Origin of the sequence: Puia sp., from assembly GCF_035546395.1 — a bacterium.
Classification (GTDB): Bacteria; Bacteroidota; Bacteroidia; order Chitinophagales; family Chitinophagaceae; genus Puia.
Map to the genome: position 1 here is coordinate 401,233 of NZ_DASZXR010000015.1, position 57,671 is coordinate 458,903.

The window sequence follows — 57,671 nt, forward strand, 5'->3', positions numbered from 1 at the left end:
CGGCGGACTCTGGTACGAAAAGGAGGACGGCCATCTCGTCCGGGAGAAACATTGGTGGCCGCAGGCCGAGGCCATGGTCGGCTTCCTCCGGGCCTGGAGCATCAGCGGCGACCCACGCTGGTGGGATAGCTCCGTTAAGACCTGGGATTTCGTAAAAAGCTATATCCGCGATCCGCAGGGGAGGGAATGGTATTGGGGGGTCGATGCCGACCATCGCCCGATGTCCGGACAGGATAAGGCCGGGTTCTGGAAATGTCCCTATCATAACAGCCGCTCATGCATCGAGGTGATACGTCTTTTAGAAAAAATGCCGTAGGTTTGAATAAAGAAAGAAAAATGCAACTACTTTTCCGCGCGGCGCTTATCGTGACGCTCTTCACGGTTACCTCCTTCCGTCCCAGAACACAAAAGGTCATCTTCTTCGGCGACTCGATCACGGCCCAGGGGGCGAAACCCGGCGGTTATATCGTAAAAATGAAAGAAGCCCTGACCCAGAAGGGGATCGGCAACGACTACGATCTCATCGGCGCCGGTATCGGCGGTAACAAGGTATACGATCTCTATCTCCGTATGGACGACGACGTCCTGGCCCAGACCCCCGACATCGTCTTCATTTATATCGGCGTCAATGATGTCTGGCATAAAACCATGTTCGGCACGGGAACCGATATCGACAAATTCGAGAAGTTCTATACAGCGATCATCAGTAAGCTGCTGGATAGACATATCCGCGTGATCCTCTGCACTCCCGCCGTCATCGGGGAAAAAAATGACTTTACCAACCAACAGGACGGAGATATGAATGCCTATTCGCAGGTGATCCGCAACCTCGCCCAGAAATTTCATTGCGGCCTTGTTGATCTCCGCGAGATCTTTCACAACTATGAATTGAAGAACAATCCCGGCAACAAGGACTTCGGTATCCTCACACAGGACAGGGTTCATCTGAACGACAACGGCAATCAACTGGTGGCCGATAAAATGCTGGAAGCCCTTTTGGCAAAATAACCGGAACTTTGTTCTCTAAACTTCCTGTATGCCAAAGACCATTCTCATCACCGGCGCCAACGGGGGACTCGGCGCCGCTACGGTAAAGAAGTTCCTCGATAAAGGATATAAGGTGATCGCGGTGGATCAGTCGGGAACGCATCTTGGCTTTGCCGCTGCTCACGATAATTTCGAGCTGAAATCCGTCGATGCCACCGACGAAGCGGCCGTGTCGAACTTCATGGAAGAGATCATCGAGCTCTATGACAATATCGACGGCGCCCTGTTGCTCGTAGGCGGGTTCGCCATGGGCGATATCGCCGCCACGGATGGCGAGGCCCTGCGGAAGATGTTCGCTCTCAACTTCGAGACGGCGTATTTCTTTGCCCGGCCCCTTTTCACGCACATGCTGGAGAAAGGATATGGCCGCATCGTATTCATGGGTGCCCGTCCTGCCTTGAAGCCCGAACAGGGGAAGGGAGTGTTGGCGTATTCGCTCACAAAATCCCTTCTTTTTCACCTGGCCGATCTGCTCAACGCGACCGCAAAAGGGAAGAATGTCGTCGCTTCTGTCGTAGCGCCTTCCACGATCGACACCGCGGCCAATCGCAAAAGCATGCCGGATGCCGACTTCTCCGCCTGGGTAAAGGCGGAGGATATCGCCGGCCTGCTGGAGTTCATCTGTAGTGAGGAGGGAAATGCGCTGCGCGACCCCGTATATAAGATCTATAATAACGCATAAGCGGCTCGTTAGAGCCGCTTACCCCGACAAATATATTTTGTCGGACATTAGATTCAGACAGTTAACACACTGTTCCAACCCGTCGAGCCATCCGGCTCACGAAGCCGGTTCTCGATGTCTTCCATCCACATCTTGTCGTCGATGCAGAATTTGTAGTAGTACTTACCCTTCGGTAACATGGGTATCGAGACCTTCCAGCTACCGTCCTTTACAGGCTCCATCTGCAACTCGTCCGGTGACCAATGGTTGAAGGACCCTGCCAGGGCAATGTGGGCTGCGGATGTGGCATTCAAATGGTGAATGTAGAACTCGATCGTTTTCTTCCGCCGGTTGATGTACGGCGACTCGCGAAGTTTCATAGCAACCCCCTTTTTTAGATTTTAAATTGCTTTCATCGGATACATTCAAAGTGAACAGCAATCGGGATTCTACGAGAATGGGAAATAGGGAAGAGTATACAAAATTTACACTTTTTTTCGGCATATTGCAATAAGTTCGGAAGTTTATTTTGCTAAATCGGTTTAATTTCTTTTTAATCGGAGAATGGGGATTCCCACGGGAGGAATGGATAAATTAGCACGCATTATGGCAGATACAAAGATCCTGTTGGTCGAGGATGAAAAGAAGATCGCGGAGTCCCTTCGCAAGGGCCTCACTGAGCAGCATTATGAGGTAGATGTAGCCTATGACGGCCTCAGCGGCCGGAAGCTCTTCGACACGAACGCCTATGACTTGGCCATTCTCGACATCAATCTCCCCCTTATGACCGGGTATGAGCTGGCCCGGCACATCCGCAGCGTCAACGAAGATATCCTCGTGATCATGCTTACTGCCATGAACACGACGGAAGATAAGATCGAGGGTTTTGAGGCCGGAGCGGACGATTACATCGTAAAGCCCTTTGACTTCCAGGAGCTGACGGTCCGCATCCGCGCGCTCCTGAAACGCCTCCACCATCAGCCCACGGTCGGCGCCAATATCCTCCGGGTCGGCGACCTGATCATGAACCTCGACAGCAAGGAGGTCTCCCGGGAAGGCCGGAACATCCCGTTGACGGCAAAGGAATTCCAGCTGCTGGAGTATTTCATCCGCAACAAGAATAAGGTCGTTTCCCGTATCGACATCGCCATCAACGTCTGGGATATTGATTTCGATACCAAAACCAACGTGATCGACGTCTACGTGAACTTCCTCCGGAAGAAGATAGAGAAGGATTTTTCGTCCAAGCTGATCTATACCCAGGTGGGAATGGGATATGTCCTAAAGGAAACGCCTTAATTTGAAGATCCGCTACAAGATAATGCTGCTTTTTACGCTCCTGGTGACGGCGATCATCTCCCTGCTTACCGGGTCGGTGTATTATTTCGCAAAGCTGGAGCGGGTACAGGTCTTCGAGAAGCGGCTGAAAGCCCGGGCCACCTACAATACCAACCTGTATGCTATTATGGGCGACAGCGGCCTTCACCTTCTGAGCCGCATCGACACCGTCTCCCTTCTCGGGGGTTCGGTATCCCGCAGCATCGGGATGTATACCGATGACGGCAGGGTACTTTACCAGTTCGATATGCCCGGCACGCCCCGGTTGAACATCGACCGCCCCCTGCTCGACGAGGTGATCGCCAAGGGGGAAAAATCGTTTACGGTCGATAACCGAAACGCCGTGGCCATCCATCGCAATAGCGGTAAACGGGACTTTGTTGTCGTCGTGGCAGGCCATGACGAAGACGGCATCGAACGGGTGGAGACCCTCAACAAGATCCTTGTCATCAGCCTCATTCTCAGCGTCTGCCTGACCGCCCTCGTGAGCTTCCTCTTTGCCCGGCAGCTGCTGAATCCCATAACGCAGATCATCCGGGAGGTGAAACAGATATCCTCCTTCGACCTTTCCCAGCGGATCCGCGCCGGTACCGGCCAGGACGAAATGAGCCAGCTGGGGAATACCTTCAACGATCTTCTCGGCCGGCTGCAGGAAGCTTTTGCGATCCAGCGCCGCTTCATCTCCAACGCCTCCCACGAGCTCTCGACGCCGCTGACCTCGGTCTCCAGCCAGGTAGAAGTGATCCTTCAGAAGGATCGTTCCGCGGATGAATACAAACAAGTGCTTTCCTCGGTCCGGGAGGACGTCCAGCAAATGCGGCAGCTGACCAAGAGTCTCCTCGAGATCGCAAAGACCGGCTCCCAGGGAGGTATCGAGCTCAACGAGGTGCGGGTAGACGAAGTGCTGATGAAGGTCGTGGGCGAGGTCAAAAAAAGCAACACCCAATACAATGTCGAGCTGGATTTTGGCGAATTCCCCGAAGACGAAAAAGACTTCGTGGTCTTTGGCAACAGCGAACTCCTGTACATCGCCATCCGCAACGTGGTGGAGAATGGCTGCAAATACTCTCCCGATCAGCGCTCCCTTGTCGATCTGAGCTTTGCGTACCATAAGGTATTTGTGAGGGTCGTCAATAAAGGGGCGGTTATCCCGGCCGAAGAGATCACCCAGATCTTCCAACCCTTCTACCGGGGCGCGCAAACGGCAACCACCCGTGGCTTTGGCCTGGGCCTCGCCATGGCCGAACGCATCATCGCCCTGCACAAAGGGCATATCCACGTCGTTTCCGATCCCACCAACGGCACCGTCTTCACCATCGAGCTCCCCTCGATCAAGATATTCAATTAATAAGTGCTATATTGAAGGATGCCCTGGACGCAACCAACAAACCCTTTCCATAGTCAGCTCGCCTCCCTGCTCGTGGCCCTGATCCCGATAGGCATCATCTTCTGGGCACTCGTCCTCCGCAAAATGAAAGGCTACCAGGCCAGCTTAATGGCCGTCGCAACCGCCCTGGTCATCTCCATCCTCGTTTATGGCATGCCGGTAAAACTGGCCCTGCTTTCGACCGCCAACGGTGCCCTCTATGGGCTCTTTCCCATCTGCTGGATCATCATCAGCGCGGTATTCCTGTTCAATTGCACCCTTCACAGCGGCCAATTCGAGATCATCCGCCATTTCATGGCTTCCATAACCGCCGACCGCCGCATCCAGGCGCTGCTGATCGCCTTTTCCTTCGGCTCCTTCCTGGAAGGGACGGCAGGCTTCGGCGCGCCCGTCGCCATCACTGCGGCGATGCTCACGGGACTGGGGTTCAACCCGCTCTATGCCGCCGGCCTCTGCCTCATTGCCAACACGGCTCCCGTTGCTTTTGGCTCTATCGGTATCCCGGTCACGGTAGCCGCACAGGTGACGGGTCTTCCCGAAGCCGCGCTTTCGATGATCATCGGCCGCACGCTTCCGTTTCTCTCAGCCCTACTGCCCTTCTACCTGGTGACGCTCATGGCGGGATTCAGGCAAGCCCGGGAAGTGGCGCCGGCGGCGCTGGTATCGGGACTCTCTTTCGCCCTCATCCAATTCTTTTCTTCCAACTACCTCGGCCCGGCATTGCCCGACGTGCTCGCGGGTATCGGGTCCATCATCAGCCTGCTGGTTCTCCTCAGGTTCTGGCGGCCCCGCACCATCTGGCGCTTTCCGGAAGAGACCGGCGCCATATCCTCCGGCGGATCGCATTCTTCCCGCCGCCTGCTGTGGGCCCTGAGTCCCTTCATCGCGCTCACGATCATGATCATCGTCTGGGGCCTTTCGCCGGTAAAGACCTGGCTGACGGCCAACGGCACCTGGCAATTTGAAGTGCCTGCCCTCCATAATAGCATCCGCGATACCGGCGGCAACCTGCTTCCGCACATCTATAAGCTCAATTACGGGTCGGCGGCCGGCACCGCCGTCCTGGTCGCGGCCCTGGTCGCCCTGCCGCTATCGGGGCTGACGCTCAGACAGGGCGTACGGATCTTCAACGGGACTCTTCACCAACTCCGCTTACCCATTCTCACCATCGCATCAGTGCTGGCTTTTGCCTACCTGGTCAACGACTCCGGTATCACCGGGACCATCGCCGGGGCGCTGGCCAATACCGGCCCGCTCTTCCCCTTCTTCGCTCCCATTCTCGGCTGGCTGGGGGTCTTTATCACCGGATCGGATACCTCCTCCAACGCGCTTTTTGGTAAATTGCAGGCGACAACAGCGAGATCCATCGGCGTCGATCCGGTCGTTACCGTCGGCGCCAATGTCTCAGGCGGAGTGATCGGCAAGATGATCTCGCCGCAATCCATCGCCGTGGCCGCAGCGGCCGGTAACCTGGTCGGGAAGGAATCCGATCTCTTCCGGTTTACGGTCCGCCACAGCTTTATATTATTGTGCATCATCTGCTGCCTCGTCCTTGCCCAGGCCTATTGGATCAAGTGGATGATACCCTAAAGCCGCCGGAGGCCCCCAGATCCGCTAAAGAGCGAGACCGGACCGAGGGACGAAGGTCCGGCGGAGCTCAAACGAAGAAAAGACATTAAATAGCATATCCATCATTAATGAATCAAAAGATCATTGCTGTCGACGGCTACACCCTCAACCCCGGCGATCTCTCCTGGGATCCCTGGCGCGAGTATGGGAAGCTCACCGTGTTCGAACGTACTCCGTATACCACCGATGCCATCGCCGAACGGTGCGCCGGAGCCACCGCCGTCCTCACCAACAAAACGCCCTTTACAAAAGAAACCCTGGCCCGGCTCCCGGAATTAAAATACATCGGCGTCACGGCCACGGGCTACAATATGATCGATATTGTCGCGGCAAAAGAACAGGGCATCGTCGTCACGAATGTGCCGGGCTATGGAACTCCGTCGGTCGTCCAAATGACCTTCGCCCTGCTGCTCGAGCTAACCCTCCGCGTCCAACGGCATAGCGATGCCGTCATGGCCGGCAAATGGTCCAGATGCCCCGACTTCAGCTTTTGGGACTATCCATTGGTCGAGCTGTCAGGTAAGACGTTGGGTATCATCGGCATGGGCCATATCGGCAGCAAAGTGGCGGACATCGCCGCGGCCTTTGGGATGACCGTCATCGGCAACAGCCGCACGCAGACCGATCAATCTCATCGCACCGGCTTTCGCTGGGCGACCATTCCCGAACTATTAAAGCGATCCGACGTCGTCAGCATCCACTGCCCGCTTTTTCCCGAGACCCGCGGCCTTATCAACAAGGAGACCCTGGCGCTGATGAAGACAACGGCATTCCTTCTGAACACCTCCCGCGGTCCCATCATCATCGAGCAGGACCTGGCCGATGCGCTGAACCAAGGCCGGCTGGCAGGCGCAGGGCTCGACGTGCTTTCGACCGAACCCCCGCCTGCCGGCAACCCGCTCTTTACCGCAAAGAATTGTATCATCACCCCGCATATTTCCTGGGCTACGAAAGAAGCCAGAAGCCGGCTAATGGCCGGAGCCCTTTCGAACTTTGCCGGTTGGTTATACGGAGCTCCCATACATTGCTTATGAAGATCGTTATTGCTCCCAACGCCTTTAAGAACAGCCTCACCGCCGGGGCCGCGGCGACAGCCATCCTCGAGGGGCTCCAACAAAGCCGGCTGCACTTTACCGCCGAATGCTTTCCCGTAGGGGACGGCGGCGATGGCACCGGCGAGCTGTTGATGAAACGACTCGGCGCTACGCGGATCGCAACGCCTGCCCCCGATCCCCTCGGCCGGCCGCGCAACGCGTTCTTTGGCCTCGCCGGCGATACGGCCATCATCGAAATGGCCAGCGCCTCCGGGATCCGCCTGCTGGAGCGACATGAGCTAAACCCCCTCCAGGCCCTTTCCTCCGGGACGGGCGTTCTGATGCTCGCGGCGCTCGACCACGGCGCCCGTCATATCATCCTCGGAATGGGCGGCTCGGCAACGGTTGACGGCGGCGTGGGTATTCTAACGGCCCTGGGTGTACGCTTTCCGGATGATCGCATCGATGCTTCCGGTCTGGACCCCCGCCTCTCCGCCACCCGCATCACTGTCCTCTGCGACGTGAACAATCCTCTTCTCGGTCCCCGTGGCGCCGCCCCCGTCTTCGGTCCCCAGAAGGGCGCTACGCCTGAAGCCGTCCGGGAGCTGGAAGCCCGACTGGAGATCTTTGCCAGGCTGGTCCATCAAACAACCGGAAAAGACATCACCGACATGCCGAAAGGCGGCACGGCCGGTGGCGCCGCCGCCGGGCTCTATGGTCTTCTGGATGCCGAACTCGTAAATGGCATCGATTATTTCTTACAGCTCACCGCTTTTGACAAAACTTTGGAAGACGCCGATTGGGTCATCACCGGCGAAGGAAGCCTTGACGAACAAACGCTGCAGGGCAAGGCGCCTTATGGGGTCGCCGTCGCCGCAAAAAAGAAAGGTATACCGGTGATCGGGCTCGCCGGCCGGCTGCCGCAAAACACCGAAAAGCTGGACGAATACTTCGATGCGTTGTTCCCCATCAACCGCAGGATTGTGCACCCGGCAAAGGCGCTGGAAGACACCGCCGCCAATCTCGCCGCCGCGGCAAAGGCCGTCGGGAATCTGCTTGCGTGCCGGCAACCTACTTCCTAGGCAACAGCAGTTTACTCACCAATCCCGTCCATCCCGTCTGATGTGAGGCGCCAAGCCCCTTCCCGTTGTCGCCGTCGAAGTACTCGAAGAAGAGGATATAGTCCTTGAAATGCGGGTCGTGCTGCATCTTTTCATTGTTCCCAAACACCGGTCGCCGGCCTTTTGCATCCCGTAAAAAGATCCTCGACAGCCGCATCGACAGCTCCATGCTGATCTCATCCAACGTCCTCATCTGCCCCGAATTCGTCGGGTATTCGATCTTGAAATCCTCGCCATAGTAATGATGGAATCGTTGCAGCGCCTCGATCAGCAGGAAGTTCATCGGCATCCAGATCGGCCCCCGCCAGTTGGAATTGCCGCCGAACAAAGCGACATCGGATTCCGCCGGCGTATATTTCACCGTGACCACCTGCCCATCCACCTGGAACCGGTAGGGATGTTTCTCATATTCTTTCGACAGGCTTCGGATGCCATGTTCGCTCAGGAACTCCGTCTCGTCCAGCATCCGGTAAAGAATGCGTTTCACCCGGTGTCCCCGCAGCAGGGAAAGCAGGTGCTTCTGGTCCGAACCCTTTTCATGCCAGCGCGACACAAGCGCCGCAAGGTCGGGCCGGTTATCCAGCAGCCATTGCAGCCGCTTGGCGAACTCAGGCAGCCTTGTCAGGATATCATCATCGATCACCTCCACGGCAAACAGTGGGATCAGTCCCACCATCGATCGCATCTTCATCCGGATGACGGCATCGCCGGGCATCCGAACCGCATCGTAGAAGAACTCGTCCTCCACGTCCCAAAGACCGGTATCGGCATTTCCCATGCTTGCCATCGCGGCGGCGATATGCAGGAAGTGTTCGAAGAATTTGTTGGCCATGTCCTGGTAAACCGGATTCTCGATCGACAGGTCCAGCGCGATCCGCATCAGGTTCAGCGAATAGGCCGCCATCCAACTGGTGCCGTCCGCCTGTTCCAGCCTGCCGCCATCGGGCAGCCGGCTGTTGTTGCGGTCAAAGACGCCGATATTGTCCATACCCAGGAAGCCGCCCTCGAAGATATTGTTCCCCTCTTCATCCTTGCGGTTCACCCACCAGGTGAAGTTCAGCAGCAGCTTGTGGAACACTGTCTCGAGAAAGGCGATATCCCCTTTGCCGCCATTCTGATGTTTCTCGATCTCGTAAACACGGTATGCGGCCCAGGCATGCACCGGCGGGTTCGTATCGCTGAACGACCATTCATAGGCAGGCAGCTGACCATTTGGATGCATATACCAGTCATGCGTCAGCAACAGCAGCTGATGCTTTGCGAAGTCGACATCGATCAACGCAAAGACGATACAATGAAAGGCAAGATCCCAGGCCGCATACCAGGGATACTCCCATTTGTCCGGCATCGAGATGATATTGCTGTTCTTCAGGTGGGACCAGGCATAGTTCCTGCCCTTCAACCGCTCTATAGGAGGAGCCGGCTGGCCCGGATCGCCCTTCAGCCAGTCTTCGACATTATAGACATACAGCTGTTTGTTCCAGAGCATCCCCGCGAAAGCCTGCCGCTGTACATGCCGGTGATCTTCGTCGGGCATGTCCTTTTGTACCTCGGCATAGAATTCATCCGTCTCCCGGATCCGGCTGGCAAATACTTCTTCGAAATGCTCAAAGGGCGCGGTGCCGCAGACCTTCGACAGCCGCAGCCGGATGGTCGTGCTGCCTCCGCCGGGTACCAGCCGCTCATAGTGAAACGCCGCCTTGGTGCCCCGGATATAGTTAACGGCCTGGCTATTGCCATGGACGATAAATTCCTGTATCCCGTCTTTATAATAATTGCCGGCCCTTTCCACCCCATAGAAGCGGTGTACATTGGTCTCGTTGTCGCAGTAGACCTCCGTATCCGTCTCATCCCCATAAAGGCCCCATTCCCCCAGCTCGCGATGTTTGATCAGGATAAATCCTTCGTTAGACGAGGTCATCGCCGGTTTATAATCGTCCACGCCCCAGCTCCAGGTATTCCGGAACCATGCGGTAGGAAGGATATGCAGGGGGGCGGCGTTCCTTCCGCGATTGTAGGCCGTTATCCGGACAAAGAAGTCCTCCATATCCGCCTTCGCATATTCGATGAAGATGTCAAAATACTCGTCGTTATCGAATACGCCCGTATCCATCAGTTCATACTCCGGCTCGTCGCGGTTTCGCCGCCCGTTCTCGCGCACCAGTTGCTCATAGGGAAAGGCCGCATGCGGATACTTGTACAGCATCTTCATATAGGAGTGGGTAGGGGAGGAGTCGAGATAATAGTACAGTTCTTTGACGTCTTCCCCATGGTTACCTTCGAAAATGTTCAGCCCAAAGAGCCGCTCTTTCAATATCGGGTCCTTGCCGTTCCAGAAGCTAAAGGCGAAGCAAAGCCGCTGACGTTTGTCGGCAAATCCCCCGATCCCTTCTTCGCCCCAGCGCCAGGCCTTGCTGTAGGCCATGTCATGCGTCGTATAGGTCCAGGCCTGACCATTGGGGCTATAGTCTTCGCGCACCGTCCCCCATTGACGCTCGGAGAGATAAGGCCCCCAGGTCTTCCAGTCAGGGATCTTCAGACGTTCTTTTTCCATTCCCTAAAGCTAACCAAAACGGTAGCTTACACAAAACAATTCCATTGGTGTACATCCGGCCGGCGCCCATATCGAATATCGTCCAGAACTTCTTTTAGCTTCACCCCGATGCTGCCGCTTATCGGTAACATATAGTCGCGACCGTCGATCCCGATCCCGCTGATCGGCGAGATGACCGCGGCCGTTCCCACTCCAAAGGCCTCCGTAACGATCCCGCTGTCCAAACCCTCCCGCAACTCGTCTACGGAGACGGGCCGCTGCTCTACCGGGATGCCCATTTCCATGGCCAGCGTCAGCAGGCTGTCTCTCGTAACGCCGTCGAGGATCGTATCCCGCAATGGCGGGGTAACCAAGGTATTCCCGAAGACAAAGAAAGCATTCATCATCCCCGATTCCTCGATATAAGAATGGGTCAGCCCATCCGTCCACAGCACCTGGTCATATCCTTCGGCTTTGGCCATCTCGGTTGGGTACAATGCACCACCATAGTTGCCCCCGCATTTGGCGAAGCCCGTTCCGCCGCTCACCGCACGGACGTAGTGCCTTTCGACCTTTACCCGCACGGGCCTTTGGAAATAGGGGCCGGAAGGGGAACAGACGATGGCAAACCGGTAGCTGTCCGAAACCCTAACGCTGAGCCGGCTGTCGGTGGCGATCTCAAAGGGCCGCAGGTACAGCGCTCCCCCGGGCAGAGACGGCACCCAATCCCGCTCCAGCTCGACCAGCCGCCGCAGGCCCTCGAAGAACACTTCCGCCGGTGGCGCAGGCATACACATCCGCGCGGCGGTTTTCACCAGCCGGTCATAATGTTTCTCCGGCCGGAAAATGTGAATGCGGTCGTCCTCCGTTCGGAAGGCCTTCATCCCTTCAAAGATGGTTTGACCATAGTGGAACACCAGCGAGGTCGGTAGTAGCGAGAACGGTCCAAAGGGAACGATCGTCGCATCCCGCCATTCGCCATTGGCAAAATCGCAGAGGAACATATGATCCGTGAATACCGCGCCCGGTTGCAGGTTGTCCCAGTCGACCTCGGAAAGCCGGCTCCGGTAGGCGCGGTGCACGGGTACATAATGTGCGGGAGATGCGCTGGGAGAAAATGTACGCATCTCCCGCAAAGCGCTGATGTCGGTCCTGTCGGACGATCCGCCGGGGGCGGATCCGGGTCCCGAAATAGTAGTTGACATAATTCCTTTTTTATAACCGACCACGGGTCGGTTGGCCGAAGGCCCATCATAAGCGCGTTTGGCGGAAGGGCCTTAAAATTCGATAAAAGGCCCGAAGGCCAAACAATGGGGTAAAATTCGAAAAGAAAAAAGAGAAAAAACAGATGCAGAATTTTTAATTTTGACTAGATCAGATTCAAATACGTAAGCCATGGCAAAAAGAACCGCCACCGCAGACCCCCTCTATCTGCAAGTGGCCGAAGGCCTCGAAAAAATGATCGGCGACGAGACCCTCAAGATCGGCGACAAGCTTCCTTCCGTCCGGATGCTCAGCGAGGAATACGGCATCAGCATGGGTACGGCCTTCCAGGCCTACTATCATCTCGAAGGCAAAGGCCTGATCGAATCCCGGCCGAAATCGGGCTATTACGTTCGGTTCAGCCTCCGCCGTTTGCCCGGCCTGCCGAGGGTCGTGGAGCCCGAACCGGAACCGAGTGAGATCAGCGTGCATGAGATGATTGCCAACGTCTTTCAGCGATTCTCCCGGGAAGACTTCGTCAATTTCTCGGTGGCCGCTCCGCCGATCAGTCTCCTGCCCGCCGCGAAACTGAACAAGTCGCTGATGCATGCGCTGCGCGCTTCGAAATTCCATGGCCTCCAGTATGAGGATGGCCAGGGCAATCCCGATCTGCGCCGCCAGCTGGCCTTGCTGGCTTTTCACTGGGGCGGGAAATACTCCGGGAAAGATGTTGTCGTGACAGCGGGCTGCATGGAGGCGCTTGTCATGTGTCTCAAGGCAACCACGCAGCCGGGGGACACCGTAGCTATTGAGCATCCTACCTATTTCGGCATCTTCCAGGTGATTGAAAGTCTTGGCCTGAAAGCGGTGGAGATCGCCGCCGACCCCCTGACAGGCATCGATCCCCGGCAGCTGGAGACCCTGATCCTCAAATATCCGATCAAGGCCTGCGTCTTCGTCACCAATTTCAGCAACCCCCTCGGTTCCTGTATGCCCGATGAAAAAAAGAAAGCCCTCGTGGAATTGATCACCCGGCATGAGATCCCGCTCATCGAGGACGATATTTATGGAGAAATGTACTTCGGCCGTCACCGGCCACGCACCTGCAAATCCTTCGACAAGGAGGGCTGGGTCCTTTATTGCAGCTCCCTGTCGAAATCGCTGGCGCCGGGATATCGCATCGGTTGGACGATCCCCGGCCGGTTCACCCAACGGCTGATACAGATCAAGATGATGCATACCGTTTCGGGAACCACCCTGACCCAGCAGGCCACGGCTCACTTCCTGAGCATCGGGCGCTACGAATACCATCTGAAGAAACTACGGAAGGCCCTGCATACGCAATGCCTTCGATACCTGCAGGGCATCCTGCAATACTTCCCGGCCGATACCAAGGTGTCCCGTCCCCAGGGCGGTTTCGTGCTTTGGATCCAGCTGGACCGCAAGCTCAATGCCTACCGGCTGTACCAGGAAGCATTGAAACACAACGTTTCCGTGGCTCCGGGCCAGCTTTTCTCGGGTAAAGGCCAGTTTGCCAACTGCCTCCGCCTCAGCTATGCCCGGCCCTGGGACGCCGAAGTCGAAGAGGCGCTTCGCATGCTGGGCGCGCTGATCAAAAAAATGTCGTAACTTAAGAGGAGTTCTTGCTAAGAATAGTTTCTTTCTTCATCCAAAAATGATGCTATATGAATCTCGTGCAACGTGTGGAACACTGGGGTGACACTCATCACCCCCAATGGCTCGATATCGTACGCATTCTCCTTGGAGCCTTCCTTTGTTACAAGGGCGTCGACTTCCTGATGAACATGGGCGTCATGCTCGGGCTCATCACCAACCGGATGTCCTTTGGGGCCTTCACCGAAATGTTGATGGGGAACTATGTCAGCTTTGCGCAAATCCTGGGCGGCATCCTGCTGATCCTCGGAGTGCTCACCCGCTTCGCCTGCCTGCTCAATATCCCCGTTCTGCTGGGCGCCGTATTTTTTGTGAACACCTCCCTTTATCGCCCCTTTTCGGAATCGCTGCTCGCCGTACTCGTACTCTTGTTGCTCATCCTCTTCCTGGTCGTCGGGAACGGTCCTGTCCAGCTCCTGAAGTTCCGGTCGGACGAAAAGACGGACACGCTATAAGCGCTATTTCTTTTTGGAGCCGGCAAGCACTGCCTTTGCTTTCGCGTTCTCTCCCGCCTCCTCATAGGCGTGGACAAGCGCATCGGTGTTCATCTCCAGTGTGGGATCGTATCGGTAGACCCGCTCATAGCAGGCAACACTTTCAGCCCGCTTGCCGGATAGTTTGTAAAAATTGCCCCGGACAAAGTCAAGCGCCTTGTCGTCGCCGATCAATTTGTCCAGCTTGTCGATGGCCGCAAGCCCTTTCTCATATTCCTTCCGTCCATAGTAAAAATCGATCATCATCAGGTAGGCGCTCGGTGCATCGGGGAAGCTGTTGGCAAAATGTTCGATGGCATTTTGGTACAGCTGCGGGTCCAGCTGATGACAGGCCGTGATATAGATCAGCTGGATGGCTTTATTCTCCTTGTATTTATCAGCCATCTTCTCGTATTGCTCCTTCACTCCGGCATAATTCTTCGCCTTGTTTTGCTGATTTAGCTTCATCATGATTCCGACCTCTTCCGGCAAGCGCTCGGCGCTGTTATTCATCATATCCACCAGCTTGGAAAGGGTACTGCTCACGGATTCATCCGTTGTATAGACAAACACGTCCGAAGCCTTTACGGAATCCTTTACCCGGATCAGCGTATAGTCATGATAATTCAGCCCACCGGACCCGAACATCCGGAAGACAAGGTGTCTGACGCCGCCGATCTCATAGTTCCGGATCATCCGGTAGTTACCCTGGCGTATGGAGGTAACGATCTGCCGGCCATAGTTGGCAAAGCTGGTCTTGAAAGGCTGTGCGAAGCCGCTTCTGAAAGCCGCGTCCTTCAGGGCCTGGCTCTTCTGCTGCATGATTCCGATAAGGCTGTCGAGATCGATGAAATGATCGAGCACACTGGCATCCCCACTATTGGTGGCTGCTTCGATCCGCTTCGCTGCGGCCCCGGCCTCTTCACTGCTGATCGGCCGTTGCGCCGCAACCGTCTTCAGGATCAGCAACAGAGCCGCCAGGATAAGCTGCTTTTGCATCAGGAGTAGATTTTTTCGATCAATGCCGCAAATTTCTCCGTCACGACCTTGCGGCGGAGGCTCAGCTTGGGTGTCATCTCGCCCGTTTCAACGGTCCATTCCGCCGGCAGGAGCTCGAATCGCTTGACCTGCTCGACATGCCCGAAATTGGTGTTGTATTCGTCGATCACCTTGCGGTAAAAGGCAAGCACCTTCGGTTCCCTGACCAGCTGTTCATGGCCGTTCACCGTAATGCCGTTCTGCCGCGCCCACTCTTCCAGACGCGGAAAGGCGGGAACGATCAGCGCTCCGACAAATTTTCTTTCCGGCCCCACCACCATGATCTGCTCGATATAGGGCGACTCCTTCATCTTCCCTTCGATCGCCAGCGGTGCGACATATTTCCCACCGCTGGTCTTGAACATCTCTTTCTTCCTGTCGGTGATCTTCAGGTATTTATTATCGACGAATTCTCCGATATCTCCCGTATGGAACCACCCGTCCGTAATGGCTTCGGCGGTAAGATCGGGCCGCTTGTAATAGCCCATCATTACATTTGGTCCCTTGCACAGTATCTCGCCGTCTTCCGCGATCCGCACCTCCACTCCCGGGATGACAGGGCCCACGGTGCCGAAATGCCGGTCCTCTACAACCAGCCGGTTAACGCTGATGACGGGAGACGTTTCCGTCAGGCCATATCCTTCGAGGATAGGGACTTTGGCAGCGGTGAAAATGCGGATGAGCCGGACCTGCGCGGCCGCACCGCCGCTCGCGATACAGGTGATGTTATTGCCGAGCGCCTCGCGCCATTTGCTGAAGATAAGCTTGTTGGCCAGCGACAACTGGAGGTTGTACCAGCCGCCCATCGGTTTGTTGATCTCATACCGGGCCGCCAGGTCATGCGCCCAGAAAAACAGCTTCCGTTTGATCCCCGTAAGCTCGTTACCCTTGTGCATGATCCGGTCATAGACCTTCTCCAGCAACCGGGGTACAGTCACGAACATCTGCGGTTTCACCTCTTTCAGATTCTCGCCGATGGTATCCATGCTTTCGGCGTAGTAGATCGAACTGTTGTTGAACAGATAGACATAGGTCAGCATCCGCTCGTAGATATGATTCAGCGGCAGAAAACTCAGTGCCCTGATCTTACCCTGTGGAAGACAGGGAATACAGGCCTGGACGTTGCTGACGATATTGCGGTGGGAAAGCATGACGCCTTTTGGCGTTCCGGTGGTGCCCGAGGTGTAGATGACGGTGGCCAGGTCGTTTTCGGTGATGGAGTCCTCGATCTGCTTCAGCTTTGCCGCTTCCTCCGTCGTAGGCTCGACGAGCAGCTCCGTCCAGTTCCGAACGCCCGGCACGGGCTCGATCGTAAAGACCTCTTTGAGAGAAGGCACCTGGGGTCTGATCTCCTCCAGTTTATGGTACAGCTCTTTGTCATTGACAAAAACAAACCGCACCTGCGCGTCATTAAGAATGAATTGAAGCTCGAGTGGCGAGATGGTCGGATAGACGGGCGCCAATACGGCGCCGGTACGTTGGGTGGCAAGATCGAGCATGATCCATTCCGGCCGGTTCTTGCAGACGATCCCGATCTTTTCTACGCCTACCACGGTCCGGTCTCCGACGGAAATACCCAGCCGAAGCAGGCCGGCGCTCAATTTTTCAACGGTTTTGGCGACTTCCTGGGTACTATGGGTCTTGTAGACCCCACCCTCCTTGCCCGCCAGCATATCCGGTAAGGGGTCTCTTTCCAGGTTCAGCGTCAGGCAGTCGAACAATCGCTTGGGTTCGGTCATAAAAAACGGTTTGGGGACAAATTAGCGAAAAAGCCCCGAACCAACAACCGGCCACCGAGGGGTGGTCACTTCGCAGCAACCTGATAGTATTGTCCCTCGGGCATCTTGAAAACCCGGCCTCTTTGAAAGTCAATAAAGCGCTTATATTCTTCGGCGTGCGCGTTGGTCCACGCCTGAAAGGCCGGCAGATTTCCCGCGGCGCCGAAGATCCACTCGTTGTAAGCGTCGAACATTCCCTCTCTTAGCAATTGCCGTTGATAGTCGAACAGCCGGTAGGGATAGTTGGTCGGATAGGTATTGAACCAGTTGATGATGAATTTGGTCCGAAGAACGGTAAGCGATTCGGCCGTGATCCCATCCTTCACGGTAAAGGTAAGCGGGCTCACGATATTCACCCAGGCGGCGATGAAGGGATTCTTCACATCCTGGTTCTTTTGCCAATCGGCCTCGGTAAACATCTTTTTGTAGGTCTCCAGCAGTATCTCCTTCATTTCCGCCGTCCGTTTGGTATAGCTTTCCAGGTTGACGAACATCTCGCCGTATATCAGGCTCCACACCCGGTTGTTGGCGAAATAATAATACTTGGACGCGTAATAGTAGTTGGCGGAATAATTGGGATCGCCTTCGATCCCCTTTTCCCATTCCTTGATACACCCGAAATCGTTCTTTGACCAGAGCATTTCGCCGTACTCACTGTGTAACGGTCCGCTTTTGGGGAATTTCTTCAGGCCTTCCTTGTACAGCTTATCGCATTCCTTCAGCTCATCGGTGCCTTTGTACAGCATCGCCGCGATCTGATAGGCCTGTACGTCGACATCGGGCCGCTCGAGAAGCGGTTTGGCGACGGTAAGCCCTTTGGAATAATCCTTGTTCAGATAGTAGTTGAAGGCCAGAGCCTTTAACAGATCCAGGTTTTGCGCATCCTTTTGCAGGGCGTTGTTCAGCACCAGGATGGCATTGCTGAAATCTCCTTGCTGCGTATAGGCGCGTGCAACCTCCTGCGGAGACTTGTTGTCGGCGGATTGTGCAAGCACAGAAAAATGAAAAAGGGTCAGCGACAGGAGAAAAACAAGGATTCTGTTCATGCTACTTTTTTAGGGATCAAATGAGATGAGTGAGCAGACCATCGCGCAGCTTTGGCTCGAACCAGGTGCTCTTCGGCGGCATTACCTGCCCGCTGTCGGCGATATCGAACAATTGCTGGATGCTGACGGGATAAAGGCTAAAGGCCAGCTTCATTTCTCCGCTGTTCACCCGGCGTTCCAACTCCTGCAGTCCGCGAATGCCGCCCACGAAATCGATCCGTTTGTCCGTCCTCGGGTCTTTGATGCCCAGCAGCTTGTCGAGGATATTCTTTTGAAGGATCGTGACGTCGAGGATACCGATCGGGTCCGTGGAATAGCTGCCTTCCTTCGCGACCAGCTTATACCATCCGCCGTCCATGTACAATCCGAATTCGTGCAGCTGAGAGGGCTGCACCGGCTTATCCACCCTTCCAACAAAGAAGTCTTTATTCAGTCCGTCGATAAAAGCCTCTACGCTATGTCCGTTGAGATCGTGGACGAGGCGGTTGTAATCCATGATCGCCAGCTGATCGGAAGGGAACAGCGTCGTCAGGAAATAATCCGAGGCAGAGGAAGCGGATGTGCCAAGCGCTTTCCGGACCTTGGCGGCGGAGGCGGCGCGGTGATGTCCGTCGGCGATATAGGTAAAGGGAACTTCGGTAGCAAAAAGCGCAGTGATGGCGTCGGTCGTCCTCTTGTCATCCACGATCCATATCGTATGGCGGATCCCGTCATTGGCGGTGAAATCGTAGACAGCCTTGTGGTCCCTTTTCCAGCTCCCGATCACATCGTCGATGGCGCCGACGCTGTTATAGGCGAGAAAGACGTTTCCCGTCTGCGCCCGGATGGTCTGCATATGATGGATGCGATCGGCTTCCTTGTCTGGGCGGGTCAGCTCGTGTTTTTTGATGACGCCTGCTTCATAGTCGTCCACGCTGCTGCCGCAAACGAGTCCCGTCTGGCTACGGCCATTCATCACCAGCTGGTAGATGTAGTAGCAGGGGCTGGTCTCCTCGATCAGGATACCCTTCTCAATAAATGATTGCAGATTCTCCTTCGCCTTATCGTATACTTCCTGGGAGTGGGTATCGATATTCAGCGGCAGGTCGATCTCGGATTTCGTGATGTGCAGAAAGGAATAAGGATTGTCCGCAGCCTCTTCCCGGGCCTCATGGCTGTTCAGGACATCATAAGGCTTCGAAGCGACCCGGCTGGCATACTGCGGATCAGGCCGCAAGGCCTGAAAGGGGACAATCTTGGACATAGTAGTAGTTAGGTATGGTGGTTGTTATGCTTTCTTCAATGCAAATTCGTTCATCAGTTCCGTCAGCGCCTGTACGCTCGCCAGCGGCAGGGCATTGTATAAGGATACCCGGAACCCGCCGACGCTGCGATGACCCTTTACGCCGACCATGCCGTTGGCCTTGCACTCCGCCAGGAATTCCTTTTCCAACGCCTCGTCCTCCATGACAAATACCACGTTCATCTTACTGCGATCTTCCTTAGCGACCGTTGGACGGAAAATCGGCAGGTGGTCCAGCGTGTCATATAATAAGGCGGCCTTCCGGTCATTGATGGCTTCGATGGCCGCAACTCCGCCCAGCTGCTTCAACCAGCGCAGGGTCAGCATACAGACATAGATGGCGAATACGGGTGGCGTATTCAGCAGCGAGCCCGCGGCAATATGCTCGCGGAAGTCCATCATCGATGGCAGAGAGCGGTTGACACGGCCCAGGATATCCTTGCGTACGATGACCATATTGACCCCGGCTGCGCCGATATTCTTCTGGGCGCCGGCGTAGATCAGGGCGAACCGGTTGAAGTCCATCACCCGGCTGAGAATATCGCTGCTCATATCCGCCACCAGCGGAATAGAGGTGTCGGGGATGGCGTGCATCTGCGTCCCTTCGATAGTGTTGTTCGTCGTATAATGGAAATAGACGGCCTCCTTCGGAACGGTATATCCTTTCGGAATATAGGTGTAGTTCTTATCCTTCGAGCTGGCGACCACATCTATCTTTCCATAAAGTTTGGCTTCCTTGATCGCCTTCTTGCCCCAGGTCCCGCAATCGAGATAGGCAGCCGTTTCCGATTCGTTCAGCAGGTTCATCGGAACCTGGAAGAACTGGGTGGAAGCGCCGCCATGCAGGAAAAGGATCTCGTGATCGCTGTCGAGCTTCATCAGCTCCCGGGTCGTCGCCATCGCCTCATCGATCACCTCCTGGAATAAAGCGGTCCGGTGACCGATCTCCAGGATCGAAAGTCCGGTACCATTGTACTCCAGCACGGCCCGGCTGGCCTGTTCAAAAACTTCCTTAGGTAAAATGCTGGGACCGGCATTGAAATTATAAACCACGTTGCGTACAAATTTTGGTTGCGAAAGATGCACTATCAGAAAATTAGTGCATCTTCCGCAATGCGCTAATGTCTGGCCTTGGGCCAACGGCCCTTCGGGGCCGTTAGGAAGATCAAAGATAAGCTATTGCTCGTCAACTTCTGCGACGCCGCCCGAGATGGCAAACTTCATCGCATCCGCAGAGCTGATATCGGTCAGCACCCGCACGCGATCCCGCTTGACAAAGAACAGATGGCCCGCAAATGCATACGACTGTGGCACATATACGGCGACATATTCCTGCAGGTCGAATTGCTGCAGCTCCTCCTGCGTGATAAAGCCCACCTGCCAAATGTCGGGCGCGGCAATGCTCACCAGCACCGCCTTCGTGAACTTACGCTTGTTACCGGCAAAGGCCTCGAAGAAATCCTTGATCGTGGAATAGATCAGCTTGATGCCGGGCGTCCGCTCGAGGATAGACTCGGCAAATTCGACGAAGCGGCTGACGATCCAGGAAGGCGAGATATAACCTACCAGCAGCGCGATGCCGATAAAGACCACGAAGCCCAATCCCGGGATCCGCCGGGGTAAACCCGCGGCATCGGTCCCCATGAACTTGGGGAAGATCATATAGACCAGGTTGGGCAGGATGCCGTCGATCCAATAAAAGGCCGTCACCAGGATCCAGATGGTTATGGAAATAGGGGCGAGTATAAGCAGACCCTGCAAAAAAAGCCGGAATAGGTTGCGGGGGATTTGTCGGGAAGACATGGAATTTACCTTTTAGGGACCAAAATTACTCATTCTGCCCCGATCGCACCCATTTACCGTTCACCGATGAAATCCGCCATTCACCGGTAAGTAATACACATTTCGTCCATGGAAACTTTGACAACGATAAAAGTTTCCATAGTTTTGCGGCGAGGAAAAAAATGGAAGTAAAAGACAGAATACTGATCAAGGCCGCCGAACTATTCATGCGGTACGGTATCCGATCCATCACCATGGACGAGATCGCCGCCCAGCTGGGAATTTCAAAAAAAACTATCTATCAATTCTTTACAGATAAAGATGATATGGTATATGCAGTGATCGAACAGGAGATCAAGAAGAACGAGCATGAATGTCTTCAATACCGCTACGACTCGAATGACAGCGTCCATGAGATCTTCCTGGCCGTGGAAGACCTCGAGGAAATGCTCCGGTATACCAACCCGATGATGCTGTACGACCTGGAAAAATACCATCCCAGGGCCTTTCAGAAGATCCGGGAATACAAGTACCAGTTCCTCCATGAAGCCATTCTCGAGAACCTCCGGAAAGGCATCGAAGACGGGGTCTATCGGCCCGAGATCAACCGGGATATCGTGGCTAAGAACCGGATCGAATCCGCTTTCCTGGTGTTCAACCCCGACCTCTTCCCCCACAGCCGCTATAGGATGTCCGAAGTCAATTTTGAGCTTGCCATGCTTTTCCTGTATGGCATCGTCACCGACAAGGGGCGGAAGCTGATCGAAAAATACACCGAAGAACGCACCAAAAAACTATCTCATGAATCAAACGCTTAGCCGTCTATGGGGCATCCCCCTGCTGCTGCTGGTCCTTAATCTCCGCGCCCAGCCAATTCACGACCTTACCTTGGCCCAGACGATCGATTATTCAACAAAGAACAGCGTCTTGGTCAAGAATGCCCTGCTGGATTACCGGATCCAGGAACAGAGCAATCGTGCCACTACCTCGCAGGCGTTGCCCCAGATTACGGGCAACCTTGGCGTGACGGACTATGTCCAGATCCCGACCACCGTTCTGCCGGGTGAATTCTTCGGCCAGCCCGGCAAATTTGTTCCGGTGAAGTTTGGTACCCAATACAATTCCACCGCCGGGGTTACTCTCACACAGATCCTTTTCGACGGCCAGGTTTTTGTCGGCCTCCAGGCGCGCCAGGCCTCGCTGGACTTTTATAAGAAGAGACAGGAGATCACCGAACAGATGCTGCGGGCAAATATCACAAAGATTTACTATCAACTGCTGGTCGGAAAATGGCAGATCGACCAGATCGACGCCAATATCGCCAACCAGCAGGCCCTTCTCCATAATTCGACGGAAATGTTCAAGAACGGGTTTGCCGAACAGCTGGACGTCGACAAAGCCAATGTTCAGCTGGCCAATCTGGAGACGGAAAAGATCCAGGTGGAGTACCAGCTTTCCAACGGTTACCTGGGGCTGAAGGTGTTGATGGGCATGCCCGTCAAGGACTCCCTGCACCTTAGCGATACGCTCACTTATGACATGATCCGCGACGCCGTGCTTGGCGATGACTATAAATATACCGATCGCCGGGACTACCAGCTGCTGCAGATCAACCGCCAGCTGAATGAATTCAACATCAAACGCTACAAGAAGGAATATATCCCGACGGTCAAGCTCAATGCCAACTATTCGCAGAATCAGTACACAAACGATTTCAATTGGGGGCAGAAAATGTCCTGGTTCCCCACTACCTATGTAGGGCTGGCGATCAGCGTACCCATCTTCGACGGCTTCTACAAGGCCGCGAATGTCCGGCAGGCCCGCCTCCAGTTACAGCAAACGGTGAACAACATGGACTCGCTGAAGAACCGCATCGACAACGATGTCAGGGAGACCCAGCTCCGGTTTACCGCCGCTCTGGCCACCCTCGACTACCAAAAGAAGAATATGGACCTCTCGGCAAAGGTGTACGCCCAGACCCGCAAGAAATACGAACAGGGTCTCGGCTCCAACCTGGAGATCACCACGGCCTTCAACGACCAGCGCGTGGCGCAGTCCAACTATTTCAACGCCCTGTATAACGCGATAGCCGCCAGGGTGGATTATCTCAACGCTATCGGAAAACTGTAAAACTAACCTACAAAAAATCAATTGATATGCATAAGATACTGTCTGTTGTTATCGCCTCTTCCCTGTTGCTGGCGGCCTGCGGCAGCGGCTCCGTTCAGAAGGACGATTCCCTGGCCGGCAAGAAGCAACAACTTGCTGCCCTGAAGGATCAACAGGAAAAACTGACAAAACAAATTTCCACTCTCGAAGACCAGATCGCCAAAATCGATACGGCCGCGGGCTCGAAAGAGAAAGCAAAGCTGGTGGCGCTGACGGCCATTACGCCAACCTCCTTCACCCACTATATCGATCTCCAGGGGAATGTCGATGCAGAAAATTACTCCAACGTCGCTCCTAAAGGCAATGGCGGTGTCGTGCGCGAAGTCCTCGTCAAACAGGGGGACCATGTGAACAAGGGACAGCTGCTGCTTCGTCTCGATGACGCCATCCAACGTCAGCAGCTGGCGAACGCCCAGACACAACTCGCCTACGCCAAGGATATCTACGGTCGTCGCAAGAACCTCTGGGATCAGAAGATCGGCACCGAGGTAGACCTCATCAATGCCAAAAATCAGGTCGACCAGGCCGAAACCCAGGTAAAGATCGCGCAGGAACAGCTGGACTGGACAAATGTGTATGCCGATATCCCGGGAACGGTGAACACCCTTACTGTAAAGGTCGGCGAAGCCTTTTCGCCCGCGACATTGGGCGGCGCTCAATTACAGATCATCAATACCGACAACCTGAAAGTGGTCGTGCAGGTACCCGAGCTATACCAGGAACGCATCCATGTCGGCACGCCGGTCAAAATAGCTTTCCCTGGGCTGAATAACAAGGAGGTCTTCGGTTCCGTCCGTGTCGTCGGTAAAGTGATCAATACCGGTAACCGGGCCTTCCAGGTGGAGATCCATCTGCCGTCCGACCGCGACATCCGCGCCAACCAGGTCGCCGTCGTAAAGCTTGAAGACTACAAGGCGAAAGACGTCCTTACCATCCCGATCAATACGCTGCAAACCGACGAAAAAGGGAAATATGTGATGGTAGCGGCAACCGAAGGCGGAAAGAAGGTTGCGCATAAAAAGCAGGTGACCATCGGCCAATCGTATGCCGATAAAGTGGAAGTCACCAGCGGTCTTCAACAGGGAGATCAATTGGTCACCGACGGATTCCAGGGTCTCTATGAAGGCCAACCGATCACTATCCAATAAAAACACTTATGAGCGCTTTAGAAAATTTTACCGGCAAATTCAAACACTTCCGGCCCACCACCTGGAGCATAAAGAATAAGACCTCCATCTATCTGTTCATGCTCGTCGTGAGCGCCTGGGGCGTATTCCAATTCGTCACCCTGCCAAAAGAACAGTTCCCCGATATCGTGATCCCGACCATCTATGTCTCTACGATCTATACCGGCACGAGCCCGAAGGACATGGAAAACCTGGTCACCCGGCCCATCGAAAAACAAATCAAAGGGATCACCGGAGCCAAGATCAATAAGTTCACCAGCACGTCCCAGCAGGACTATTCCGCCATCGTGGTGGAGTTCGAGACCGATGTTCAAACCGATATCGCCCTCCAGAAAGTAAAGGATGCCATCGACAAGGCCAAACAGGACCTTCCCAACGATCTTACCCAGGAGCCCACGGCCCTCGAGGTAAGCTTCTCCGATCAGCCGATCATGTATGTCAATATCAGCGGCGATTATGACCAGCAGCGGCTGAAGAAATTCGCCGATGACATGAAGGACCGGCTGGAAGACCTCCCCGAGCTCAATCGGGTGGATATCGTCGGCGCCCCCGAACGCGAATTCCAGATCAACGTCGATAACTACAAATTGCGTTCGCATAACCTCACCTTCGACGATATCAACAATGCCGTAAAGGGCGAAAACCTCGACATCTCCGGCGGTCAGCTCGATGTCGGCAACATGAAGCGCAATCTTCAGCTGAAGGGCCAGTTCCATACCGCCCAGGATATCGAACAGATCATCGTCCGCAGCCCGGACAATGGCACGGCCGTCTACCTCAAAGATATTGCTACCATCAAGGACACGATAAAGGATCGCGAAAGCTATGCCCGCCTCGGCGGCAAGAATGTCGTTACGCTCAATATCATCAAGCGCAGCGGCGAGAACCTGATCAAAACCTCGGATGATGTCAAGCAGACCGTCGAAGACATGAAGACCAGTCTGCCCAGAGATCTGAAAATCGTAGTCACGGGCGATCAGAGCAATCTCACCCGGACCTCTTTCAACGACCTGGTCAACTCGATCATCATTGGCTTTATCCTGGTGCTGATCATCCTCATGTTCTTCATGGGTGTGGTGAACGCGTTCTTTGTGGCGCTTTCCGTCCCGTTGAGCATGTTCCTGGCCTTTGTCTTCCTCCCCGCGGCGGGCGCCATCATCGGCACCGCGGTCACGCTCAATTTCATTGTCCTCTTCGCCCTCCTCTTCGGTCTTGGCATTATCGTGGACGATGCAATCGTGGTGATCGAGAACACCCACCGCATTTTTACCCAGGGCAAGGGTCGCATCAATTCCTCGACTTCGGCCATGATGGCCGCGGGGGAGGTATTTATCCCGGTTTTCGCGGGAACGCTGACCACGCTCGCACCCTTCTTTCCCCTACTGTTCTGGCCGGGCATCATCGGGAAATTCATGGTCTATCTCCCCGCCATGCTCATCTTTACCCTGGCCGCTTCCCTCGTCGTCGCCTTTATCATGAACCCGGTCTTTGCCGTCGATTTCATGAATCACCCCGATGACGGAACGACGAAGTCAAAGGCGGACATGTTCCGTACCCCCGGTTTCTGGATCGCGGTCGGCTTCGGTGTTGTATTCGATCTGCTCGGGGTCACCTTCCTCGGTAACCTGCTGCTTTTCCTGGTCATCCTCGCTATTCTGAACAAGTTCGTATTCGACGGTCTGATCCACGGTTTCCAGAACAGGGTGCTTCCCTGGATCATGGGTCACTATGAACAAAGCCTCAAGTGGGCACTCAAAGGGTGGCGGCCTGCCTGGCTGTTATTCGGCACCTTCCTGCTGCTGATCTTTTCCTTCGTTCTGTTCGGAGCCAGGAATGTCCAGGTCGTCTTCTTCCCGAAAGGCGATCCCAACCAGATCTATGTTTACCTAAAGCTACCCGTGGGAACGGCTGTTGACTATACCGACTCCGTTACCCGGACCCTGGAAAACAAGGTCTATAAGGTGTTGCATATGGAGGATGGAAAGACCAATCCCGTAGTCGAAAGCGTCATCGCCAACGTGGCGATCGGCGCCAACGATCCCACCAGCGGCGACCAGAGCACCCATCCCGAGCTGGGTCGTATCCAGGTCAGCTTCGTGGAGTTCGCCAAACGGAATGGGGTCAACACCGCCCAATATCTCGACTCCATCCGCCATGTGATAAAAGGTATCCCTGGCGCCGAAATCTCGGTGGACCAGGAGCAGGGTGGCCCGCCCACGGATCCTCCGGTCAACATCGAAGTGTCCAGCGACGACTTCGACGACCTTACCAAAACGGCGGTGGCCCTGAAGAACTACCTCGATTCGATCCAGACCCCGGGCGTCGAAGAGCTCAAAATGGACGTCGACCTCACCAACCCTGAAATAACATTGACAGTTGATCGCCGGCGGGCCATGACCGAAGGCGTAAGTTCTGCGCAGATCGGCCAGCAGTTACGGACGGCATTGTTCGGACTGGAAGCCTCGAAGATCAAAGAAGGAAAAGAAGAATATAAGATTCAGATCCGTAACCTGGCCGTTCAGCGCAAGAACCTCGTCGACCTTCTGAATATGAATGTTACGTTCCGCGATATGGCCGGCGGCGGCGCCATCAAGAACGTACCGATCAGCTCACTGGTGCATATCGATTACACCAGCACACTTGGCAGCGTAAAACGCAAGAACCAGAAGCGGGTGATCACCCTCAAATCGAATGTGCTTAGTGGGTATACGCCCACAGCGGTCAACCAACAGCTGGCCAAATCCATCGCCGATTTCAAAAAGAAGCCGGATGGGGTTACCATTACCCAGACAGGAGAAGGGAAGCAGCAGGCCGAGACCGGCGCCTTTCTGGGAAAAGCCCTGGTCATTGCGCTGGCGACGATCCTGGCGATACTCGTGCTCCAATTCAATTCAGTCAGCAAGTCGGTCATCATCCTTAACGAGATCCTCTTCAGCGTCATCGGGGTTATCCTCGGCTTCGCTATCACCCGGATGGAGGTCTCCGTGATCATGACCGGTCTGGGGATCGTGGGTCTCGCGGGCATCGTGGTGAAGAACGGTATTCTCGTCATCGAGTTTACCGACGAGCTCCGCGGCCGTGGAATGAAGACAAAAGAAGCGGCGATCGAAGCTGGGAAGACTCGTATCATCCCAGTCCTGCTCACGGCCCTCGCCGCCATCCTCGCGTTGGTCCCGCTGGCCATCGGCTTCAACATCAACTTCGTCACGCTCTTTTCCGAGCTGAACCCGCATATCTACTTCGGCGGGGATAACGCGGTGTTCTGGAAACCGTTGTCCTGGACCATCATCTTCGGTCTGGCTTTCGCCTTCTTCATGACTCTCTTCATGGTGCCCAGCATGTACCTGCTGGCAGAGCGATTGAAACGGCCGATGCGCCGCCATTGGGGCGGGAAATGGATATCTTTCCTGGGTATCCCGCCGTTCACCATCCTGTTCCTGCTGCTGGTGTTCATCACTATCTGGCGGCATCGAATTGAAGTAGCCCGTCGCCGTCGTCGCCTGGCAGGTCGCCGCGGTGTCAGCGAGACCTGGATAAGAAGCTGGTTTTAATTAACTTTAAAAGAAAACTATGCGCAACAATCACGAGATCGATTATAAAATCTATGGGGAAGAGCTCCAGTTCGTCGAGGTGGAGCTCGACCCGGGCGAGACCGTCATCGGCGAGCCGGGCGGATTCATGATGATGGATGACGGCATCCAGATGGAGACGATCTTTGGGGACGGCTCCGCCGCCTCCAACCAGGGCGGTCTTCTCGGCCGGCTCATGAATGCCGGCAAACGGGTGCTCGTCGGCGAGAACCTGTTCATGACGGCCTTTACCAATGTCGGGCAGGGCAAACGCCGTGTCAGCTTTGCAGCACCTTATACGGGGAAGATCATTCCCCTCGACCTGCAACAGCTCGGCGGCACTATCATCGCTCAAAAGGACGCCTTTCTCTGCGCCGCCAAAGGCGTCAGCGTGGGCATCGCCTTCCAGCGCCGCCTTGGAACCGGCATCTTCGGCGGAGAAGGATTTATCATGGAGAAGCTCGACGGCGATGGGCTGGCCTTTGTCCATGCCGGCGGTTACATCGTCGAGAAACAATTGCAGCCGGGTGAGGTCCTCAAGGTGGATACCGGCTGTGTCGTCGCCTTTCAGCCCAGCGTCGATTTCGATATCGAATTTATCCGCGGCATCCGGAACTGGATGTTCGGCGGCGAAGGCCTCTTCTTCGCCGTGATGCGCGGACCCGGCAAGGTATGGTTGCAGTCCCTGCCCATCAGCCGGCTGGCCTCCCGCATCATTCAATACAGCCCGCAGTTCGGCCATCGCCGCGAAGAGGGGAGTATACTCGGAGGGCTTGGAAACCTGCTTGACGGAGATTAAACAAAAAGCCCGGCGTCAGCCGGGCTTTTTGTTAATTCCTATTATTAGCGAATCGACTTAATAGTTTTAAAATTTCAATATACAACCACACCATCGTCACCAGCAGACCAAACGCGCCATACCATTCCATGTACTTGGGGGCACCCATTGCTGCGCCGGTCTCGATCTGCTCGAAATCGAGGATCAGGCTCAATGCGGCGATCGCAACGACTACCAGGCTGATACCGATGCCCAGCGGACTACCATTGCCCCAGGCCATAAAGCTCAGATTCACGCCAAAGAAGCCAAGTACCATCCACACCAGATAGAACACGCCGATTCCCATCGTGGCGCCGATAATGACCGCTCTGAACTTCTGGGTCGGTTTGATGATCCGGAAATTATAAAGCAGGAACATTGCAAAAGCCACCGCAAAGGTCAGCATCACCGCCTGCAGCACGATACCTGGATATGATTTCTTAAAGGCATCATTGATGATCGCCGATAGCGCACCCAACGCCAGACCTTCCAGCAGGCCATAGGCGGGCGAAAGCCATCTTGCCGTAGTCGGTTTAAAAGAGATGATCAAAGCCGAGACCAATCCGCCGATCAGGCCCACCCACATCAGCGTCATCATCGTGGGGAACTTGAACTCGGAATACAGTTTCCAGGTATATGCGGCCCCGGCAGCCACCATTAACAGCAGAAATCCAAACTTCTGGATCGATCCGCGCACCGTCATCGTATCGGTATTGGCCGGATTCAAACTTCTGTTGAAGATCTTGTCGGAGAGGGTAGGATTACCGGATTCAAAAAGTGCCATAGTTATAGAGTTTATGTGCAGCGAGGGATGGGATATTCCAAAGATACCCATCCCCCCGCTGCACGGCTAATGATGGGCCTTCGGCCTGCGGACCCGTGGTCCGCATTGTGATCAACAATGTACAAATAGTATACAAAAGTAACAACAACACCGGCAGTCTGCTAAACTGTCAGCCCAACTTTAACAATTGTAAAAATTAGCTTTTCTTCTCGGGGGGAGGAGCGCCCGTTTTCTTTGCCTCCCGGTTGCCCGGATTTCCGGAACCCCGTTGGCCAGGATTTCCACCGCCGCCCTGGTTGCCGCCGCCCTGGTTACCACCCCGCTCATTGCCACCGCCCTGGTTTCCACCCCGGCTGTCGCGGCCACCGCGATTGCCGCCGCCGCCCTCGGGCTTGCCGCCGTTCTCACCGCCACGCCCCGAATTCTCGCCACCGCGGCCACGACCCGCACCGTGCTGCGCCTGGTGCTTATGATGACCGTGCTTTTTCTTGCGGTCGGCCTTTTCCAGGGTCTTGAGGCTGATCTGCCCGACGAGATCGACATACGGACTTTCGACTTCCTTCGGCTTGCCCGTGCTCACCTCGATCGGATCGAGGGTGTCCGGAACCTGGTTCTGGAGGTTCATCTGCCGGATCTTCCGCACGCGCTCGATGGTCAGCGGATACTGCTTGTTGCTATCCGGCAGGACATACCACATCAGGTTCTTGAAGATATCTTTCTTGACCAGGCTGGCCGTACCCTTGGCCACCTGCAAGGAATCCGCGTTCTCGGGAAAATTCTGGAGGGCATCCAGGTAAGTGTCTAACTCATAGTTCAGACAACATTTCAACCGGCCGCACTGCCCGCTCAGCTTGCTTTGATTGATAGACAGGTTCTGATACCGCGCCGCAGTCGTATTCACCGATTTGAAATCGGTCAGCCAGGTGGCGCAGCACAATTCCCGGCCACAGCTTCCGACCCCGCCTACCTTGGCGGCTTCCTGCCGCGCTCCGATCTGCCGCATCTCAACCTTCAGCCGGAACTCCCCGGCATATACCTTTATCAACTCCCGGAAATCGACCCGGTCGTCGGCGATGTAAAAGAAAGTAGCCTTTCGGCCATCGGCCTGGATCTCCACTTCGCTCATCTTCATCTCCAGCTTGAGCTTCCGGGCGATAGCACGGCTCTTGACCAATGCTTCCTTCTCCCGGGCCTTGTTCTGTTGCATCACCTCCAGGTCACGGTCGCTGGCCCGCCGTAATACTTTTTTAAAATCAGGGTTGCGTTCTTCTACGCCTTTCTTTTTCAGTTGCAGCCGAACCAACTCGCCCGTCATCGATACTTCCCCCACGTCAAATCCGCTTACCCCTTCCACGCTGACGCAATCTCCGCGCTCGAACACCTGCGTCGTGGCATTCCGATAAAACTCCTTCCGGCTGCCCTTGTTAAAACTTACTTCGATGATCCGGCATCCGCCATCCGCCTCGGTGAGCGGAAGATTGGACAGCCAATCGTAGACATTCATCCGGTTGCAACCACCCGTACTACAGCCTCCATTGCTCTTACATCCCGTGGGTTTACCCCCTTTGGATGTTCCGCAATTGCTACATCCCATATCTTAAATGAATTAAGAATTAAAAAAAATGTTATATGAGAGCCCCGGTTTAGCCGGGACGTGAGCAGAAGAGCGACCCGTACAGGCAGGAAGATGCTACTTGTAGACGTAGGTAGAAAAATATGCTGAATACAAGAATAACAGTTTTCCTATGGAACCGGTGCTGATCACATATTCACTCTTCACGACCGGCCCACTTCGGGGTTTCACTTCTTTCACCTGGCCTCGAAGGGCCATGGCCAAATATACACTTTAATTCACTACCATAAGCTTGCGGTCTGCCAGAATATGGTACACCTTGATGGTCAACGCATGAAAAAGCATCTTCGCGTGCGCGTTGCGCTCGATATAGTAGGCGGCCCGGTCCAGCTCCTCAATGATTGCCTGCTGCTGGGCGACATCGGCTATCTTGTTCAATTTCAGAGCAATATCTCTTTCGCCGGCAGGCATTGGCAGCCCTTCCGCCCCGATGAACCGGAGCCGGATCGACTGCTCCAGCAAATGGTTGAAATACCGCAGGAACTGCTTTTGCCGCTCCCGACCGGATTTGCTGATCTCATCGATCCATTTGACCTGGGCGATGGGCCCGTTCTTGAGGATCGCATTCAGCCACTCCCGCAACACCCCCTGCCAGTCGTCCTCCGCATGGCGTATTAGCTGCAGGGCTTCATGATAATTGCCTTCACAGAGCACCGCGATTGGCCGCGCCTGTTCGGCCCCGATCTTAGCGCGCTCGATCAGCGCCTGCTCGATATCCGCGGTTTCAGGCAGCGGCACCTTGACCAGCTGGGTCCGGGAAAGGATCGTTTGCAGGATCAGCGACTCGTTTTCGGCCACCAGCAGGAAAAGCGTATTGGCCGGGGGCTCTTCGATCAGCTTCAGCAGCTTGTTCCCCTCGTTCCCCAGATACTCCGGCATCCACATGATCAGGATCTTATAGCCGCTCTCGAAGCTCTTCAGGTTCAATTTGTGGATAATATCGTTACACTCCTGCGCCGTAATATTTCCCTGCTTGTTCTCGGCGCCGATGAACTGAAGCCAGTCATAGGCATTCCCATAGGGGTGTTGCCCGATGAACTCCCGCCATTCGGCGCCATAGTCGGTGCTGACCGGTTTGTCCCCCGATTTTTTAGGGATCACCGGGTAGGAATAATGAATGTCCGGATGGATCAATTGTTTTGCTTTGACACAGGGCGGGCAAACCCCGCAGGCGTCTCCGGCCCTGGGCTGCTCACAGACGACATATTGCGCAAAGGCAAGCGCAAGCGGCAGGGCGCCGCTTCCCTCAGGGCCCAAGAACAGAAGGGCATGACTCAACCGGTTGCTGTGGACCAATTCCACCAAATGTTGTTTTACCGGCGCCTGCCCGATAACGGATGCGAACGACATTCCGCAAAAATAGAAAAAGAGGACGGCGCGACAAGAAAAAATCGCACCGCCCTCTTTTTCCCGCTAATGTCCGGCGCGCTACGCGAACGCCGGGGAAAGGGCCTCAAACGAGACCCTTTCTTTTTAGTTCAGACATTTTAAGATGTCCGGATCCATCGGCTTCACCTTACTGGGGAACACCGCCACCAGCTTGCCGTTCTCATCGACCAGGAACTTCGTGAAATTCCATTTGACCACCGGATCGGCAACGCCCAGCTTGTGCGCCTCGTCCGTCAGATACTTGAACAAGGGCTGGATATTTTCCCCGATCACATCCCCTTTCTCCGCCATGGGGAAGGTGACGCCATAATTCTTGGTGCAGAATTCCGTGATCTCCGTCGCCGTTCCGGGTTCCTGCTGCCCGAAATTGTTGGCGGGGAAACCTATTACTACCAGCTTGTCCTTATACTGCTCGTATAATTTCTCCAGATCGGCGTATTGCGGAGTATAGCCGCACTTGCTCGCGGTATTGACGATCAGTATTTTCTTGCCTTTATATTTGGCGATATCCAGGGGCTTGCCGTCGAGACCGGTCACTTTGAAGTCATATATGCTACTGGGTGCGCTGGCAAGCAAGAACAGCGAAAGCAAAAGTACGCGTACCATAAGATGGATGATTTTTGATTAAAATGAGACATCCAAGTTACCAAATTTGTGGCAGAACCGTTGCGCTACGATTAAAATGAGTAACTACTGACGTTGATAGGCTCCCAGGTCAGGCGACAAAGCCGGCCGCGGATTCCCGTCCAGATCCGTCACCAGGGCTGTCCCCGCCCCAACTCCCGCCGCCGGGCTGCCGGCCCGGAGATGAAAATTGTAGTAAAGGCGTGAATTATTGACACTGTCAAACTGCGGGTCCTGGTTGGCGATCATCCCCGCAGCCGTCACGCCGGTCGGCGCAGCCTTTACCTTCCAAAGGCAATTCGTAAAACCGATATTGAAGGCATGGGTGCCCTGGCGGCTAACGACTACCTCGTTGTCTACGCTTCCATTGCCGCCCCAGAATATACAATTGGTGAAGCCGGCTTGCAGATCGCCCGACACTGTCGAGCTGCCCTGCTGCACCACATCGGCGATAGCCAGCACCGGCTGGCTATGGGTCATCAGCGTGTTCGAATAGGAGGCCGCCGTGCACTGGAGGAATTGATAGCTTCCGCCGCCGCCGATGACCACATTCTTCCCGCAATTGCTGATCAGGCAATTGTTGGCCTGCAGGCTGCCTCCGACCGCCAGTATCCCCGCATCATAGCTATTATCGATGATACATTGCTCCAGAAACACTTTCGGCGTCGTACCCGCGGGCGGCGACAACACCACTACCGCCTGATAGGCATTCCGGATCACGGCGTATCGCAGATGATTCCCCGTGCTCGTCTCACGGAAATAAATACCCGGAAATCCGCCCGGGAAACTGTTGTAGGGCGCATCGCGCCGGTCCCCCTGGAAAGACACCTTCGTGCTGTCATATTTCTCGCCGTCGACCACCAGCGACCCGTCCACGAGCAGCGGAGCATCGGCGTGGAAATAAACCTTTGTTCCCGGCTGGATCGTCAGCCGCGCATTGCTGTCCACCCGCAGCCCGCCAAGGATGACATAGGGCAGCTGGTTATCCCAGATTGTAGAACCGGTCAGCACCGCATTGCGGAGAAAATGGGCGTTCTGTCCATAGGCCTGCAGCTGGATGAATCGCTTGTTCCCGTTAAAGGCCACCTCGATGCTGTCCTGTACGACGAAAGGAAGACCTGCCGATCGCGGATCGATCTGCACGGCGGCGAAGATATAAAGGCTGTCGCCGGCATCGAGGTCGATATTATCCCGCTCCGGCCCGGCCACGCCGTTGATATTAAGATGAAAACAGGACGCGCTTCCCCCCATCAGCCGGACCGATGACAACCTCAGCTTCTGGTTGTTGGCATTGACGATCTTCACGAACTCGGTGATGGATCCTGTGGAGACAAAGACGGTATCGAAGAAAAGCGTGTCCGCGGAGACCTGGATAACGGCATTCGATGAAGTGATAAAATTATTCTTCCGGCATGCGATAGCAAACACCAGCAGGACGACCGGAAAAAGCAACAGCAGTCGATTCTTCATGTCACTTTAACGTTAATGCGTTAAAACAATTGCTTATACACTTCCTCTACCCGGCCTACGGGAACCACTTCGATATCGAATTTTTGGCCACCGACCCCTTTTTGATTGTATTTGGAAACGAAGATCCGCTCGAAACCCAGCTTTTCGGCTTCGGCGATCCGTTGTTCGATCCGGTTGACCGCCCTGATCTCTCCACTGAGCCCGACCTCACCCGCAAAACAGACTCGGGGCGAAACCGGAACGTCCTCATAGCTGCTTAGCAGGGCGCACAACACCGCCAGGTCGATCGAGGGGTCTTCCACTTTTATCCCGCCCGCGATGTTCAGGAACACATCCTTTACTCCGAAATGAAAGCCCCCCCTTTTCTCAAGTACCGCCAGCAGCAGCTGAAGCCGGCGCAGATCATGACCGCTGACCGTCCGCTGCGGCGTGCCGTATACGGACTGCGTCACGAGCGCCTGGACCTCGATCAGCAGGGGCCGTACGCCTTCGATCGTCGCCGCAATAGCGATCCCGCTGAGTTGTTCCTCTTTCTGAGTGATCAGGAGCTCGCTTGGATTGCTGACGCCCCTCATGCCCCCCTCGGTCATTTCATAGATGCCAAGCTCGGCCGTACTGCCGAACCGGTTCTTTAACGTACGCAGGATGCGATAGGCATAATGACGGTCGCCCTCGAATTGCAACACCGTGTCCACCATATGCTCCAGCACCTTTGGACCGGCAATGCTTCCGTCCTTTGTGATATGACCGATCAGGAACACCGGGGTATTGGTCTCTTTCGCGAAACGCTGGAATTCGGCCGTGCATTCGCGAATCTGCGAGACGCTGCCCGCCGAGGATTCGATGTAGGGAGACTGCAGGGTCTGAATGCTATCGACGATCACCAGCTGTGGCTTCAGCTTCTTTATCTCCTGGAAGATCACCTGTGTCGACGTCTCCGTCAGCAAATAGAAGTCGTCATTGCGGATGTTCAACCGGTCCGCCCGCATCTTGATCTGCTGTTCGCTTTCTTCCCCGCTGATGTATAGGGTCCGGATACCGGTCAGCAGCAAACCATTCTGAAGAAAGAGCGTGCTCTTGCCGATACCCGGCTCGCCCGCAACAAGCACGATGCTTCCGGCTACGATCCCGCCACCAAGCACCCGGTTCAACTCCGCATCCGCGCTGTTGATCCTTTTCTCGCCGGCACTCACCACCTCATGAAGGGATAAAGTCCGGCTCTCCTTTTTATCCGTGCCGAATTTTTTCCAGTCCCGTTCTTCAAGCCGGTTATCTTTTGTGATCACTTCCTCTACAAAAGTGTTCCATTGTTCACAGGATGGACACTTGCCAAGCCATTTTGCACTTTCATAACCACAGTTGCTGCAAAAAAATGCCGTCTTGATCTTACTCATGCGGTAAAATTAATCTTATCGTTCCCTAAATTGGAAAACCAATGCTTCAAAATGAAAAACAAACGGGTAAATCAGCGGAAGAAAAGGAGAAGTTTGTAAAAAGTAAAAGGGCCAGCTAAATCGCCGACCCCTTACTTACTAACCCATTAAATTCTTGCACTAAATTACAAATTAGCGCCACATTGCAAAATAAATTTTTCGCGGTGTGAATAACTTTAACCCCCTCCAGGGCCGTCTTGGATAGTTCTCAAAAAAGCTCGTAACAAATTAATAAACAATATATTATGAGCGACAAAAAAGCACCGCCAACACCCTCGTTTTTTTTAAAGGATTGAATATTAAGCGCACGAAATCCCCAAAATTTTTTAAAAGAATTTTTTCCTCGAAACACCTCAAAAATCAAATTTATTTTTTCTGACATTCGATCGGTTTCTACAATAATCTTGTTATTTTTAATACTCACCCTCCTCCGCCTTATATTATTGAAAAGAAGCATTTAAGCCATCCTATCCCCGAACCCTGTCGGATTGGAATTTGTTGGCATGCAAGTTTTTTTAAGAAGGTTTCCTATGCTTTTGAGCTAGTTACAATTGTCTGATAATGATTATATTGCTCCTGGCTAAAATTTGCTAACAGGGAATTTCTAAAAAAAATGTTAATCTCAATTAAATTCTAATTAAAAAAGCACTAATTTAATTGAACCAAAGCTAACGTCGGATAGAAGTAAGGCAGGTATGTAAGGTCCTTAGTTTCAATCTGATATGGTCTTAACGTTAGTTAGCGCCATTGCTGACCATAGTGAAAGGCAAAAAGCATTTTTCACTATTAATAACTACACATGAGAAAACTTCACTGCTTGCTGGTGGGCATCCTGCTGCTCATCGGCCAAGGGCTCCGCGCTCAAACTACAGAGGTCTCAGGCAAGATCACCGATCATCCCACTGACCCTCCCTTTTTTAATTCTGCGATCCCGATCGACAAAACAATCAAAGGAAGAGTGGCGGCTGTCACTCTGATCGCAGTCCTCAACACGGGCAACAATTCCCTTAACGAAATGATCGCCACCGGTGTCACCCTGCTGGGCCAGGCACCGGCAGGCGATAAGAATGTGTGACTCAATGTTGACAGTGAAAGACGGCCCCCGTTTCCACGGGGGCCAATTTTCTTGTCGCGACGACATTTAACAAAAAGGTCTTTTTTGTTAAAATCCCGGTCGATGACGCAAAGTTTCTTATATTCATCTGCTTCACTGCTTAGCATTGGGTTGCACGGAGGAATTTTTGAATTACTTTCCACACCAACCTTTCTACACATGAGAAAATTACACGGTTGCCTCTTGAGCATCTTCCTGCTCTTGGGCATCGGGCTATTTGCCCAGAATTCCGAGATTACCGGAAAAATTACCGACCCCACCGGGTCACCTATCCCCAACGCAAGTATTCGAATAAAAGGTGTAAAAGGAGGCACCAGCGCGGATGTGAACGGAGAGTTCAAGATCAGGGCCGCAGGCAACGCAACCCTTATTGCCTCGGCGGTCGGTTTTGAGCCAATGGAGATACAGGTCAATCACCGCACTTCCGTCACCTTTGCCCTTCGATCCGCGAACCTGTCCCTGAGCGAAGTGGTTGTTACCGCCCTGGGGGTCAAGCGCGAGAAGAAAAGCCTCGGATATGCCGTAACGACGGTCGGCAAACAGGACGTCGAGTTGAGACCGGAAGAGGACGTATCCCGGATTCTGCAGGGTAAGACACCGGGTGTCGACATCCTGGCCACCAGCGGCATCTCCGGCTCGGGAACCAATATTTCCATCCGCGGTATCAGCACCATCTCAGGAGGCCCCTCCGCCCCCCTTTTTGTCGTGGACGGCGTACCCTTCGACGCAAGCAGCAATGTGAACAACAGCTTCCAGTACGGCGGCGGCATCTCCTCTACCAGTCGTTTTCTCGACCTGGATGCCAACGACATCGAAAGTGTAAGCGTGCTCAAGGGCCTGGCGGCGGCAACCCTGTATGGGGAAGCGGGACGCAACGGCGTCATCCTTGTCACTACTAAAGGCGGCTCTGGCCGGAAGACCAACAGGAAAATGGAGATCACCGGATCCCAATCCCTCTTCGCCAACCAGGTCGCCAACCTCCCGGACTATACCTCCAAATATGGCGGCGGCTTTGACCTGGCACCTTCGGCCGCATTCAGCAATTGGGGCCCTCTCTTCACCAACCCGCCTTTGCAGGTTTCCTACTCGCCTTCGCTCGTCGCCGCCTATCCGCAATACGCAGGTAAAACCCAGGATTTCCGGAATTATAATAACAATGTTCGCGACTTTTTTCGCACGGGCCTCATCAGCACGACATCCGTAAATGTGGGCGCTTCGGGTCCCAACACCACCTTCAACGCCAACTATACTTATATGGCGGATAATGGCTTCACACCGAATAACCGGGTGTTCAAGAACAATTTCGGCATCGGTGGCACCGCTAAACTGGCCAATAATTTCACCGCCAATGCTACGCTGAACTTCGCGATCACCGACATGCAAACTCCGACGGTTGGCGCCAACGGCGGCGGCGGCAGCGCCGATGTCGCTTCCGTATTCGGCGACCTGATCTTTACACCGCGCAGCGTCAATTTGATGGGACTTCCGTATCAAAACCCGGTCGACGGATCGAGCGTCTACTATCGCAACGGCAACGATATCGAAAATCCCCGCTGGACCGCAGCCAATGACATCTCCGGCGACAAGACCTATCGCACCTTCGGCACCTTCGCTCTCAAATACGACATCGTGAAAGGCCTCGCCATCAACTACCGCTTCGGTCTCGACCTCTACCAGGAATACCAGTCCCTGATGGTCAACAAAGGCGGCAAACAAGGCGGACCGGGTTACGTCAACGGCCTCTATCGAACCACAAATCTCCAAAACTCCGTACTCAATAATACTGCATACCTAACCTACTCATCCACGTTCGCCCAGGATTTCTCCCTGGACCTGGAGACCGGCTTCGATATGCGCCATGACCGTTTCAGCCAAAACGGACAAAAGAGTACCCAACAGATCGTTTTCGGTCTCTTTGACCACAGCAACTTCATCAGCCACGATATCGTCGACGAAGGCGGCTCCGACCTGGACTATAAGTCGGAAGAGATCAGGGAAGGAGTTTTCGGTCAGGCTACCATTGGGTACAAAGACTTTGTTTATGTCACCGGGGACGCCCGCAACGACTGGGTCTCTACGCTGGAGCCTGCCCATCGCACCCAGTTCTACCCCGGCGTGAGCGCATCGTTCATCCCAACCGCGTTACTGCCCGCCCTCCAGCGCAGCAAGGTAGTCAATTACCTCAAACTACGCCTCGGCTATGCGACCAGCGCCCACTTTCCCACGCCCTACAACACCCGCCCCTACATCAACCTGTCGACAAATTCCTTTGTCGACAAGAACGGAAATGTCATCAATGTGGCATCCATCCCCAGCCAGGTACCCAATCCCAACCTGCGACCGGAACTGATCAAAGAGACTGAAGCAGGCATCGAAGGCAAGTTCTTTGATAGCAGACTGGGTATCGACCTGACCGGTTATTTCCGCACCGCGCAAAACCAGATCCTCAACAGGCAATTGGACGCTTCCACCGGCTATAGCACCACCACGATCAACGCCGGCGCCGTGGATAACAAAGGCATCGAGGCATCTGTTACGTACACCGTAATCCGGAACAAGAACGTTAACTGGGACCTTACAGGCAACTTCTTCCTCAATCGCAGCAAAGTTCATGACCTCCCGGCCGATATCAAACAGATCGAGCTGAACGGCGGTGGTTATACCAACCTGGGCGGCTTTGCCATCAACGGAAAGCCACTCGGCATATTGGAGGGAAGCTACACGCAGCGTGATCCGAAAAGCGGCAAAAAGATCGTGGATAACAACGGATACTTCCTGTCTTCTTCGGATATCGCCGTTATCGGCGATCCCACGCCCAGGTACAAGCTGACGGGAATCTCCGTACTTACGTGGAGATATATCACCTTCCGCATCCAGTTCGACTATACGCATGGAGGAAAAATGTGGTCCAACACTGTCCGAACTATGCTGGCAAGAGGCGTGACAAAGGACACGGACTTCGACAGGACCCTCCCCTTTACCATCCCCAACACCGTCAAACAGGATGGAACGCCAAACGATATCCAACAAAGCGTGGACAACATCTATTTCAACTCCTATGGGTTCGGCCCCAACGAGGAATCCATTTGGGATGCAACCGTCATCAGGTTGAGGGAGGCCTCCCTGGCCTTTGCCGTTCCCGCCAAACTGCTAAAAGGCACCCCCTTTGGCGCCGCCTCATTCAGCGTCTCGGGCACAAACCTCTGGTATTTGGCGCCCTATTTTCCCAAATACACCCGCTTTGACCCGGAAGTCAACAGCCTGGGTGTTACGAATGCAAAAGGCCTCGACTTTTTCGCCGGTCCCAGCTCCCGCCGCTTTGGTGCAAGCCTGAGATTATCATTCTAACCCTCAAAATGAATTATTATGCGATCAATAAAATTCATGCTATTTCTGTTTTCCAGCCTCGGGATACTTTTCCTGGGGGCTTGTAACAAACAATTGAGCCCGCTTCTTAACAATCCAAGCGTGCCCTCTCCTTCGGCCGCCGATCCAGACTTGTATCTTAACAACCTGCAAATAAGTTTTAAGAACTTTTTCCAAAACGCCACCGACCTCACCGATCAACTGACCAGGCAGGAGATCATGTATGGGCCTACCTACTTTAATGCTTATCAACCGACAAGCTTCGATGGGATCTGGTCGACGGCCTATGAGAACGTGTTCCTTACCGCGAACACAATGATTCCAATCGCAGAGGCAAAAGGGGAAACGGTCCACGCCGGCATCGCCCAGGCGCTAAAGGCGTATACCATGATCACCATGGTCGACCTGTTTGGCGACATTCCTTATTCGCAGGCCGACAAGGGAGTCGCGGTTCCAAACCCTCAGGTCGACAAAGGGGCGGCTATTTACGACTCTGCGATCGCCCTGCTGGATTCGGCGATCGCGAATTTTGCCATAAAACCGTCTGTGAAACCTGCAACGGATCTTTTCTATGGAGGTAATGCGACCAATTGGACGTCGCTGGCCAAGACGTTGCTGCTCAAGGCGTATATCCAAACCCGACTGGTCGACAACACGGCGGCGGCCAAAATCACCGATCTTGTCAACGAAGACGACCTTATCAATTCTCAATCACAGGATTTCGCCTTTTCCTACTCGACCCATAGCCAGGCGCCCGACGCAAGGGCATCGCATTATGTGGGAAACTATGGAACGGATAATGGCGCCGGAGACTACATCGGTACATGGTTCATGTGGGAGCTCGCAGACGCCAAGGGCTTTCAGGACCCTAGAGCGCGTTACTACCTATATCGGCAGATCGACAACGTCTTCACCGATTCCCGGACAGCAAGCCAGACGACCAGGCAATTTGCCATACCCTGCCTGTATCGCACCGATCCCTACGCTCCGGGAGTTCCCTACTGCCTTGTAGATACCGGCTACTGGGGACGTGATCACGGCAATAACGAAGGGATACCACCCGATAATTCCCTTCGCACCACGTGGGGCCTCTACCCCGCGGGCGGCGCATTCGATTACAATCAGAATATTGCCATCGGCCAAAGCACCGGTAGAGAAGCCGGGGCGGGCGGAAATGGGATAAACCCCATCTGGCTCTCCTCCTATACTTATTTTCTGAAGGCCGAGGCGGCGCTCGTCCTCGGGACACCCGGCGATCCAAAGGCGTTGACCATCAAAGGAGTGGACGCCAGCTTCAATAAGGTGGCCGGTTTTGCGGCTAGTATAGGGTACAAGATCCCGACCTCGGATACCAATATGCTGATCACCCCCACGAACCAGCAGAAATATGAAACCACCGTATCCAACCTCTACACGAACGCCGGAACCACTGCTGACAAATTGAACATTATCGAAACGGAATTCTACCTGGCCGCCTGGGGCAATGGTGTGGAAACCTACAACAACTACAGGAGGACGGGATGCCCCAATAACCTGCAGCCCACGCTTGGTCCCAGCCCCGGTGATTTTGTCCGGTCATTCTTTTATGCTTCGGTCTACGCCAACTACAATAAGAATGCGGTTCAAAAGACGACCACCAATGTGAAAGTATTCTGGGATACAAACCCCGACAATTTTGTCTATTAAAATCACGCACATGAAAAAGATCATCATATCATTTGCAGTATTGGGAATCATGCTCGTACTGCTTCACGCCTGCTCTAAAAAGAATATCTCCGGGGATTCCTCCAACCTGGTGATGGGGTCCTATATTACGCTGGACTCCACCATCAACGGAATCCTGGACGTAGGCAACTCGGCCAGCACTGTTTCGATCAAAATAGGAAAGTCCGTAGGCGCCGCGGTCGCAACCGTCAACGTCTATGCGGCCACCGGCTCCAACACGGAGGATACCTCGAACTGGAAATTGATCAAAACGGTGACCTACTCCGATGGGCTGGTGCTGAGCGTATCTACCGCCGAGCTTTCACAGGCGCTTGGCGCCAACCCGGCCCCCGGTAACAAATACGTTCTTCAGAACCAGGTGGTCACGAAAGACGGACGGAAATTCTCCACGTCCAATACCCCCGACACCTATAATAGCTTTCCGGCTTACAATATGGCGCTTACCTGGTATGCGACCGCCGTCTGTGCCTTTACAGGGAATATGGCAGGCGACTACTACCTTACCAAAGACTCGTGGAATGATTACGGTGCCACAGCCGCAAATCCCGTCCTTATCCCTCATGCGGTCGTCGACGGTCCGGGTGCGAACCAGATCTCTATATACGTTTATCCCGGTGCACCCGCCGGCGGCGTAGAGACGGGGCCGATGATCGTCAACGTAAACCCGGTCACCGGTGCAGCCACCATTGTAAAATCCGACATCGGCAACTATGGCGACCCATCGTCGGAAACAACTGTCACCGGCACCGGCTTCGTTTTTGATTGTGTGGGTGTCATCGACCTTAAGATAAACTTCAACTATGGAGGCACCAACTATGCCAGCCAGGAAATGATTCTCAAAAAGACCCCATAAAGCAGGAGGGGCGGCCATCGGCCGCCCCTCTTTTCATAACTTGATCTCGTCTTCCTGGTTGTCGAAGAAATGGAATTCCGTGAGGTGGTAATTGGTGTTGGCGCGGATGCGAACCTTCTGCTTGTACTTCCAGCGCCAGTTCCACTGACGGCTGCCGATACCCAGGAAGCCGCCCTTTGTAAGATAGGCATGCATGATCGGATGCACGCTAAGTATGAGGTCCTTGTGCTGATGATTGATCAGGTAGCTGAGGTTCTTCTCGATCTCGTCCTCGAGGATCAGCGCCGAAGAGATCTTGCCCGTTCCATTACAGGTGGGACAAACTTCCTGCGTGTTGATCGTCACCTCGGGCTTCATCCGCTGACGGGTGATCTGCATCAGCCCGAACTTCGAGATCGGCAGCACCGCATGCTTCGCCCTGTCGGTCTTCATAAACCCTTCCATCGCCTCTATCAGCTTCCGTTTGTTGTCCGGCAGCTTCATATCGATGAAATCCACGACAATGATGCCCCCAAGGTCCCGAAGCCTCAGCTGCCGCGCGATCTCCTCGGCGGCCTCCAGGTTCGTTTCCAGGGCATTCTGTTCCTGATTGTTACTGACGCTCTTATAGCCGCTGTTCACATCGATGACGTGAAGGGCTTCCGTATGCTCGATGATAAGATAGGCGCCGCTCGGTAGGTTCACCGTCTTGCCAAAAGCGGCCTTTACCTGTTTGGTCACGCTGAATTGATCGAATATGGGACTGCCATTGTGATAATACGAAACAATATCGATCTTATCCGGGGCAATCCGCTGGATATAGGACTTGGTATCGTTGAAGATATTACGGTCGTTGATAACGATCTTGTTGAAATCTTCGTTCAACAAGTCGCGCAGCATGCTCGTGGTCTTGGTCTGCTCGCTGAGGATCTTCGCCGGGGCGACCGCCCCCTTCAGGTTCCGCTTGATGGTCTGCCAGGTGGCCACCAGCTCCGTCAGATCCTCATGAAGCTCGGCCGTATTCTTACCCTCCGCCGCCGTCCGCACGATGACGCCGAAGTTCTTCGGCTTGATCGCCTCGACGATCTTCTGCAGGCGTTTCCGCTCGTCCGAAGAATGGATCTTCCGCGATACCGCAACGATATCATTAAAGGGAGTGATGACGACAAAGCGGCCCGGAAGGGAAATCTCGCAGCTCAGCCGCGGACCCTTCGCCGCAATTGGCTCCTTCAATATCTGTACAAGGATATGCGGCTTCCCATTAAGAACCTCGTTGATCTTGCCCGTCTTGATAATCTCAGGTTCCACCTGGAAGGTGCCGAAATCAAAACCGCCGGGAACCGTATCGTTCATCGCCTGTTGCGTGAATTTCAACAGACTCCGGGCGTATGGGCTCAGATCCGTATAATGGAGAAAAGCGTCTTTTTCAAAACCTACATCCACAAAAGCGGCATTCAGACCAGGGATCAGCTTCTTGACCTTTCCCAGGTATAAATCCCCAACCGCAAAGCTGGCATCAGCCTTTTCATGGTGTAGCTCCACCAGCTTCTTATCTTCAAGAAGAGCTATTTCAACACCCTGCGGAGTTGCGTTTATGATAAGTTCCTTATTCAAGCGTATCGGACTTTTCCATCATCTTCAGCCATTTTTCTTTCAAACCTCGGCCAATCAACAACCATTTAAGCGTTGAAGCAACTACTTGTTCTTCTTCTTATGGCGATTCTTTCTCAGTCTTTTCTTACGCTTGTGCGTCGCAATTTTATGACGCTTACGCTTTTTACCACAAGGCATACTCAATACATTTTTTTAAGTTAATAAATAGAATTCCAGCGACTATTGCAAAGATTTGATACGCGTATCAATCTCTTTCACCATCTCGGGTTCCCGGTTTCCTAATAGTTTTTTTGCAGCTTCATACCAACGGATGGCATCCGTTTTGTTGCCTTTTTGCTGGTTGACTTCGGCTAGCAGGAGTGTCGCTTCGATATTGGCAGGTTGATGTCGAACAACGGTTGTCAAACGTTCAATAGCTTTATCGTATTGCCCCGACTGAAGCCCACCCCAACCCAGCATCAACTGAGCATACATATTGGTGGAATCCCGCCTGGCTACTTCCAAAATCCGCTGAATCCCCTGCATCACCTCCATCGGGCTCCCGGCCGAGCTTCCAAAGATGTAGCTCGCACCAAGACCCACTTTTGATGAATCATTGTTGGGATTCAGCTCTAACGCCTTTTCAAACAACTGTTTAGCATCGGTGGCCATCCAACCCTTCAGCGCCGGATCTTCTTGCCCCCTCAAGCCTTGCAAAATTAATTGGGCAGCAAAGGTGAGACTTTTTTCAGAATTTTCCAATTTAGCCGCTTCTCCGGTGTAGTATGCATACAATAGGAAGCCGTCCTGAACCGAATCCTTCCAGAAATCAGCCAACTGACGGTTGGCATTCAATTGCTGCGTCTTTACATCTCCTCTTACCACAGCGTTTTGCAACCTGCTTACATAAGATTGTTGAACAGGAGTCAACCTAGCCTCGTAGGCTTGTCGAATTTCCTGTAAACCAATGGATTTAACAGGGGAAGTACCCTGAGCTCCGCCGATGGCGGCTTCCACTTTCGAATGCGGAGGAACAGTTTGGCCAAAAAAATACAGAGCGAGTAATAATAGCACCCCGGTGCCGGCTACAAGATATTGCTGTCTCTTCATGCTAATGATTCGAGACGCAAAATTACATCTCTTCGTCCGGGTTTGGCTGATCTTCCTTCACCGACTGCAACTTTTTTACTTCTGCAACGAATTCTTTAGCTGGTTTGAACGCAGGAATAAAATGTTCAGGGATATGGACAGCCACATTCTTCTTGATGTTGCGCCCAATCTTGGCAGCCCGCTTCTTCGTGATGAAACTCCCGAACCCACGAATGTAAATATTCTCTCCCTGGGACAGGGTTTCTTTCACTTCTTTGAACATGGTTTCCAACGTTACCAGAACGTCGACTTTAGGTATACCTGTTTTTTCCGATATTTGGTTAACAAGGTCCGCCTTTCTCATGGGGATTAAGTTTTATAAGTTTCTGATTTTAAATATATAACAAAATTGTTAATTCACAACTCATTAGAGCACAAATTAAATTCGGGTGTCAAAATAATAGATTTGGTTTATTTCTGCAAGGATTCTCTAAAATATTGATTTTGAATTGAAAAATGGCTGATTTTACCGAAAATTTGCTAAAATGGCATAAAACAAAAAATTCCCGGGAAATGCCCTGGAAGGGAGAAAAAGACCCCTACAAGGTCTGGTTGAGCGAAGTCATCCTCCAACAAACACGCGTGCAGCAAGGCTGGGCTTACTACGAAAAATTCATTGCGGCTTTTCCGACCATTCACGATCTCGCCATAGCGCCCGAACAAAAAGTATTCAAGCTTTGGGAAGGTCTGGGTTACTACAGTCGTTGCCGCAATTTAATCGCGACAGCTAAAAAGATTGATGCAGAATACAATGGACGGTTTCCAACGTCTTATGGGGAAATTCTTACCCTTAAAGGCATCGGACCTTACACCGCCGCTGCCATCGCCTCTTTCGCCTTTGGTCTTCCACATGCGGTCGTAGACGGCAACGTAACACGCGTGCTCTCCCGCTATTTCGGCAACTCCACACCGATCGATACCACTGCAGGAAAAAAATTATACGCTGAACTCGCTCACTCCCTGCTTGATATACAACAACCGGACATTTATAACCAGGCCATTATGGACCTCGGCGCAACGATATGCCTTCCGCGCAATCCCCTTTGTGCAGATTGCATGCAGCAGACAAAGTGCAAGGCATGGCAAAACGGATGGACGTCACAACTCCCCATAAAAGAAAAGAATATTCAGAAAAAGCAACGCTGGTTTTATTACTTCATCGTCGAGACATTCGACGGCGAGGTGTATATCCGTCAACGCAATGCGAAAGATATTTGGGAAGGACTTTATGAGTTTGTGCTTTGGGAAACTGAGGAACCCGCCTATTTTAATAATAGCCGCCTCCCTGAATCCAATTTCCTACGGCAACTCTTTGGCCGACAATCACTCACAGTCAGGTATATCTCAAAGGTCTACCGGCAGGAGCTCAGCCACCAAACCATCCGGGGGCAATTCCTAACGGTACGGCTTAAAAGCCCACTCGCCTCGCCCGGCGACTATATCCGGGTCAGCCGCAGCCGGCTTTCGGAGTTCGCTTTTCCAAAATTCATAAACGCCTGGCTGCTCGATCCTACCCCGGCACAAAGCTTGTTCTAGCGGGGAAGACTCCAAAGACCATTGGATACCAAGGGAAAAATTTATCTTTTTGGCTGAAAAAAGCTAATTTTAAATCGGCGCTGGATTCCATAAGACGATTTGTAAAACATTTCTAAACATTGATGTATGAGAGGCGTAAACAGGGTGATGCTAATAGGTAATTTGGGAAAGGATCCTGACGTACAATACCTGGAAGGAAATATTGCGGTGGCGAAGTTCTCTTTAGCGACGACGGAGACATTCAAAGACAGGGCAGGAAAGCTGATTTCACAGACGGAATGGCATACCGTCGTTCTTTGGCGGGGCCTTGCCGAGCTGGCGCAAAAATACCTTCACAAGGGAAGCCTTGTCTATATCGAAGGCCGCCTCAGGACCCGCAGCTGGGAAGACAAGGAAGGAAATAAGAAATTTGCGACGGAAGTCGTCGGCGATAACCTCATCATGCTCGATAAACGTACCGATGGGCCGGCCCATCCTCCCATCCACCACCCCGAAGGGGGGATCGAAGGCATAGGCGGCAACGACGCAGCCCCCCTGGGAGAACCTTCCGAAGACCTTCCTTTTTAGTGGTTCGGACGGACCGGAGGTCCCCCGGCCGAAGGCCGGACATTAGACTCGCAGGATCATAAACGAAATCTGTTTGTTTTGGAATTACTCCTTATAAATCCCCAGGCAACCACGGTCCTGGCCATTGTTATTCTTTTTCTTCTCTTGCTTTCTTTCGTCCTCTCCGGATCAGAGGTCGCTTTTTTCACGCTTACTTACAAGGATATCAATATTCTGAAGACCAAGCAGGATGTTTCCTGGAAACGCATCGTCACCCTGCTCGAAGAGCCGAAGACCCTCCTCGCTTCCCTGCTCATTGCCAACAGCATCATCAATATCGCCATCATAATCCTCGCCAACTTCCTTATCGATGAAATGATCCTCCCAAGACCCAATTTCTGGGTATTGCTGTTCCTGAAGGTGATCCTGATCGGTTTCGTCATGATCCTCTTCGGCGAGGTGATGCCAAAGATCTGGGCAACCCAGAACAACCTCCAATTCGCCTACTATACCTCCGGCATCATCGAGCTCATCAACCTGCTCTTCCGCCGCGTAAGCAACTGGGCCGTACATCAATCCGAAGCGCTTGAGCGCTTCTTCGGAAGCAAAAAGCCGGGACAGGAGCTCGAGCAGCTTGGCTACCAGATCGATCAGTCCGTCAGGAACGAAGCTTCGGAAGATGAACGAAATATTCTGAAAGGCATCGTCAAGTTCGGCAGCATCACCGTCCGGCAGGTCATGCGGGCCCGCCTGGATGTCTGTGGCGTCAGCTACGACCTGAGCTTCGGCGAGCTGAAGCAAAAGATAGAAGACCTGCACTACTCCCGCCTGCCGGTGTATAAGAGCAGCCTCGACGAGCTGGCCGGCACCATCCAGAGCCGCGACCTCATCGGCTCCCTCGGCGAGCCCGATAGCTTTGACTGGCATCCCTTTATTCGGCCGATCTATTTCGTACACGAACACAAGCTGATCGAAGACCTCCTGCAGGAATTCCAGCAGAAGAAGGTCCATTTTGCCGTTGTTGTCGACGAGTTCGGCGGTACCAGCGGCATCGTCACGCTCGAAGATATCCTCGAAGAGGTCATCGGGGACATCCGCGATGAGTTCGATGAGGAAGAACCCACCAATCGCCGCCTCGACGATGGTAGCTATGTTTTCGAAGGCCGCACGATGCTCCACGACGTCTGCAAGATCATGCACCTGGCCGTCGACACCTTCGACAAGGTAAAAGGCGAAAGCGACAGCCTCGCCGGTCTCATCCTGGAGATATCCGGGGATATTCCCAAGGTCAACGACGTCATCCCCTGCGGAGACTTTGAATTCACCGTGCTCGAGGCAGACAGCAGCCGTATAAAAAAAGTAAAGGTGGCTATCAGAATGCAATCCTAAATCATGCGAACTACCATCCTCATTCTATTCCTGGCTCTTATTTATTCCTGCAATTCGGTCTATACTCCCAAACGCCGCGGGTATTTTAAAATTGATTTCCCGCCCCATGAATATCAGACCTTCGACCAGCCCGGCTACCCCTATACCTTCGAATATCCCATATACGCCAACATCCTGAAGGACAGTACCTATTTCGACACCGTCGCCCCGAACCCCTGGTGGATCAACATCGACTTTCCCCGCTTTGGCGCCCGCATCTACGTCAGCTATAAAGCAATAGGTCCAAACAAATTCGACAAGCTGCGCGACGACGCCTACAAGCTCACCTTCAAACACACCTATAAGGCCAGCGCCATCGAGGACTCCCCCTTCGTCACCAAAAACGGGATAGGCGGCGTCTTCTTCAGCGTCGGCGGCAATGCCGCTACGGCCAAGCAATTCTTTGTCACCGATACGACCCGTCATTTCCTGCGCGGCGCCCTCTATTTCGATACGACGCCAAACGAAGACTCCCTGGGTGTGGTCAACCAGTTCCTTGAAAAGGATATGGACCACCTGATCAATACCTTCCGATGGAAGAACCTCGCCCCGCAAGCCCGTAAATGATGTAAATTTGCAAAGATGGGCTACAGGCCCATTGGCCGAAGGCCAATAAATTAGCCATCTGACGCCAAGGGCTAATTTCTCACAAGCCCAAAGGCGTCATATATTATGATAGCTATCGACAATATTTTGGTCAGTGACGATGTGGTCCGTGAACAGTTCGTTTGCGATCTCCTCAAATGCAAGGGCGGTTGCTGCGAGGACGGCGATGCCGGCGCCCCGCTCGAAAAAGCCGAGCTCGACGAGCTCAACGCCGTCTATGAGATCGTAAAACCCTATCTTACCCCCGCAGGGATCAAGGAGATCGAAAGCCGCGGCCGCTATCAATATGACCGGGAGTTCGGCTGGGTGACCCCCACCATCGAAGGGAAAATGTGTGCTTATGGTTTCCGCGACGCCAACGGCATCATCAAGTGCGGCATCGAACAGGCATACTATGACGGGAAGATCAGCTGGAAAAAGCCCATCAGCTGCCACCTCTATCCCATAAAGACCGGAAAGACAAAGGCTGGGGAGTTCGTCAACTACGAGCCCAGGGATACGATGTGCCGTCCCGGCTGCGTACAGGGAAAGAAGCTCAAAGTGCCCGTTTACGTCTTCCTCAAAGAAGCCATCATCCGCAAGTACGGGGAAGATTTCTATGGCGTGCTCGAGCAGATTGCTGAAAGAAATAACTCGGAAAAGCAAAAGAAATGACAGATACGGCTGCCAATTTCATCGCGAAAAGTACCGTCAAGGCCGAAGACCTTGATCACCGGAAGAAGATCAACTTCAATATCGGCCGTTACAACGCGGTCGTGCCCCAGGGTAAGCAGCAGTTTGCCGAGCTCAACCTGGCGCGGGAGCGGGCCAAGAATATCAAATGGCGGGCACTCGAGACGCTGGACCAGCAGCTCGAAGAGTTCGAATCCAATTTCACCAAGCGTGGCGGCCGGGTCATCTGGGCCGAGAACTCCGCGCAGGCCCTCGCCGAGGTCCTCGCGATCTGTAAGGAAAAGCACTGCAAGACCATCGTCAAAAGCAAGAGCATGGTCACCGAGGAGCTGAAACTGAACCATTTCCTCGAAGACAACGGCATCGAGAGCGTAGAGACCGATCTTGGCGAATACATCCAGCAGCTGGACGGGGAACCGCCCTACCATATCGTGACGCCCGCTATGCACAAGAGCAAGGAGGACGTGGCGAAGCTCTTCGCCGAAAAGCTCAACACGCGGCCGGGCCTCACTCCCGAGCAGCTGACCCTCGTCGCCCGGGAAAAGCTCCGCAAGAAATATGTCCAGGCGGAGATCGGCATCACCGGCGCCAATTTTATCATCTCCGACATCGGCGGGATCGCCGTTACCGAAAACGAAGGGAACGCCCGGCTCAGCGCCTCCTTTCCAAAAACGCACATCGTCATCGCCGGAATCGAAAAAGTCATTCCTTCCATGACCGATCTCGGCCTCTTTTGGCCCCTGCTCGCCACCTATGGCACCGGTCAGCGGATAACGGTGTATAATACCATCATCACCGGTCCCCGCCAGCCGGGCGAGACCGACGGCCCCGAGGAAATGATCATCATCCTGCTCGACAACGGCCGCACGAATATCCTCGCCAATGCCAGGAGCCGCGAAAGCCTCTATTGCATCCGTTGCGGCGCCTGTCTCAACGCCTGCCCCATCTATAAGAACATCGGCGGCCACAGCTATGGCACCACGTACAGCGGTCCCATCGGTTCGGTCATCACTCCCCATCTCAAGGACATGGGCGAATGGAAGCATCTCAGCTATGCTTCTTCGCTCTGCGGCAATTGTACCGAGGTCTGTTCGGTAAAGATCAACCTGCACGAGCTTCTGTTGGAGAATCGCTACGAGGCCGTCGGGGACGGCTATGCGACCTGGGCCGAGAAGCTGGCCTGGACGGTGTGGAAGAAAGCGAGCCTCAGCCGGAATATGATGAATATGGGTGGCCCGCGTGTCAAGAACTGGGTGGTCAACCGGGCCTTCAAAGCCTGGACCGCTCACCGCGCAGCACTCGATTTCGCACCCCAAACCTTTAACCAGCGCTGGAAGACCGAGCGGGCGAAATGAAATGGAATGATCTTATTCTGTTCTCATAACACCGAACGGCTCAGATACACTATCGGTTTCTGCTCCAATGAGCTGTTCGATATTCCCATTACGATCACTACCGATCCGGTCCAATTTGCCGCCGCCTCCGGTCCGAAGATCAATTACTCCGATCAGCCGCAAGACGGGGCCTTCCATATCCGGCCCGCAGGTCTCCTGTTCGCCACCGGCATCGAGTCGCAAAACATCTCCTGCTTCGAGCACAACCGCCGCAAAGCCTTCTTCGCCACGAACGGCGACCTTCCCTTTGATATCCTTTCGGCGATATTCTATCTGATCAGCCGCTATGAAGAATATCTGCCGCATGAAAAGGACAGCTATGGCCGTTACGCCCATACCAACTCGCTGGCCTGGCGCGAAGGTTTCCTCGATATCCCGCTGGTGAATTATTGGTTGGCCGATCTCCGCGAGGCCCTCACCCGCAAATTCCCCGGGCTCATTTTCCGCTACCCGGCCTTTAAATTTGTTCCCACCTATGATATCGATATCGCCTGGTCCTTTTTAAATAAGGGGTGGAAACGGAATGCGGCGGGCTTTCTCAAGGCCCTGGCTACCGGAAAATTCAGCCAGCTGCGCCTTCGCGCCGAAGTGCTGGCCGGCCGCAAGCCCGATCCCTTCGACGCCTATGAATGGTTGGATTCGCTCCATCTCTACTGCCGGCTCAAGCCTTATTATTTCTTTCTCGTAGCCGAACACAACAGGGGTGTGGACCGCAACATCTCGCCTTCGGCCCCCGCATTCCAGCAGCTGATCCACTATCACGGCGCCGGGTATCGCCTGGGCATCCATCCTTCGTGGCACAGTGGCGACCATCCGCAACTCCTTCGGGAGGAGATCGAATGGCTCTGCACCATGGCCGATCAACCCATCACCCGCAGCCGCCAGCACTATATCCGCTTTACGCTTCCCGGGACGTTCCGCCGGCTGCTGGCCGCCGGCATCGAACAGGAATTCTCGATGGGCTACGGGTCCATCAACGGTTTCCGGGCCTCCGTGGCCTCATCCTTTTATTGGTATGATCTGGAAAAAGAGGAAGCAACTTCACTACGCATTTTCCCTTTCTGCTTCATGGATGCCAACTCCTACTACGAGCAGGGATTTACAGCCGCCCGCGCCCGGCAGGAGCTGATGCACTACTATCATCATATCCGCAAGGTCAGCGGTATGATGGTCACCATCTGGCACAATCACTTTCTGGGGACTGATCCGCAGTTCGCGGGGTGGCGCGAGGCGTACGAGGTGTTTCTTAGAGAAGAGATCTTTTGGGATCATTGACGATACCATCCGTCAAGTGCGATGCTACGGCAGCGACGCAATTGTCGCGCACACTCAATGCTTGAAATGCCGCATCCCGGTGATCACCATCACCAATTGGTTCTCCACGCAATAATCGATCGAATCCTTATCCCGAATGGACCCGCCCGGCTGTATAAACGCGGTCACGCCGGCGGCATGCGCCATCTGTACCGAATCATTGAAAGGGAAGAACGCGTCGCTTGCCAGCACGGCCCCATGCAGGTCGAAATTGAATTGACCCGCCTTGCCGATGGCCTGCCGGACGGAATCCACCCGGCTCGTCTGACCGCAGCCTTTACCGACCAGCTGCAGGTTCTTGATCAGGGCGATCGCGTTTGATTTGAGGTGTTTACAAACGATATTCGCGAAAATAAGATCGTCCTTTTCCGCGGCAGTAGCGGTACGGCCGCCGACTTCTTTCCAGTCGCTATAATTCCCTTCGTCCGTCTGCTGCTGCAACACACCGTTCAGCAGGCTGCGGTATTGTTGGGCGGGCTTCACGGGCGACTTCTGCAATAGCAGGATGCGGTTCTTCTTCGACCGGAGGATCGCCAGGGCATCGGCATCGAAGGCCGGGGCGATCAACACCTCGAAAAAGATCTCGTTGATGGCTTCGGCCGTTGCCCTATCCACGGGACGATTGCAGGCCAAAACCCCGCCAAAGGCGCTCTCGGGATCACCGGCAAGCGCGCTGTCCCAGGCTTCCTTCAGGGAAGCCCGGACGGCCACGCCGCAGACATTCGTATGTTTGATGATGGCAAAGACGGCCCGGCCTTCTCCGGAAAATTCCTGGATCAACTCAACCGCGGCATTTACGTCCACCAGGTTATTATAGGAGAGTTCTTTTCCGTTCACCTGCTCGAAGATGTCTTCCAGCTTGCCATAGAATTGGGCGGACTGATGAGGATTTTCCCCATAACGCAAAGATTTTGGGGAGGGAACAGACTCGAGGAAATAATTGCCGCCCGTCGGAACAAAATATTTTGCGATCGCTACATCATAATGCGCGCATACTTCGAAGGCCTTCGCCGCCAGCATCCGGCGTTGTTCGAGGGTGGTTTCCCCCCGTTGTTCATTCAGCATATTCTCCAGCCAGCCATAGTCGGACCTGGAAGCGATCACGACCACGTCTTTATGATTCTTGGCCGCGCCGCGGATCATCGAGGGCCCGCCCACATCGATCTTCTCTATAATGGCCTTGTCATCGGTCGTGCTGGCCACCGTCTCTTCGAACGGATAGAGGTCGACAATGACCAGGTCGATCTCCGGGATCTGGTATCGCGCCATCTCTTCGACGTCAACAGGATTATCTCTCCGGCCGAGGATCCCACCAAAAACGGAAGGGTGTAATGTCTTTACCCTGCCACCTAAAATCGAGGGATAAGAAGTCAGACTTTCGACCGGCACACAGGGCAATCCGAGGGATTCAATCAACTGTTGGGTACCACCGGTCGAGAATATTTTCACCCCCAGGTCGTGTAGTTTTTTTACTATAGGGGCGAGTCCGTCCTTGTAGAAAACGGAGATTAATGCTGACTTGATTTGCTTGTTCATTAGATGTTTTTGCGGCCAGATGGGATTTTTTTCCTTTACGCCGGGTCGCAAAAGTACAAAAAACCGACCATTGGCCGGTTTTTTGAATGGTAACAGGAGGTAAGCCGTCGATCGATTTTCTCATGCGCACTATTTAAGTCCGCATTAGCGTTTATATCTTGGCTGGAGGCATCAGCATACATACCCAAACACGCTTCAAAAGCTAACAGGATAAGGTGTTAATGGTTATGTATGCTGTTGCTAATTAAACTTTTGGGATTAGAGCAGTAGCACAGGTGATTACTTCTTAAGGATATCAAAATTTAAAAACGGGACATTTTTGGCAACCTCTGTACTAAATGTCCTATAAAAATGTCAAACGGGTTAAAATAGGGGAAGAAAAATGACCCGTAATTTTTTTGCGTAAAACACGCAACTTTCTACTGCGTACTTCACGTGCATTTCCGCCGACTTTTTACTGTTTTTTATATGCAGAAAAAACCTTTTTTTTGTCATAATTAGCCTCTGATTGTTTGATCCCCTTTATTTTACGGATAATATTAATTTATAATTGGGTGATTTATATTTCCTTGCGAAGCGCGCTGTGGAACGGTTGGGAATACATTTACAACAGCAAATTATTCTTCAACATTCTAAAAACAGTCAGCTATGAACACTATTGCAAAAAAATCCGTAAATGCCGGCAAATTCCTCACTAATGAGCATGTCGCAACCCTTCTCAGCACGTATAAGCAGAACCGTTGGGTCGACAATTCCGAGAAGATCGGCAAGGAAGATTCCCTCACAGTCTCCGTTTCAATCGAAGAATTGGAGTCCCTGATCGAGCGGATCAAACTGCATGGCGGCGACGGAGTTCGTTTCCATTTCGCAGCCTATCCGGAAAACTATGAACCCCAGCCTATTTATTCAAACCATCAAACACTTGTCATGATCGGCACGCGTAAAGGCGCCGATGGAGCTTCAAAGGAGATCTATATGTCCGAAGGGAAAGACGCACGCATCCTCGCTTATGGCGATATGCCTTTCTGCCCCCCGGTTTGCGGAGGTGGACTCGGTGGAAGTCGTCGTCCTGCCACCACTACATCATTGGTCGATCGTGGAGATAAGGGAATGGTTGTAGCGTAATACGCCCGACTAATATGAGAAAAAAATAGCCCGGAATCAAATTTCCGGGCTATTTTTTTACTGGCATAAGTGAGAAATTAAGGCTATTTTGCCAACAAATGTTCTATTTTCTCAGCTTTTTTATTGTTCTCGTTGCTTTGCTGACCAGCTTCACTCTATACCGGCAAGGCCCGTCGAACCTTTATTTACGGCTATTTCCAATCTTTCTTTTACTCGTTACGATATTAGTTGGGATCACCGATTATCAGGCTGCCGTTGGCATACACAACATATCATTGCTGAATATTCTGACAATTTTTCAAAATTGCTTCTATTTCTACATCCTGTACCAGATCATCCAGCAACCTGTGGTAAAAAGGATCGTCTTTAATCTGATCTGGGTCTTTCCGCTAATCGCTGTTATTAATATTCTTTTCATCCAAAGGAAGATCGATACATTCCATACGATCACCTATTCCCTGGGGGGCCTGCTTTTGGTAGCTTTTTGCGTTTTCTACTTCTTCGAACTTTTCCAGCGGCCCCGGTCTGTCAATCTGGCCCGCAACCCCGATTTTTGGATCTGCTCTGGTCTGCTGTTCTATTTTTCCTGTAGCTTTCCGATCATTGGAATGACAAACAATCTCGGCTCGATGCCGGAGTTTATCTTGCATAACCTATGGTGGATTCTCAACATCCTGGACATCCTATTATACACCTCCTTTAGCATTGCTTTTCTATGCAGGCTCAGAATCAGGAAGTCCTCATTATAATCCTAGTGGGGATCGCCCTGGCCCTGCTCCTGGTCGGCTTCATAGTCACCATGCTATTCCTTTATCAACGCCGCCAGCACCGGCAGGAACAGCAACTCACCCGCATGAAAGACCAATACCAGCAGGAACTTCTCCGCTCCCAGCTGGAGATCCAGGAAACCACCTTCAAGACCATCGCCCAGGAGCTCCACGACAACATAGGCCAGGTCCTTTCCGTGGTCAAGCTCTCTCTTTCCATTCTCCCGCTGGAAAAAGATCATCCCGCCTACGAGAGCGTCCAGGCCAGCCGGCAGATGCTCAACAAGGTCATCTTCGACATGGGCAATCTCACCAAGAGCATGCATACCGACCGCATCACCCAGATCGGACTGGTCGAAGCCATGCGATTCGACCTCGACGCCCTACAGCGCACCGGTCTTCTGAAAGTGGACTTTGCCGTCACGGGGGAGGAGTACCCGTTTGATAATCAGCGATCTATATTCCTTTACCGCATGTTCCAGGAGATGATGAACAATATTTTAAAACATTCCAAGGCCACCTATGTAAATATTGCGGTTAATTACTCAATTGATAATAAATTTGTTCTGAAAGTGGAGGACAATGGGGTCGGGTTTGACGTCGACAACAAGCGGACTACGGCATCTTCCTCCAGCGGTATTGGCCTGAAAAGCATGACCAACCGCGCCTCCCTGATCGGCGCACAGATCACCGTTCAAAGTCAACCGGGTAAGGGAACCTCCATAAAAGTGGAACTACCCCTGGAAAAGGATAAAGTATAAGGCAAGGGCCCGTCGGCCGAGGGCCAATCAATAAATGGATTATGTCAGCAGCAACCAAGAAAATTCAGGTCGGTATTGTAGATGATCACAGTCTGCTGCGAAAGGC

49 protein-coding genes (2 of these 49 only partly in view) are annotated in these 57,671 nt (G+C 53.6%); 29 read left to right on the plus strand and 20 right to left on the minus strand.

Annotated features, from left to right (window positions below; all coding sequences use genetic code 11):
- The 3 genes in view from VHE34_RS19720 to VHE34_RS19730 are tightly spaced (at most 28 nt apart) and all read left to right on the plus strand, a layout consistent with a single transcriptional unit that may run on beyond the window.
- A protein-coding gene (locus tag VHE34_RS19720) for an AGE family epimerase/isomerase (protein WP_325590808.1) crosses the window boundary here: on the plus strand, positions 1-316 show its end. It extends 872 nt beyond the left edge of the window; only the last 316 of its 1,188 coding nucleotides appear in the window; its start codon lies beyond the left edge, outside the window; it ends in the stop codon at positions 314-316.
- A 20-nt stretch (positions 317-336) separates the two neighbouring features.
- Positions 337-1,008: an SGNH/GDSL hydrolase family protein gene (locus tag VHE34_RS19725; protein ID WP_325590810.1), complete on the plus strand. Its 672-nt coding sequence runs from the start codon at positions 337-339 to the stop codon at positions 1,006-1,008.
- 28 nt (positions 1,009-1,036) lie between these two features.
- On the plus strand, positions 1,037-1,729 hold the full coding sequence (locus VHE34_RS19730) for an SDR family NAD(P)-dependent oxidoreductase (protein WP_325590812.1): 693 nt from the start codon (positions 1,037-1,039) through the stop codon (positions 1,727-1,729).
- 53 nt (positions 1,730-1,782) lie between these two features.
- Here VHE34_RS19730 and VHE34_RS19735 read toward each other — a convergent pair whose 3' ends face one another.
- Positions 1,783-2,088 carry a hypothetical protein gene (locus VHE34_RS19735; RefSeq protein WP_325590814.1) on the minus strand — a complete coding sequence of 102 codons (306 nt, stop codon included), beginning with the start codon at positions 2,086-2,088 and terminating at the stop codon, positions 1,783-1,785.
- Positions 2,089-2,314: 226 nt separating this feature from the next.
- Between VHE34_RS19735 and VHE34_RS19740 the strand changes: the two genes are divergently transcribed.
- From VHE34_RS19740 to VHE34_RS19760, 5 genes are all read left to right on the plus strand, one after another.
- Entirely contained in the window at positions 2,315-3,007 is a 693-nt protein-coding gene (locus VHE34_RS19740; RefSeq protein WP_325590817.1) for a response regulator transcription factor, read from the plus strand.
- A gap of 1 nt (position 3,008) precedes the next feature.
- Positions 3,009-4,394, plus strand: a complete 1,386-nt coding sequence (locus VHE34_RS19745) for a HAMP domain-containing sensor histidine kinase (protein ID WP_325590819.1) — start codon at positions 3,009-3,011, stop codon at positions 4,392-4,394.
- An 18-nt stretch (positions 4,395-4,412) separates the two neighbouring features.
- Positions 4,413-6,023 (plus strand): lactate permease LctP family transporter, encoded by a 1,611-nt coding sequence (locus VHE34_RS19750; protein WP_325590821.1) that lies wholly within the window; start codon positions 4,413-4,415, stop codon positions 6,021-6,023.
- A gap of 107 nt (positions 6,024-6,130) precedes the next feature.
- Complete coding sequence (locus VHE34_RS19755; RefSeq protein WP_325590823.1) at positions 6,131-7,096, plus strand: D-2-hydroxyacid dehydrogenase; 966 nt, start codon at positions 6,131-6,133, stop codon at positions 7,094-7,096.
- Positions 7,093-8,178 (plus strand): glycerate kinase, encoded by a 1,086-nt coding sequence (locus tag VHE34_RS19760; RefSeq protein WP_325590825.1) that lies wholly within the window; start codon positions 7,093-7,095, stop codon positions 8,176-8,178. The genes VHE34_RS19755 and VHE34_RS19760 overlap by 4 nt, the downstream gene beginning before the upstream one ends.
- Here the strand turns inward: VHE34_RS19760 and VHE34_RS19765 are convergent.
- Together VHE34_RS19765 and VHE34_RS19770 are read right to left on the minus strand one after the other, a co-directional pair.
- The gene (locus VHE34_RS19765) at positions 8,168-10,771 is read right to left on the minus strand and encodes an MGH1-like glycoside hydrolase domain-containing protein (protein WP_325590827.1); all 2,604 of its coding nucleotides are present in this window, start codon (positions 10,769-10,771) and stop codon (positions 8,168-8,170) included. The two genes, VHE34_RS19760 and VHE34_RS19765, sit on opposite strands and share 11 nt — an antisense overlap.
- A 26-nt stretch (positions 10,772-10,797) precedes the next feature.
- Complete coding sequence (locus VHE34_RS19770) at positions 10,798-11,955, minus strand: branched-chain amino acid aminotransferase (RefSeq protein ID WP_325590829.1); 1,158 nt, start codon at positions 11,953-11,955, stop codon at positions 10,798-10,800.
- 190 nt (positions 11,956-12,145) lie between these two features.
- On the opposite strand from VHE34_RS19770, the gene VHE34_RS19775 reads away from it, so the two are divergent.
- Both VHE34_RS19775 and VHE34_RS19780 read left to right on the plus strand, forming a co-directional pair.
- Positions 12,146-13,582, plus strand: coding sequence for a PLP-dependent aminotransferase family protein (locus VHE34_RS19775; RefSeq protein WP_325590831.1), 1,437 nt, complete (start codon positions 12,146-12,148; stop codon positions 13,580-13,582).
- Between the two features lie 56 nt (positions 13,583-13,638).
- Positions 13,639-14,082, plus strand: a complete 444-nt coding sequence (locus VHE34_RS19780; protein WP_325590834.1) for a DoxX family membrane protein — start codon at positions 13,639-13,641, stop codon at positions 14,080-14,082.
- A gap of 3 nt (positions 14,083-14,085) precedes the next feature.
- Here the strand turns inward: VHE34_RS19780 and VHE34_RS19785 are convergent, their stop codons facing one another.
- The 6 genes from VHE34_RS19785 to VHE34_RS19810 all read right to left on the minus strand — a co-directional run bounded on the left by VHE34_RS19785 (position 14,086) and on the right by VHE34_RS19810 (position 21,047).
- On the minus strand, positions 14,086-15,099 hold the full coding sequence (locus VHE34_RS19785) for a hypothetical protein (RefSeq protein ID WP_325590836.1): 1,014 nt from the start codon (positions 15,097-15,099) through the stop codon (positions 14,086-14,088).
- Complete coding sequence (locus VHE34_RS19790; RefSeq protein ID WP_325590839.1) at positions 15,099-16,877, minus strand: long-chain fatty acid--CoA ligase; 1,779 nt, start codon at positions 16,875-16,877, stop codon at positions 15,099-15,101. The genes VHE34_RS19785 and VHE34_RS19790 overlap by 1 nt, the downstream gene beginning before the upstream one ends.
- 65 nt (positions 16,878-16,942) lie before the next feature.
- Complete coding sequence (locus VHE34_RS19795; RefSeq protein WP_325590842.1) at positions 16,943-17,962, minus strand: hypothetical protein; 1,020 nt, start codon at positions 17,960-17,962, stop codon at positions 16,943-16,945.
- Between the two features lie 16 nt (positions 17,963-17,978).
- Positions 17,979-19,205, minus strand: a complete 1,227-nt coding sequence (locus VHE34_RS19800) for a DUF1015 domain-containing protein (RefSeq protein WP_325590844.1) — start codon at positions 19,203-19,205, stop codon at positions 17,979-17,981.
- A 24-nt stretch (positions 19,206-19,229) separates the two neighbouring features.
- The gene (gene serC / locus VHE34_RS19805; protein ID WP_325590846.1) at positions 19,230-20,297 is read right to left on the minus strand and encodes a 3-phosphoserine/phosphohydroxythreonine transaminase; all 1,068 of its coding nucleotides are present in this window, start codon (positions 20,295-20,297) and stop codon (positions 19,230-19,232) included.
- A gap of 123 nt (positions 20,298-20,420) precedes the next feature.
- Complete coding sequence (locus VHE34_RS19810) at positions 20,421-21,047, minus strand: DUF502 domain-containing protein (RefSeq protein WP_325590848.1); 627 nt, start codon at positions 21,045-21,047, stop codon at positions 20,421-20,423.
- 161 nt (positions 21,048-21,208) lie between these two features.
- Between VHE34_RS19810 and VHE34_RS19815 the strand changes: the two genes are divergently transcribed.
- Genes VHE34_RS19815 through VHE34_RS19835 form a run of 5 tightly spaced genes read left to right on the plus strand, consistent with a single transcriptional unit; the run spans position 21,209 to position 28,750 of the window.
- Entirely contained in the window at positions 21,209-21,844 is a 636-nt protein-coding gene (locus VHE34_RS19815; protein WP_325590850.1) for a TetR/AcrR family transcriptional regulator, read from the plus strand.
- Entirely contained in the window at positions 21,828-23,156 is a 1,329-nt protein-coding gene (locus VHE34_RS19820; protein WP_325590852.1) for a TolC family protein, read from the plus strand. Before VHE34_RS19815 ends, VHE34_RS19820 begins: the two co-directional genes overlap by 17 nt.
- Positions 23,157-23,182: 26 nt before the next feature.
- A complete protein-coding gene (locus VHE34_RS19825; protein ID WP_325590854.1) occupies positions 23,183-24,343 on the plus strand; it encodes an efflux RND transporter periplasmic adaptor subunit in 1,161 nt (386 codons plus the stop codon).
- 8 nt (positions 24,344-24,351) lie between these two features.
- Positions 24,352-27,933: an efflux RND transporter permease subunit gene (locus VHE34_RS19830; protein WP_325590856.1), complete on the plus strand. Its 3,582-nt coding sequence runs from the start codon at positions 24,352-24,354 to the stop codon at positions 27,931-27,933.
- A gap of 19 nt (positions 27,934-27,952) precedes the next feature.
- Positions 27,953-28,750, plus strand: coding sequence for a TIGR00266 family protein (locus tag VHE34_RS19835; RefSeq protein ID WP_325590858.1), 798 nt, complete (start codon positions 27,953-27,955; stop codon positions 28,748-28,750).
- Positions 28,751-28,781: 31 nt separating this feature from the next.
- Here the strand turns inward: VHE34_RS19835 and VHE34_RS19840 are convergent, their stop codons facing one another.
- From VHE34_RS19840 to radA, 6 genes are all read right to left on the minus strand, one after another.
- Positions 28,782-29,552 (minus strand): Bax inhibitor-1/YccA family protein, encoded by a 771-nt coding sequence (locus VHE34_RS19840; RefSeq protein WP_325590860.1) that lies wholly within the window; start codon positions 29,550-29,552, stop codon positions 28,782-28,784.
- 196 nt (positions 29,553-29,748) lie between these two features.
- Entirely contained in the window at positions 29,749-31,146 is a 1,398-nt protein-coding gene (locus tag VHE34_RS19845; RefSeq protein ID WP_325590863.1) for a regulatory iron-sulfur-containing complex subunit RicT, read from the minus strand.
- Between the two features lie 252 nt (positions 31,147-31,398).
- Positions 31,399-32,535 carry a hypothetical protein gene (locus VHE34_RS19850; RefSeq protein ID WP_325590865.1) on the minus strand — a complete coding sequence of 379 codons (1,137 nt, stop codon included), beginning with the start codon at positions 32,533-32,535 and terminating at the stop codon, positions 31,399-31,401.
- A gap of 123 nt (positions 32,536-32,658) precedes the next feature.
- A complete protein-coding gene (locus VHE34_RS19855) occupies positions 32,659-33,180 on the minus strand; it encodes a glutathione peroxidase (protein WP_325590868.1) in 522 nt (173 codons plus the stop codon).
- An 84-nt stretch (positions 33,181-33,264) separates the two neighbouring features.
- On the minus strand, positions 33,265-34,668 hold the full coding sequence (locus tag VHE34_RS19860) for a choice-of-anchor Q domain-containing protein (protein ID WP_325590870.1): 1,404 nt from the start codon (positions 34,666-34,668) through the stop codon (positions 33,265-33,267).
- Positions 34,669-34,688: 20 nt separating this feature from the next.
- Positions 34,689-36,062: a DNA repair protein RadA gene (gene radA / locus VHE34_RS19865; protein WP_325590872.1), complete on the minus strand. Its 1,374-nt coding sequence runs from the start codon at positions 36,060-36,062 to the stop codon at positions 34,689-34,691.
- 838 nt (positions 36,063-36,900) lie between these two features.
- Here radA and VHE34_RS19870 point away from each other — a divergent pair.
- From VHE34_RS19870 to VHE34_RS19885, 4 genes are all read left to right on the plus strand, one after another.
- Entirely contained in the window at positions 36,901-37,176 is a 276-nt protein-coding gene (locus VHE34_RS19870) for a hypothetical protein (RefSeq protein ID WP_325590874.1), read from the plus strand.
- Between the two features lie 198 nt (positions 37,177-37,374).
- Positions 37,375-40,563 carry a SusC/RagA family TonB-linked outer membrane protein gene (locus VHE34_RS19875; RefSeq protein ID WP_325590876.1) on the plus strand — a complete coding sequence of 1,063 codons (3,189 nt, stop codon included), beginning with the start codon at positions 37,375-37,377 and terminating at the stop codon, positions 40,561-40,563.
- A gap of 36 nt (positions 40,564-40,599) precedes the next feature.
- Positions 40,600-42,267 (plus strand): SusD/RagB family nutrient-binding outer membrane lipoprotein, encoded by a 1,668-nt coding sequence (locus VHE34_RS19880; RefSeq protein WP_325590878.1) that lies wholly within the window; start codon positions 40,600-40,602, stop codon positions 42,265-42,267.
- Between the two features lie 10 nt (positions 42,268-42,277).
- Positions 42,278-43,159 (plus strand): hypothetical protein, encoded by an 882-nt coding sequence (locus VHE34_RS19885; RefSeq protein ID WP_325590880.1) that lies wholly within the window; start codon positions 42,278-42,280, stop codon positions 43,157-43,159.
- Positions 43,160-43,192: 33 nt separating this feature from the next.
- Here the strand turns inward: VHE34_RS19885 and VHE34_RS19890 are convergent, their stop codons facing one another.
- The 3 genes from VHE34_RS19890 to VHE34_RS19900 all read right to left on the minus strand — a co-directional run bounded on the left by VHE34_RS19890 (position 43,193) and on the right by VHE34_RS19900 (position 46,184).
- Positions 43,193-44,752 (minus strand): Rne/Rng family ribonuclease, encoded by a 1,560-nt coding sequence (locus VHE34_RS19890; RefSeq protein ID WP_325590882.1) that lies wholly within the window; start codon positions 44,750-44,752, stop codon positions 43,193-43,195.
- Between the two features lie 219 nt (positions 44,753-44,971).
- The gene (locus VHE34_RS19895; protein ID WP_325590889.1) at positions 44,972-45,841 is read right to left on the minus strand and encodes a tetratricopeptide repeat protein; all 870 of its coding nucleotides are present in this window, start codon (positions 45,839-45,841) and stop codon (positions 44,972-44,974) included.
- Positions 45,842-45,863: 22 nt separating this feature from the next.
- Complete coding sequence (locus tag VHE34_RS19900; protein WP_303589791.1) at positions 45,864-46,184, minus strand: HU family DNA-binding protein; 321 nt, start codon at positions 46,182-46,184, stop codon at positions 45,864-45,866.
- A 152-nt stretch (positions 46,185-46,336) separates the two neighbouring features.
- Here VHE34_RS19900 and mutY point away from each other — a divergent pair, with 152 nt between their 5' ends.
- The 7 genes from mutY to VHE34_RS19935 all read left to right on the plus strand — a co-directional run bounded on the left by mutY (position 46,337) and on the right by VHE34_RS19935 (position 53,337).
- A complete protein-coding gene (gene mutY, locus VHE34_RS19905; RefSeq protein WP_325590894.1) occupies positions 46,337-47,416 on the plus strand; it encodes an A/G-specific adenine glycosylase in 1,080 nt (359 codons plus the stop codon).
- A gap of 126 nt (positions 47,417-47,542) precedes the next feature.
- Complete coding sequence (locus tag VHE34_RS19910; RefSeq protein ID WP_325590896.1) at positions 47,543-47,983, plus strand: single-stranded DNA-binding protein; 441 nt, start codon at positions 47,543-47,545, stop codon at positions 47,981-47,983.
- 78 nt (positions 47,984-48,061) lie between these two features.
- Entirely contained in the window at positions 48,062-49,351 is a 1,290-nt protein-coding gene (gldE, locus tag VHE34_RS19915) for a gliding motility-associated protein GldE (RefSeq protein WP_325590898.1), read from the plus strand.
- Positions 49,352-49,354: 3 nt separating this feature from the next.
- The gene (locus tag VHE34_RS19920) at positions 49,355-49,957 is read left to right on the plus strand and encodes a hypothetical protein (RefSeq protein WP_325590901.1); all 603 of its coding nucleotides are present in this window, start codon (positions 49,355-49,357) and stop codon (positions 49,955-49,957) included.
- A gap of 105 nt (positions 49,958-50,062) precedes the next feature.
- A complete protein-coding gene (locus VHE34_RS19925) occupies positions 50,063-50,650 on the plus strand; it encodes a DUF3109 family protein (RefSeq protein WP_325590903.1) in 588 nt (195 codons plus the stop codon).
- A complete protein-coding gene (locus VHE34_RS19930; protein WP_325590905.1) occupies positions 50,647-52,023 on the plus strand; it encodes a LutB/LldF family L-lactate oxidation iron-sulfur protein in 1,377 nt (458 codons plus the stop codon). The genes VHE34_RS19925 and VHE34_RS19930 overlap by 4 nt, the downstream gene beginning before the upstream one ends.
- 6 nt (positions 52,024-52,029) lie before the next feature.
- The gene (locus VHE34_RS19935) at positions 52,030-53,337 is read left to right on the plus strand and encodes a DUF7033 domain-containing protein (protein ID WP_325590909.1); all 1,308 of its coding nucleotides are present in this window, start codon (positions 52,030-52,032) and stop codon (positions 53,335-53,337) included.
- A 54-nt stretch (positions 53,338-53,391) separates the two neighbouring features.
- Here VHE34_RS19935 and purH read toward each other — a convergent pair whose 3' ends face one another.
- The gene (purH, locus tag VHE34_RS19940) at positions 53,392-54,912 is read right to left on the minus strand and encodes a bifunctional phosphoribosylaminoimidazolecarboxamide formyltransferase/IMP cyclohydrolase (protein ID WP_325590913.1); all 1,521 of its coding nucleotides are present in this window, start codon (positions 54,910-54,912) and stop codon (positions 53,392-53,394) included.
- 648 nt (positions 54,913-55,560) lie between these two features.
- Between purH and VHE34_RS19945 the strand changes: the two genes are divergently transcribed.
- Positions 55,561-56,037 (plus strand): hypothetical protein, encoded by a 477-nt coding sequence (locus VHE34_RS19945; RefSeq protein ID WP_325590917.1) that lies wholly within the window; start codon positions 55,561-55,563, stop codon positions 56,035-56,037.
- A gap of 389 nt (positions 56,038-56,426) precedes the next feature.
- Here the strand turns inward: VHE34_RS19945 and VHE34_RS19950 are convergent, their stop codons facing one another.
- Complete coding sequence (locus VHE34_RS19950; protein ID WP_325590921.1) at positions 56,427-56,687, minus strand: hypothetical protein; 261 nt, start codon at positions 56,685-56,687, stop codon at positions 56,427-56,429.
- 65 nt (positions 56,688-56,752) lie between these two features.
- Between VHE34_RS19950 and VHE34_RS19955 the strand changes: the two genes are divergently transcribed.
- Together VHE34_RS19955 and VHE34_RS19960 are read left to right on the plus strand one after the other, a co-directional pair.
- Positions 56,753-57,565 carry a sensor histidine kinase gene (locus tag VHE34_RS19955; protein WP_325590926.1) on the plus strand — a complete coding sequence of 271 codons (813 nt, stop codon included), beginning with the start codon at positions 56,753-56,755 and terminating at the stop codon, positions 57,563-57,565.
- A 41-nt stretch (positions 57,566-57,606) separates the two neighbouring features.
- Positions 57,607-57,671 carry the beginning of a response regulator transcription factor gene (locus VHE34_RS19960; RefSeq protein ID WP_325590929.1) on the plus strand. 595 nt of this gene lie beyond the right edge of the window, so the window shows 65 of its 660 coding nt (coding positions 1-65); its start codon is at positions 57,607-57,609; its stop codon lies beyond the right edge, outside the window.

Bases quoted from the DNA above. Each gene is read 5' to 3' on its own strand.
- VHE34_RS19885 (WP_325590880.1), top strand. From the start codon at position 42,278: ATGAAAAAGATCATCATATCATTTGCAGTATTGGGAATCATGCTCGTA.
- mutY (WP_325590894.1), top strand. From the start codon at position 46,337: ATGGCTGATTTTACCGAAAATTTGCTAAAATGGCATAAAACAAAAAAT.
- VHE34_RS19810 (WP_325590848.1), bottom strand. From the start codon at position 21,047: ATGTCTTCCCGACAAATCCCCCGCAACCTATTCCGGCTTTTTTTGCAG.
- VHE34_RS19785 (WP_325590836.1), bottom strand. From the start codon at position 15,099: ATGCAAAAGCAGCTTATCCTGGCGGCTCTGTTGCTGATCCTGAAGACG.
- VHE34_RS19920 (WP_325590901.1), top strand. From the start codon at position 49,355: ATGCGAACTACCATCCTCATTCTATTCCTGGCTCTTATTTATTCCTGC.
- VHE34_RS19880 (WP_325590878.1), top strand. From the start codon at position 40,600: ATGCTATTTCTGTTTTCCAGCCTCGGGATACTTTTCCTGGGGGCTTGT.
- VHE34_RS19740 (WP_325590817.1), top strand. From the start codon at position 2,315: ATGGCAGATACAAAGATCCTGTTGGTCGAGGATGAAAAGAAGATCGCG.
- VHE34_RS19845 (WP_325590863.1), bottom strand. From the start codon at position 31,146: ATGGGATGTAGCAATTGCGGAACATCCAAAGGGGGTAAACCCACGGGA.
- VHE34_RS19830 (WP_325590856.1), top strand. From the start codon at position 24,352: ATGAGCGCTTTAGAAAATTTTACCGGCAAATTCAAACACTTCCGGCCC.
- VHE34_RS19815 (WP_325590850.1), top strand. From the start codon at position 21,209: ATGGAAGTAAAAGACAGAATACTGATCAAGGCCGCCGAACTATTCATG.
- VHE34_RS19755 (WP_325590823.1), top strand. From the start codon at position 6,131: ATGAATCAAAAGATCATTGCTGTCGACGGCTACACCCTCAACCCCGGC.
- VHE34_RS19795 (WP_325590842.1), bottom strand. From the start codon at position 17,962: ATGAACAGAATCCTTGTTTTTCTCCTGTCGCTGACCCTTTTTCATTTT.
- VHE34_RS19770 (WP_325590829.1), bottom strand. From the start codon at position 11,955: ATGTCAACTACTATTTCGGGACCCGGATCCGCCCCCGGCGGATCGTCC.
- VHE34_RS19875 (WP_325590876.1), top strand. From the start codon at position 37,375: ATGAGAAAATTACACGGTTGCCTCTTGAGCATCTTCCTGCTCTTGGGC.
- VHE34_RS19870 (WP_325590874.1), top strand. From the start codon at position 36,901: ATGAGAAAACTTCACTGCTTGCTGGTGGGCATCCTGCTGCTCATCGGC.
- VHE34_RS19950 (WP_325590921.1), bottom strand. From the start codon at position 56,687: ATGCAAGATAAACTCCGGCATCGAGCCGAGATTGTTTGTCATTCCAAT.
- VHE34_RS19790 (WP_325590839.1), bottom strand. From the start codon at position 16,877: ATGACCGAACCCAAGCGATTGTTCGACTGCCTGACGCTGAACCTGGAA.
- VHE34_RS19945 (WP_325590917.1), top strand. From the start codon at position 55,561: ATGAACACTATTGCAAAAAAATCCGTAAATGCCGGCAAATTCCTCACT.
- purH (WP_325590913.1), bottom strand. From the start codon at position 54,912: ATGAACAAGCAAATCAAGTCAGCATTAATCTCCGTTTTCTACAAGGAC.
- VHE34_RS19935 (WP_325590909.1), top strand. From the start codon at position 52,030: ATGATCTTATTCTGTTCTCATAACACCGAACGGCTCAGATACACTATC.
- VHE34_RS19780 (WP_325590834.1), top strand. From the start codon at position 13,639: ATGAATCTCGTGCAACGTGTGGAACACTGGGGTGACACTCATCACCCC.
- VHE34_RS19840 (WP_325590860.1), bottom strand. From the start codon at position 29,552: ATGGCACTTTTTGAATCCGGTAATCCTACCCTCTCCGACAAGATCTTC.
- VHE34_RS19835 (WP_325590858.1), top strand. From the start codon at position 27,953: ATGCGCAACAATCACGAGATCGATTATAAAATCTATGGGGAAGAGCTC.
- radA (WP_325590872.1), bottom strand. From the start codon at position 36,062: ATGAGTAAGATCAAGACGGCATTTTTTTGCAGCAACTGTGGTTATGAA.
- VHE34_RS19750 (WP_325590821.1), top strand. From the start codon at position 4,413: ATGCCCTGGACGCAACCAACAAACCCTTTCCATAGTCAGCTCGCCTCC.
- VHE34_RS19910 (WP_325590896.1), top strand. From the start codon at position 47,543: ATGAGAGGCGTAAACAGGGTGATGCTAATAGGTAATTTGGGAAAGGAT.
- VHE34_RS19725 (WP_325590810.1), top strand. From the start codon at position 337: ATGCAACTACTTTTCCGCGCGGCGCTTATCGTGACGCTCTTCACGGTT.
- VHE34_RS19930 (WP_325590905.1), top strand. From the start codon at position 50,647: ATGACAGATACGGCTGCCAATTTCATCGCGAAAAGTACCGTCAAGGCC.
- VHE34_RS19955 (WP_325590926.1), top strand. From the start codon at position 56,753: ATGCAGGCTCAGAATCAGGAAGTCCTCATTATAATCCTAGTGGGGATC.
- VHE34_RS19820 (WP_325590852.1), top strand. From the start codon at position 21,828: ATGAATCAAACGCTTAGCCGTCTATGGGGCATCCCCCTGCTGCTGCTG.
- VHE34_RS19760 (WP_325590825.1), top strand. From the start codon at position 7,093: ATGAAGATCGTTATTGCTCCCAACGCCTTTAAGAACAGCCTCACCGCC.
- VHE34_RS19925 (WP_325590903.1), top strand. From the start codon at position 50,063: ATGATAGCTATCGACAATATTTTGGTCAGTGACGATGTGGTCCGTGAA.
- VHE34_RS19850 (WP_325590865.1), bottom strand. From the start codon at position 32,535: ATGTCGTTCGCATCCGTTATCGGGCAGGCGCCGGTAAAACAACATTTG.
- VHE34_RS19730 (WP_325590812.1), top strand. From the start codon at position 1,037: ATGCCAAAGACCATTCTCATCACCGGCGCCAACGGGGGACTCGGCGCC.
- VHE34_RS19825 (WP_325590854.1), top strand. From the start codon at position 23,183: ATGCATAAGATACTGTCTGTTGTTATCGCCTCTTCCCTGTTGCTGGCG.
- VHE34_RS19765 (WP_325590827.1), bottom strand. From the start codon at position 10,771: ATGGAAAAAGAACGTCTGAAGATCCCTGACTGGAAGACCTGGGGGCCT.
- VHE34_RS19895 (WP_325590889.1), bottom strand. From the start codon at position 45,841: ATGAAGAGACAGCAATATCTTGTAGCCGGCACCGGGGTGCTATTATTA.
- VHE34_RS19855 (WP_325590868.1), bottom strand. From the start codon at position 33,180: ATGGTACGCGTACTTTTGCTTTCGCTGTTCTTGCTTGCCAGCGCACCC.
- VHE34_RS19800 (WP_325590844.1), bottom strand. From the start codon at position 19,205: ATGTCCAAGATTGTCCCCTTTCAGGCCTTGCGGCCTGATCCGCAGTAT.
- VHE34_RS19860 (WP_325590870.1), bottom strand. From the start codon at position 34,668: ATGAAGAATCGACTGCTGTTGCTTTTTCCGGTCGTCCTGCTGGTGTTT.
- VHE34_RS19735 (WP_325590814.1), bottom strand. From the start codon at position 2,088: ATGAAACTTCGCGAGTCGCCGTACATCAACCGGCGGAAGAAAACGATC.
- VHE34_RS19900 (WP_303589791.1), bottom strand. From the start codon at position 46,184: ATGAGAAAGGCGGACCTTGTTAACCAAATATCGGAAAAAACAGGTATA.
- VHE34_RS19775 (WP_325590831.1), top strand. From the start codon at position 12,146: ATGGCAAAAAGAACCGCCACCGCAGACCCCCTCTATCTGCAAGTGGCC.